The following is a 57,671-nucleotide window of genomic DNA, read 5'->3' on the forward strand; positions in this document are numbered from 1 at the left end:
TTAGCTATTGTTTTCATTGATGAACCTCCAAAATTAAAAAAATCATAATTTTTGTGAAAACGATAAATTGCTCTATCAATCAAAAAAGTATTGGCACCGTTTTTTCTGTTTTTAAAATTTGTAGAAGACACTAAAATAGTAATAGTATCATTATGCTTTAGAAAAAAACCAGCAGCAACTAATTCATCTGCTTTATTATAAATAGAAAGTAACTCACCTACTCTATTTTTAATACTAAGTTTTATAATCTTTTCTAAAACTTTATAATCTTTCTCTACAATATTTGGAGTTCTTTTACCAACATTATCTTTAAATAATTGAATTAATTTCTCTGGCTTATCGTTCCACTTCTCAATTAAATCAGCTTTTTTTGCTTTTTGCAAATCCTTTCTTCTATCTTTTCTGTAAAGGCTAAAAACGGTATCATAATCTTTCTTCAAAGAGATAAATTGCATCTTTTTTTCTATAAAATAAGAGTCTATTATTTCAAAAGTGTTTTGAGTATTCAATCTTAATTCAACAGATTTAAACTTACTAAAAAGAAGTTTGACAAAATTGTTTGCATCTACATTTTTAGATAATGAAAAAATTCCTAGTTCTAACAACCAAAAGGGAGGATATACATATTTAAAACCATATTTTTTACGCCAAGAGATTGGCATTACAGCATTATAATCACCAAGAACCAAAACATCCCAATTATCTGCAACAATATCTAAATACCAAGAAAAAGCATATACTCTAGATTGTATAGATTTCTTAATACAATTATCATATTTAACGATATCTAAATCTTGTCTTTTTATATATTTTATCATTTAAGAAGTCGCTATTTTCAACATAGATTCATATAATCGTTTCCAACCTTTCCAACGTAAATAGTTACTTAAATTTTCATTATGAAAAAGAGTGATAAAAGTTCCGTTTACCGCTTTTACTTCGTTTTTAAGATCTCTAATTCTACCTAAAGACTGTTTTGGAGTTAGCTTCATATAATCGTTTAAAGTAGTATCCATAAGTGCAAAAGGAAATACTTTTAATGGTGTTTGAATTTCAAAATCTAAATCGTAGAAATAAAAAGGCGTACAAGTACCTGCTCTAAATCCAACGTTACTTGCATATCCCATAGAGTAATCTTCTTCTACTTCTAAATCTATTAAATTTTGATACGTTTCTGGCAAAGAAAAACGCAGATAATGTTGTCTCGATCTTTTTACTGGCATATTTGTAATATTCTCTAAACGTTCTTTCTCCTTCTTTAAAAGCGCTGCATCTTGCATTGTAAAATAAGATGGATGTAAGCCTACTTTTGCATAATCTACCATTTCTTTTATCAGTAATTTAAACTTTCCTTTTGATGCAGAAACATTCGTATCAAAAGTGGTATAATCACCAATTAAAAAGAAAAAAATTGTTTTAACATTATATTCTTTTTTTAACCTTAAAATCTTATCAAAAGTATCGAACGGATCGCTTTTAATATTGCAAACTACTGCAAAACGATTCCATGTTTCCACCAACTTAAATTTAAATAAATCGTTAAAAAAACCTCCAACACTTCTTACTAAACTTTTGTATTTATAAGCAAAAGCATTATCTATATCTATAGTAGAAATATATTCGTAATCTCTTTTTTGGTATTCGTAATCTGGAAATTTTTCTTGTAGAATTTCTAAAAATTTATACGCCCAAATATCTACTACAGGTTTTTCTAAAAATTTATGTTTAAAAGCTAAACTTTGTTCTGCTGTATAACGACCAAAAATATCTTTTACATGTGGTAAATACTCTTCATATCTAGAAATTAGATAAAAACTAGAAGCAAAAATATCAAACGGAATTGTAGATTTTAAGTTTGTATTAAAAAAACAAGGTACATTATTCCATTTTTGAATAGTAAAATCCAGATCGTTTACACCTTGTTCAAATAACAAATTATTACTTTTTATAAAAAATTCATTTCCTAATGGTGTTTTTGTATACGATAATTTTGGGCCATTGTAGGCTACAAATTCTTCTATCTTTGTTGTAAAATCTACAGGTATTAAAAGTGTTCTTGTAAGAATATGTTTAAAAATATAACGTACTCTAGGTGTTATTTTATGTGTAAAAACTAATATCATGGTTTCAGTTTGCAGTTTTCAGTAGCAGTATTCAGTTAGTTACCTATCGTAAACTGTTTCTAAAAACTGCAAACTATATTAATCCTTCATCCGCAAAGCTAAAATACGCTTTTTCGGTAATTATTAAATGATCTAATAGTTTTATATCTAAAGTTACACCTGCTTGTTTTATTTTTTGAGTTAGTTGTTTATCGGCATTACTAGGTTGCAATTTACCAGAAGGATGATTATGACAAACAATCATAGCAACAGAAGCTAACTCTAATGCTTGTTTAAACAATAAGCGAATATCTACAATTGTGGCTGTTAAACCTCCTTTACTTATTTGATTTTTTGACAATACTTTATTGGAGTTGTTCAAAAAAAGTACCCAAAATTCTTCGTGTTCTAAATCTCCAATTAGTGGCTGCATAATACTAAAGCCATCTTTACTACTCGTAATTTTAAGTTTTTCTAAAGCTACTTCTAATTGCCTCCTTTTCCCTAATTCTAAAGCAGTTATAATTGCAATAGCTTTAGCCTCTCCAATTCCTTTAAATCTCATCAATTTCTCAACAGATATTTTTGCTAAAGCATTAATATTTCCATTTACGGATTGTAAAATTCTTTTAGACAATGCTACTGCACTTTCTTCTCTATTACCAGAACCAATTAAAATAGCTATTAATTCTGCATCAGACAACACATTTTTTCCTTTTGATAAAAGTTTTTCCCGAGGTCTATCATCTAAAGCCCAAGATTTTATTGTGAGTTTTTCCATAGTTCATATTTTTATAAATGTAGTAAAATGATAATTTAAAAAAGAAAAATCTTTTAAAAGAAGTCATTACAGACTTTTGTATATTTGTTGTCTATTTCTATATTTTAAATATGAAAATTATAATAGCTGGTGCTGGAGATGTTGGTTTCCATTTAGCAAAGCTACTTTCTTACGAATCTCAAGACACTTACATCATAGACTTTGATGGAGAAAAATTAAACTACTTAAACAATCATTTAGACGTTATTACCAAAAAAGGTGATGCTACCTCTATTAAGCTTTTAAAAGAGATAGGTATTGACTCTGCCGATTTATTAATTGCTGTTACAGATAGCCAAAATACTAATTTTACTATTTCTGTAATTGGTAAATCTTTAGGCGTAAAAAAGACAATTGCTAGAATAGACAACCCTGAGTTTCTACACAATTGTGAAGTAGATTTTCAAAAATTTGGTTTAGATTTTATGATTTCTCCTCAAGAGCTTGCTGCTAATGAGATTAAGATGTTATTAAATCAATCTTCTTTTAATGATACTGTAGAATTTGAAAATGGTCTTTTTAATGTAATGGGTACAGCATTAACCTATAAATCTCCTTTGGTAGATTTAACGGTTAAGGAAGCGAAACAAAAGTTTCCTAGTGTAGATTTTATAACCATTGCAATTAAAAGAGAAAATGTTGCGCAAACTATAATTCCTAGAGGAGATACAACTTATAAAGTCGATGATCAAGTGTATTTTTCTGTACCAAATTATAGCATGAAAGATTTGCACCCAATTATTGGAAGTAAACAGGCTACTATTAAAAACGTAACAATTTTAGGCGGAAGTAGTATTGGAGAAAAAACGGCTAGAAATCTTTGTAAAGACAATTTTAAAGTAAAATTGATTGAAAAAAACAGAGAAAAAGCAGAACTTCTTGCTGAAGAATTAAGCAATACCTTAGTAATAAATGGTGATGGTAGAGATTTAGAGTTATTAGAAGAAGAAAATATTAGAGAAACAGATGCATTTATTGCGGTTACCGGAAACTCTGAAACCAATATTATGTCTTGTTTGGTTGCTAAATCTAAAGGAGTAAAAAAAACAATTGCTTTGGTTGAAAACATGGATTACATAGATATTTCACAAACCATAGGAATACAATCTCTGATAAATAAAAAATTGATTGCTGCCAGTAATATATTTAAGCATATTAGAAAAGGTGAAATTTTAGAGTTAGCCAATCTGCATAATATAGATGCAGAAGTTTTTGAATTTGAGGTAAAAGCCAATGCTAAAGTTACAGAAAAACCAATTAGAGATTTACGCTTTCCTCGAGAAGCAGTATTTGGAGGAATTATTAGAGATGGAAAAGCATTAATGTCTTTTGGAGATATGCAAATTCAAAATGGCGATAAAGTAATTGTTTTCTGTTTACCCGAAGCTATATCAACTGTAGAGCGTTTATTTAAATAATAATGGGGTCTTTAAATTTTAAAATAATTTATCGCTTTTTAGGCATTACTGCAGTTCTTAACGGTCTGTTTATGTTTATCGCATTTCCTTTTAGTTACTTTAATGATGAAAATGAAGCTTGGGGAATTCTAAACGCAGGAATAATTACTGTTTTTATTGGGCTTCTACTTTATTTTTTTAATAAACCTAAAAGTACTAATATTCAAAAAAAGAAGGATATTTAATTGTTACTTTAGGGTGGTTAACATTATCTATTACAGGTATGTTACCTTATTTATTATCTGGAGCAATCCCTAATATTTCTAACGCTTTTTTTGAAACAATTTCCGGGTACTCCACAACAGGTTCTTCAATACTTATAGATATAGAATCTATGCCAAAAGGAATCCTTTTCTGGAGAAGTGCTACACATTGGATTGGAGGAATGGGAATTATCGTTTTAACAATTGCCATATTACCTCTTTTAGGAATTGGAGGTATGCAACTTTTTATGGCTGAAGCACCAGGACCATCTGCAGATAAATTACATCCCAGAATTACTGATACAGCAAAACGCTTATATTTAATTTATGTTTTATTAACTTTTGCTCAATTCTTTTTACTTAGGGTAGCGGGCATGACTTGGTTCGACGCAATAAATCATGCAATGGCAACTGTAAGTACTGGAGGGTTTTCAACTAAAAATAGTAGTGTAGCTTTCTATAATAATATGCCTTTCGTACAATATATTATCATCTTTTTTATGTTAGTTGCTGGTACCAATTTTGTACTGAACTACTTTGCACTTAAAGGTAAGGTTCAAAAGGTTTTTCAGAGTGAAGAATTTAAATACTATTTATTTGGAATTTTAGGTGTTTCTGTTATAATTGCTATTTTGATCATCTTTTTTCAAGATCCTAATTTGCACACTACGATAGCACACCCAAAAGTATTTGGCAATGTAGAAAGCGCAATAAGACATGCATTATTTATGGTAACTTCTGTTGTTACTACTACAGGTTTTGTTACCGCAGATTTTACAATGTGGAGTTTCTTTGCAACTGGTATTTTCTTCGCGCTATTCTTTACAGGAGGTTCTGCGGGTTCAACTAGTGGAGGAATTAAAGTTGTAAGGCATATTGTAATGTTAAAAAATAGTTTTTTAGAGTTTAAAAAAGCATTACACCCAAATGCAATTATCCCAGTAAGATATGATGGTAAATCAGTAAGTCAAACGATTGTTTTTAACATATTGTCTTTCTTTATTATTTACATGCTTATCTTTATAACATCGTCTGTAATATTAACTTTTTTAGGCCTAGATTTTTTATCTGCTTTAGGAGCCGCTGCTTCTTCTTTAGGTAATATTGGTCCTGCATTAGGCTCTGTAAGTCCTGTTGATAATTTTGCACATTTATCTAACGCAGCAAAATGGTTTTGCTCTTTTTTAATGTTAATTGGTAGACTAGAATTATTTACTGTATTAATCTTATTTACTCCATTTTTTTGGCGTAAGAACTAGAAATTATTCTTTTATTATGAAAAAAACTAAAATGTTATATAAAACTATTGAAGATAAAACTATTACTTGGTTTGAAGACAATAATCAATATTTGGTTTTAGAAAACACTACTGCTGACATTATAAAAAGGTTAAAAAAGGGAATTGGCGTTAAAAAAATTGCTGAAGCATTAGCTAAAAAAATATCAGTTCCAATTGATAAAACAATTGATTTTGTTATAAACATAGAACAGAATTTTTGTTTAGAAAAAGACAAAACATCTTCAAAAATAGTTAATGATAATAGAGATATTAAAAGACCTGAGAAATTTGATTTTATAAAGTATTATAAAATCAATAATATCGTTTTTAAAATATCTTATTTAAGCGAAAAAGAACTTTCTTTTGTGCACCCAAAATTTGCACATTTGGTTATTGAAGAAGCAACTGAACATCATAATGAATTTGATGTTTTTATCCATCATAACTATATTTTTCTATTTGTAAATAATACGTTTATAGATTCTTGGAGTAGACAAGAAATTCATTTTTTTCAAGGAAAATTTTCTATGGAGTTAATTCAGAAAATTCATAAAAAAGAAGAAAATGAGTGGTTAGGAATTTTTCATGCTTCCGCAATTAGTAATGGCGAAAAATCAATGCTTTTTTTAGGAGATTCAGGCAATGGTAAAAGTACTTCTTTAGCACTTCTACAAGCAAACGGATTTACTTGTTTAGCAGACGATTTTGTACCAATAGATGTAAAAAAACAAGAAGTTTATAGTTTTCCTGCTGCTATTTCAATTAAAAAAAATAGTTTAGAAACTTTATTACCAATTTATCCCGAATTAGAAACTTCTGCTGAATATTACTACAGGAGATTAAATAAAATTGTACGATATTTAAAACCGAATAACACTAATTTTTTTGCTCATTTACCTTGCAATGATTTGGTATTTATAAAATATGAAAAAGACGCAGAATTAACTTGTAAAAAAATCTCAAAAATTGATGCTTTTCAACAATTAGTTCCTGATTCTTGGTTGTCATCAAAACAAGAAAATGCAAAAATTTTTCTAGATTGGTTTGAAGACTTAAACTGTTATCAACTTATCTATTCTAAAAACGAAAAAATGATAGCGACTGTAAATAATCTTTTCAATAATGAATTATAAAGAAACGCTTTTTTTATTGGAAAATGCCTAACAATCAATCATGAACAACATAATAAAATTTTAGTTGAAGAACAATTAAAATTAGATAATTTAGATTGGGATTCTGTTGTAAAAGTAAGTACAAGCCATTATGTTTTTCCTGCTTTGTATTGCAATTTAAAAAGAGCTAACTTTCTTCATTATTTACCTGAAGACCTAGTTGCTTACATGAAACATATTACTAATTTAAATAGAGAGAGAAATCAGCAAATAATAATACAAGCAAAAGAGATTAACGAACTGTTATTAAAGAATAACATCACTCCTATTTTCTTAAAAGGAACAGGAAATCTTTTAGAGGGTCTTTATGAAGACGTTGCAGAAAGAATGGTTGGTGATATTGATTTTATAGTTTCGAAAGAAGATTATCAAAAAACAATTGATATTATGCATGATTTTGATTATCATAAAGTAGATAAAAAAGGTTATGGATCTTTTGATTTTAAACATTATGATAAATTAAAAAGAGAAGGTAAAATTGCAGCTATAGAAATTCATAAAGAATTATTAAAAGAAAAATATGCAGATGAATTTAACTACAATTTTATAATTAATGATATTCAAGTAATCAATAAGATTAATGTTTTAAGTTTTAAAAATCAACTATCATTAACAATAATTGCAATTCAGATCAATGATAATGGATTACATTTTAAATCTATGGCACTAAGAAATGGTTATGATGTATTTTTACTTTCTAAGAAAACGAGTGTAAAAAGTGCTTTTTTAAAATTAAATAAGTTACAACATCCTTTAAATTGTTTTATCGCAATTAGCAATATAACATTTAATAATATAAAAACACTTTCTTATAATAAAACAATTGAAACTGAAAAATATTTAAGAATATTTTTAAAAAACCTTAATGTTTCTACAAAAAATAAATTTATAGTAAAAACAATTTCTTTAAAATTATTTATATGGAATAGTATTTTAGTCTTTAAAAAATCAATATTTGATAGAGTACTTAGAAAAAGCTTAATAAAAAAAATTTTTGATAAATCTTGGCGAAAAGAAAAACTAATTCAATTAGGTCTTAAAAAATCTTAGACTAAACGTTTAACCTCTTCAAAATCTAATCCGCCATAATTACCAGAACTCATTAATACAACCGCAGATTTCTCTAAATTTTGACTAAACAAAAAGTCTTTAAATTCTTGCGGATTTGTATAAATAATTAAATCGTCTCTTTCAAAAGCACTTGCAATTTGTACTGAAGAAACTTCTTCTAATTGTTTAATTTTAACTGCATGAGGAGAATAAAAAACTACAGCTTTGTCTGCAGCATCTAAAGCACCATTATATTCTGCTAAAAACTCTGCATTTAAACTTGAATAAGTATGCAATTCTAAACAAGCCACAACTGTTCTCTCAGAATATTGCTCTTTTACTGCTTTTGTAGTTGCAGCAACTTTACTTGGCGAATGGGCAAAATCCTTAAAAATAACCGTTGAATTATTTTCAACAATCTTTTCTAAACGTTTACTTGCTCCTGCAAAACTAGCAATAGCTTCATAAAAATCATCTTCATCAACTTGCATATGCTGACAAATCCATTTTGCGCCTGCCAAATTTTGCAGATTATGTTTTCCGAAAACTTCTAATGGTAGATTTCCTTCATTCGTTTCTAAATACGTTATTCCGTTTTCTATAAAATGTTTTGGTGTTTCATAAGGATATTTTTTAATATGGTTTTCTGATGATTCTACAACCTCTTTTACATTCTCGTCTTCTACATTATACACCATACTTCCTCCATTTACCATAGAATCTGTAAATATCGAAAACTGCTCTTTATAATTTTCAAATGTTGGAAAAACATTAATATGATCCCAAGCAATACCACTTAATAAAGCAATATTAGGTTTATATAAATGAAATTTAGGACGCATATCTATTGGTGAACTTAAATATTCATCACCTTCTAAAACAATAAAATCGTTTTCTTCGGTTAAATGAACCATCGTTTCAAAACCATCTAATTGTGCTCCAACCATATAATCTACTGCTTTGTCATGATAATTTAAAACATGTAAAATCATAGAAGTAATGGTTGTTTTACCGTGAGAACCACCAATTACAACACGTGTTTTATCTTTAGATTGTTCAAATAAAAACTCAGGATACGAGTAAATTTTCAAACCTAATTCTTGCGCTTTTAACAATTCTAAATTATCAATTTTTGCATGCATTCCTAAAATAATAACATCTAATTCTGATGATATTTTCTCTGGAAACCAACCAAATTTTTCTGGCAATAAGCCATATTTTTCTAATCTAGATTTAGACGGATCGTGAATTGTGTCATCACTTCCAGAAATTTGGTATCCTTTTTGGTGTAAAGCAATTGCTAAATTGTGCATTGCACTTCCTCCAATAGCAATAAAATGAATGTTCATATACAAGAATTATAAAAAGTAAAAATACAAAAGCTAGTAATAATATTGATTATATTTAGAACGAAACTCAATTAAAGATTCACTTAACGAACTCAAACGACTCGTTTACTAATTCTTAATTGTAATATTAACTGATTTAAGCGTGCTTTGAAAGTACCAAATCTATTGATTATGAAAAAAATTACAACAATTATATTAATGATTATCCTATTTTCTACAACTATAAATGCTCAAAACAACTTTAATAACCAATGGTTAGAAGTTGAAAAATTGGAAGTTGATGGTTTGCCTAAATCGGCATTAAAAATTGTAGAAAATATTTACAATATAGCTGATAAAGAAAATAACTCTCCACAGCTAATAAAATCGCTTTTTTACAAAAGCAAGTTCGCATTAACTTTAGAAGAAGAAGCTCAATTAAAAGTAATAAAAAACGTTAAAAAACACATTTCGAAAAGTACTTTTCCAACCAAGAATGTTTTAGAAAATATATTAGCCAATTTATATTGGCAATATTTTACTCAAAATAGGTATAAATTTTACAACCGAACAAAAACTGGGAACAAAGTAGATGTTTCAGATTTTAGAACTTGGGATTTAAATACTCTTTTTAAAGAAATTCATAACTATTTTAATGCTTCATTAGAGAATACCGAAAAACTTCAAAAAGTTGAAATAAATGAATTTTCTGATATTTTACAAATTAATAAAGACTCAAAAATTTACAGACCTACTTTATTTGATTTTTTAGCAAATAACGCACTACAATTTTATAAATCTTCAGAAACTACAATAACAAGGCCTTCATATAAATTTAGCATTAACAACCCTATTTATTTGAGTGAATCTTCAACATTTTCTAAAACAAAAATCACCTCAAAAGATAGCTTATCTTTAGAATTGAACGCATTAAAAGTATATCAAAAATTAATTGGTTTTCATAAGAAAGAAAACAACAAAAATGCACTTGTAGAAATTGATATTCAAAGATTAAATTTTATATATCAACAAGCAATTTTTAAAAACAAAGAAAGCAGTTTACAAACTACATTAAAAACCTCTAGAAATTTAATTAGAAACCATGTATCAAGTGGTTTATATGCTTTTGAAATAGCTCAATTTCAAAAAAATAAAGCCAATAATAAGAAAGCACTTTTAATTTGTAATGAAATCATCAAACAATTCCCTAAAAGTTTAGGCGAAAAGAAGTGTTCAATTTTAAAAAAACAAATTACACAAAAAACCCTTTCAATTATTGCAGAAAAATACATTCCTGTTGATAAATATTCTAGATTATTAATCAACTATAAAAATATTGATAATCTTTTTTTTACTGCTTATAAAATCACTCAAAAACAACAAATAGAATTTCATAAAATTTACAAGTTTCAAGACAAAAAAATTCATCCAAAAATTAGAAAAAACACACTCTTGGAAACATAAATTAAGAAATGAAGAAGATTATCTACAGCATAATACAGAAGTAATTGTTCCAAAATTTAGTAACGGAAACTATTTAATTTTTGCATCTGAAAGTGGTCGTTTAGAAGAAAAATTAATTTACGGCACGACTACTATTCAAGTAACAAACTTAGTTTTAATTGAAAACAATTTTGAAAATAAATATAATTATCAAATTGTAGATCGAAATACTGGAAAACCTATAAAAAAAGCTTCTATTCTTATTAAGAACAGTAACAAGAATCGAAATAACAAAACTATAAACAAAAGCCTCGTTACAGATAAAAATGGTTTTGCCTCTTTTAAAAGTAAAAACAATTATAACAATGTAAAAATTAAAGTAAAAACAAAAAATGATACTGCTACTTTTGGTGATTTTTACCTTTATAAAAACAGAAACTATAGCAATAATAAAAATGAAAACGTAATTATTAAACCTTTTATTTTTACTGATAGAAGTATTTATAGACCTGGACAAACTCTTTACTTTAAAGCTATCGTAATTAAAAAGCTTGGAGATAAATCTGAAGTTTTTAAAAATGAATATGTAGAAATTACTCTAAAAGACGTTAACAACCAAGTAATAAAAACTCTTGACTTAAAATTAAATGACTTTGGTTCTATTGCTGGAGAATTTATAATTCCTAATAATGGATTAACAGGTGAGTTTTCTTTAGAAATTGATGAAAGCATTGAACATGATAGCAGTTTTTATGAAAATGAAGAATATGATTTTCTTAGTCACTCAGAATCAATTTCTGTAGAAGAGTACAAAAGGCCAAAATTCGAAACAGAATTTAAACCCGTTACAGAAAGTTTTAAAATTAACGATTCTATTACAATTAAAGGTTTTGCTAAAGCTTTCTCTGGCGCCAATATTACTGATGCAAAAGTAGTTTATAGAATCCATAGAAAAGTACAATATCCTATTTGGTATTCTTGGAGAAGGCCAAATATGAACTCTAATTCTCAAGAAATTTCTCATGGAGAAAGCAGCACTGATGCTTCTGGTAATTTCTCTATAAAGTTTAAAGCAGTTCCGGATGAAAACATTTCAAAAGAAAGTTTACCCGTTTTTACTTATGAAATTACCGCGGATGTTACAGATATTAATGGAGAAAGTCGCTCTGCAACTTCAAGTATTAAAGTTGGTTATCATTCTCTATTAGCAACTATTTCTATGGATGATAAAATTGATAAAAAAGAAAACGAAACCATAATTAAAATTGATTCAAAAAACTTAAATGGTGAGTTTGTTACTGCTAAAGGAAACATTAAAATATACAAATTAGAAGTACCAAAATCTGTACAAAGAAAAAGGCCATGGTCAGCTCCAGATTATCAGGATATTTCTGAGAACACGTTTAGAACTTTGTTCCCTCATGATCCTTATACAGAAGATGAAAATAATGAAAAGAACTGGAAAAAAGGAAAACTTGTTTTCTCTGAAAATTTTGACACTTCAACATCAAAAGAAATTCCTTTAAATAATACAAAAAACTGGTTTTCTGGGAAGTACATTGTTGTTTTAGAAAGTAAAGACAAATTAAATCAAACAATAAAAGACGAAAAAAGAATTATACTTTTTTCTACGAAAGAAAAAGAAGTTGCAGACAATAATTTGTTTACAATAAATACGAATAAAACCACCTATACAGTTGGTGAATTTGTAGCATTACAAATTGCTTCAGCCTCTAAAAACATGTCAGTTATTATTCAAGTTGAAAAGAATCATAAAATTATAGATACCCAAATCATTAAATTAAACAATCAATCAAAAACAATTAAAATCCCTATTAAAAAAGAAGATATTGGTGGTTTTGCTATTAAATATCACTTTGTAAATTTTAATTATTTTGAAAGCGGAAATTTGCTAATTAATGTTCCTGAAAAGCAAAAGTCTATAGAAATTTTTACCAATATTTTTAGAAACAAATTACAACCAGGGCAAGATGAAACTTGGAGTTTCACTATAAAAAACGACAAGAACGATGCAGTTGCTACTGAGATATTAGCCTCAATGTATGATGCTTCTTTAGATGAATTTAAAGGACATAATTGGCAATTTAACCCAATAACACCAAAACCAAGCTATTCTTCTTATGCTATTAGTAATGCACATAAAAGTTTTGATAATAATTATTTTAATATTAGAAATAACCAAAGATCATATTATGATTTCCCAACATTAAAAAAAGAAACTTATAATTGGTTTGGATTTAATTTAAATACCAATAGATGGATAAACCAACAGTATTTAAGAACCTTAAAAAGAAAAATAAATAGTACTAGACAAAATTTTGATACAACAATTACTGGAAACATCACAGATAATGAAGGAGAACCTTTACCTGGAGTTTCAATTCTAATTAAAGGAACAATGTTTGGAACAGAAACAGATTTTGATGGTAATTATACAATTAACATTAAAAAAAATGATACTCTAATTATTACGTATTTAGGCTATAAGAATCGAGAGGTTAAAATTAGGAACAATACAATTTTAGATATTAAACTAGTAGAAAGCTTAGATTCACTAGATGAAGTTGTTGTAACGGCAATGGGTATTAAAAGAGCAAAAAGAGAAACTGTTTACCAGACCGAAGTATTAGAAGACAGTTTTAATGGAAAAATAGCTGGCTTAAACACAACTAAAAGCACTATTCTTTTAAGAGGGACAAAGTCCTTTACAGCTGGTAATAATAACCTAATTATAATTGATGGTATAATTTCTTCTCAAGATCAATTAGACAAATTAAACCCTAAAAACATTAATAATCTTAATATATTAAAAGGAGCAAATGCTACTGCTTTATATGGTTCTAAAGGGGCAAACGGCGTTATTTTAATAACAACAAAAAATGGACAATCAAAATTAAACAAAGCCTTATCTAAAGTACAAGCACGTAAAAACTTTAAAGAAACTGCTTTCTTTTATCCAAAATTAAAAACAGATAAAAATGGTAAAATTAGTTTTTCATTTACAATGCCAGAAGCGCTAACTAGATGGAAACTACAATTAGTAGCACATACAAAAGGTTTAAAATCAGCCACTAAAACATTGCAAACTGTTACTCAAAAAGAATTAATGGTTGTGCCAAATGCACCACGTTTTTTACGTGAAAAAGACACGATTACATTAAGTACAAAAATAACCAACTTAACAAATAATCAATTAAGTGGTTTTGCAAAATTGATTTTAACGGATGCTATTTCTGGAAAAGAAATAAATACCGAATTACAAAACACGATTTCTAACAAGAAGTTTATAGTTAATAAAGATGAAAACACGAACGTTTCTTGGACATTATCAATACCAGAAAACATACAAAGTGTACAATATAAAATTGTTGCAAAAGCAGGTGATTTTTCTGATGGAGAACAAAATGTTTTACCTGTTTTAACAAACAGAATATTGGTTACAGAAACGATGCCAATGTGGGTTCGTAATAAGCAAACAAAAACTTTTACGTTAAACAAATTGAAAAACAACACCTCATCAACTTTAAAAAACCATAAACTTACTTTAGAAATAACATCAAATCCTGTTTGGTATGCTATTCAGTCTTTGCCTTATTTAATGGAATATCCGTATGAATGTGCAGAACAAACGTTTTCTAGATATTATGCTAATACGTTGGCTAGTTTTATAACGAATTCAAACACTAAGATTCGAGAAGTATTTAATGCTTGGAAATCTTCGGGTGCTTTATTATCTAACTTAGAAAAAAATCAAGAATTAAAATCGTTAATTATACAGGAAACACCTTGGTTAAGAGACGCGCAATCAGAAACGGAACAAAAGAAAAGAATTGCTTTATTATTCGATTTAAATAAAATGAAAAACGAACAAGACAAAGCGCTACATAAATTACAAAATATACAGATGAATTCCGGTGGTTTTTCTTGGTTTAAAGGCAGTAAATATGAAAGTATTTTTATTACACAACATATTGCAACTGGTTTTGGGCATTTAAAAAAAATAGGGGTTTCTGATTTTAGTACATCAACAAAAAAAATGATTGAAAAAGTTGTAGAATTTTTAGATACTAAATTGGTAGATAATTATTCTAAACTATTAAAAAAAGCTTCAGAAATAAAAGAAAAATCAAAAAATAAAAAAGAAGGAGATAAAGCGTATCAAAAATATTTAGCAAAAAACAACTTGAGCTATTTTACCATTCAGTATTTATATATGAGAAGTTTTTATAATTCAGTTTCATTGAATGATAAAACAAAAACTGCTGTTGATTATTACCAAAATCAATCTGCTAAATATTGGAATGCATATAATTTATACGCAAAAGGACAAATTGCTTTGTCATTATATAGAAGCGGTAAAAAAGCTGTTGCAAATAAGATTTTAAAGTCTTTAAAAGAAAATGCTATTACTTCTGATGAATTAGGAATGTATTGGAAAAGCAACAAATCTGGTTATTACTATTATGAAGCTCCTGTAGAAACACAGGCTTTAATGATTGAAGTTTTTTCAGAAATAGAAAATAATCTTAACGTTATTGATAACCTTAAAATTTGGTTATTAAAAAACAAGCAAACCAATGGATGGAAAACAACCAAAGCAACAACTGAAGCTGTTTATGCGTTACTATTAAATGGTAGTGATTGGATTTCGGTTACTGAAATGGTAGACATCAAGGTTGGTGATAAAACGATTCATCCATCACTAATGGATACTATTAAGGTTGAGGCTGGAACTGGTTATTTTAAAACTTCTTGGAAAAGAGAGGAAATAACACCGGAAATGAGTGAAATTACCATCAATAAAAAAGGAACCGGAATTGCTTGGGGAGGTTTGTATTGGCAATATTTTGAAGATTTAGATAAAATAACTTCTGCTGAAACACCTTTAAAATTAGATAAAAAACTGTTTTTAAAAATTAATTCTGAATCTGGGAAAGAATTAATAGCAATTAATAATAAGTTGCAATTAAAAGTAGGTGATTTAATTACTGTAAGAATTGAGTTGCGCTCAGATAGAGATATGGAATTTATTCATATGAAAGATATGAGATCTTCAGGAGTAGAACCTATAAATGTACTCTCAAAATACAAATATCAAGACGGTTTAAGTTATTACGAAAGCACAAAAGATGCTGCAACCAATTTCTTTTTTGATCGTTTAACAAAAGGAATTTATGTTTTTGAATATGATGTTAGAGTAAATAATACTGGAAATTTCAGTAACGGAATTACAACAATACAAAGTATGTATGCACCTGAGTTTAGTAGCCATTCCAAAGGTGAAAGAATTATTGTTAAAGAAAAGTAATTTTGGCATATTTGTTGTCAAATAATTAATATTAAAACAAATTATAATTATGAAGAAAATAATAGTAGGTTTAAGTTTATTTATTGGTTCTATTTGTACAATAAACGCACAAGAAATTGCAGACAATGCAATTGGATTACGTTTTGGAGGTGGAAATGGAGTTGGAGGTGAAGTTTCTTACCAAAAAGCTTTAGGAGAAAATAATCGTTTGGAAGTAAACCTAGGTTTAGCAAATGAATTTACAAATTTTAAAGCAACAGGTTTGTATGAATGGGTTTGGAGTTTAGAAGACCAGTTTAATTGGTATGCAGGTTTTGGTGGTGGAATTGTTTCTGCTAATGGAACTGGAATTTATGGGGCTGGTGTTATAGGAATTGAGTATAATTTTAATGCTCCAGTTCTACTTTCTATTGATTATAGACCAGAAATTGGTATTGCTGGTGGTTTGGATGGATTAAATTCAGACATTGCTTTATCTGTTAGGTATCAATTTTAAGGTGTTTTTAAATAATTATCAACCTTCTCTAACCCTCTATTTACCATAGGGGGTTTATTGCCCTGTATTTAAAGTATTGCTTATTATTCTAATAACAATAGAATAAAAAATTAAAAACAGGTTCTACTTTAGTCATGTATATAGTATTATTCTTAAAAAAATCTTTAACCTTTTTCGTAGGTAAAGTAAGTCAATAAGTTTTGAAATTTATAAACTGATATTAATATAGCTTAAAAATTATTGAAATATTATTAGTAGTACCTGATATACATTAGTTCGAATTCATAGATTTTAAAAACACTTCTTTTGTAATTCTAAGTTAAGTAATAATACTTTTTATAAGATTATTTACTAAAACTCCAAATATAGGATGTATTGTTAACTTAATATAGACGAATGACAGTCATCCTTTGTGAATGTATACTTAACAACAGAAGTATATTTGATAAACTAAATTAAAGATAAAAAAAACATTTGTATCCTAAATTTGCTCAATAATTAAAATTTTTAGCCTACAATGGATAAACAAATAAACTCAATTCAGAAAATAAAGTATTTATTCTTTAAAAATTTAATAACTAAACCTATAATTTGCAAATTATTTAACAATTTATTTGGTTTATCAATTTATTTCCTTATATTAGATGCGTATTTAAGTTTAACCCCCAAAACATATACCATATGAATTCCCCTATCTACAAGTTAAGTAATCTTCTTAACCACATACAGCCATAGATCTTATTATGCTTTTTCAAATCTAAATTATATTTAGAATCCTTTACAAGGAAAACATGTAGCCTTATATTTAATAATATTAAATATAAACTTCTATAAAATTAATAAATACCCTTATTGTAATTAAAATAAATTATCATGACAAATACTAAGAAGTCCCCCAAACTTTTACTTTTCGTAATTTTTATTCTTATCACTAATATTCACGCTCAAATTCAATATGAAAGTATATTTGATTCTCAAAACGATCTTTTAAACATTAATCAATATTTTTCTTCTGAACCAATTTTCACAGATGAAACTTTAAACGAAAGTGACTCGATAGATTCTTCAATGAATGATACTTCTAAAGGCGAATCTATCAAAATTAACTTAAATAAAAAGGCTGCAGACCCTTGTACAGATGGTGCAATAGTAGGAACTCCAACTTTAAATGATACTGATGGAGATGGAGTTAATAACGTATGTGATTTAGATGATGACAATGATGGTATTCTAGATGAAGATGAAGCTTGTTCAAACTCAGTTACTAGTTTTCCAAATGCAGAAAAGGGATATTTATTTCAAGGAAATCCAACTAATGTTTATTTAGTTAATCTTGATACTGGAACTTCTACACTTCATCAATCATTAAACTATTATATAAATGGTGTAACTGTAAATGAAGATGATGGAATGTTTTGGGCAATAAATAAATCAGAAAACAAGGTTGTCTTGGTAGATCCTTTTACATTTAATATAGTAGACACGATAAATGTTACTGATTCTGCTGTATCTGGAGCTTATGACCCGATTAAAAAACAATATGTTACTGCAACTAGTAGTTTGGTCCAAGTATTTGACGGTGATCCAGATTCACCTACTTACAAAACAGAAGTAACATCATTTGCTAGATCAGGAGGTAATTTAATCGATCTAGGTTACAACACTTCTGACGGTGCTATTTACGGTTTAAAAAACAGTTCTAATGAGCTTCACAAAATAGATACTACCAATGAAACCGCAACAGTTGTTGGAAATGTTACTAACTTACCTTCTGGTAGTTACGGAGCTATCTACACTACTTTAGATGGTAACTTTTATATGAGTAATAATAATACAGGTGTTATCTATCTTATGGAATTAAGAAATGGTTTATCAGCAACTGTATTTTCAAATGGCCCTGCTTCTGGTACAAATGATGGAGCAAAAGTTTTAAGTGTAGATACCTCAGGTAATCAAGTATGTTTAGACACAGATGATGATGGTTTATCAAATTCTTTAGATTTAGATTCTGATGGTGATGGTGTTTATGATGTTGTAGAAGGAGGTGGTGTTGATGCTGATAATGATGGTATGTTAGATGGAACTGGTTTCGATTCGGAAGGAAAAGTAACAGGAGGAACCGGTGGTTATTCAGGTTCTACAGGTTCTGAGAATCAAGCTCATCAAATGACAGTTACTACAACTCCTTCAGATCAAACTGCAAGTTATGGTGACGCCGTATCTTTTACAGTTGTTGCAACAGCAGATCAAGCTACTAATTATTTAAATGGAAGTCCTGTATATGGTACTCCCGGAAATGCAACAAATAGAATTGAATATCAATGGTATCGTGGAAATCCAGATACTGATGGAGTCATTTTAACAGATACTGGCGTATATTCTGGCACTAATACTGCAACTTTAAATATTAGTTCATCTACAGGATTGTATACAAATAGATATTATGTAAGGTTAACGCATTTAGATAATGATTTTCTTAAAGAAACAGAAAATGCTCAATTAATTGCAAACCCATGTGACTCTGTTGCATCTGGTAATCCAGATAATGATGGTGATGGTGTTTCTGATAGTTGTGATGATGATGATGATAATGATGGAGTATTAGATAGTAACGAATGTAAAGTTATCTACAACGAAACTCCTTTTTCTCTTGTTGATGGTAATTCTGTTAACTTTACTTTAGATAATGTAGGAAGTAGCTTTTTATTAGATGTTACTTATTTAGATAATAGCTTTAATATTACTATTAATGGAACTTCATTAACTACTGAAGAAATTCAATTTCAAGAAAGTGGTACTCCTACTGGTCAAAATATCCGTTTTAAAGATGGAACTAAATGGGGAGAAAGCGGAATTCCACAAGTATATTCTTATGGAGATGATATAGATGAAGACACGCCAATAATAAGATTTGAAATAGATGAAAATTTAAATGTAGTTATGTATTCAAGTAAAGAGGCAAATGGTCCACTTTACGAACTAGAATTATTTAATGGGAATAGTTTTAATGCTATTAATTGGAACTCAAATGCTAGTAATGATTTTGTAGTTTCCCAAGTGGTAACAGGACCTACATATATGACAGGTAGAGTTTATGGCACAAGATTAGATTGTGATATTGATCAAGATGGTATAGAAAATAAATTTGAATTAGATTCTGATAATGATGGTTGTTTTGATGTTACTGAATCTAAAGGAGTAGATCTTAATGGAGATGGTATTTTAGATGGAACAGGAATTGATAGTAATAATGGTAGAATAATAGGAAGTTCGGGAGCATATAATGGTTTAACAGGTAACGAAACATTAGCAAATAAAGTTAGTATAACATCAGCACCTATTAACCTTAGCGTAACTAAAGAAGAGACTGCTACTTTTAACGCAACTGCTGTGTCTTCTACAGCAACATCTTATAGTAGCTCAATACCGGTTTATGGTAGCATTGGTAATGATGATGCTAATATTACATATCAATGGTATATTGGAGACCCAAATAATGGTGGAGAAGCTATAATTAACGAAGGAATTTATTCTGGAGCTGACACAGAAACTTTAGAAATTGAAATTGTAAGTGGTTTAAATAATATTGATTATTATGTTGAAGTAGGTAATATAAACTCTTGTGATAAAGAAACTGCTTCTGCTACATTAACTGTTACAGCACCAGCAATAAATACAACAAATCTTATTATAAGTCAGTATATAGAATCAGATTTAGGAACAGCTCCAAGAGGAATAGAAATTTTTAATCCAACTACAGGAACTTTTGATTTCTCCAACAATAACGTATACATCAATGTAGCTTCTCAAGGTAATATTTCTAATTACATAAATGAATTAGTAATTAACTCTGGAACTCTAAAAGCTGGGGAAGTATTACTTGTTGGTTCTTCTGAAATAGAAGATTACTTAATAGAAAACAAATTTTCATATGTAACTTTTATAGAACATAATTTCACTTTTGATGGTGATGATACAATTATTTTATCTAATTCGGCAACCAATGGAGGTACTATTTTTGATATGTTTGGAGAATTAACTGCAACAGATCCAGGAGATTCTTGGTCTGGTGGAGGTATAGAAACTAGAAATTGTAATTTAAGTATTAGAGATTATTATAATGACAATCAGTTTTTTACATCTGGTAGTGTTTCTGGTTGGTCTAACCCAAGTTCTAGATACGTACAAACAAGCTCTAATCCTTCAGGAACAAGAGGGTTAATAGGTTGTGGAGAAGCACCAACAAGAAATGTATGGGTAGGAAACGATAGTGATGATTTTCATAAAAAAGGAAATTGGAAAAATAGTTCAAGAAGAAATTTATTTTGCGATAATATTACTATACCAAATTCAGGTGTTACAAATTATCCAACATCTTATAGTCCTATAACTGTTTCAGATATAAAATTTAAATCTGGAGGTAAATTGAAAAACTTATCAACTTGTACTAGTCGAATTAGATATGAAAGAGAAACTTCATCAACTAATTGGTATTATATTGGATCTCCTTTAGCTGGTCATGTTTTTGATGATGATTTTGTAAGTGCAAATAACATTCCAACAGCTGGAACAGATAGAGCAATTGCAGAATATGTTACACCTACAGATACATGGAATTATTTACAAACCGGAGAGGTATTAACAACAACTGTAGGTACTGGATATTCTATAAAAAGAGATTTAACAGATGCTCCAATAACTTTTATAGGTACAATGAATACTGAAAATGTAACATGTGCTGTTCATAAAACTGGTTGTGGTTATAATTTAATATCAAATCCATATACAACAAATATTCGAGCAAGGGATTTACTAGAAGAAAATACTGCTAACTTAGTTATGGAAGCTGTTTGGCTTTGGAATCAAGCAGAAGATAATTATGAAGTCTTTGTAGCTGCAGATGATTTAATAATAGCTCCAACACAAGGTTTCTTAGTAAAAGCTAGAAACAATGCTAATATTACAATTAATAAAAATAGTCGTTGTAACTCTTGTACTGGTAGTTTCCAGAAGTCTACAAAGTCAGAAGTTAAACTAAAAATGACAGACGGAGATAAAAATAGAATCGCAAAAATTTATTATAATGATGATGCTACCACTGGTTTTGATAATGGTTATGACGGACGGACTTTTCATGGTATACCAAATCCATTAGACATTTATACTTATTTATTAACTGATAGTGATTTTTCTGGGTTTAATAGTGCTGGTATGAAATTCCAAGTGCAATCTTTACCAAATTCTAATTATGAAACTATGGTTGTGCCTATCGGAATTACAGCAGAAGCTAATAAAGAAATTGTTATAGAAGCTGATATTAACAACTTACCTTCTGGAATAAAAGTTTTCCTAGAAGATAGAGTTAAAAATACCTTCACAGATTTATCTGAAGGAAACTTTACTATTACTTCGGATACTGCTTTAAACGGAATAGGTCGTTTTTATATACATACTAAATCAAAAGTTTTAAGCAATGAAAACATAGAATTGAATCCTGATTTTGTAAACGTTTACAATACACCTGAAAACATTTTAACTATTGTAGGTTTACAAGATAATGTTAATGTAAAACTATTTTCTATCGAAGGAAAAGAAGTATATAAAACAGCAATAAAAACTACTGGAGTAAGTGAGTTAAATTTACCAAAACTAAATAATGGTATTTATATAGTAAGTTTAGAATCTAATAAAGTACAATTATCTAAAAAAATTATAATCGACTAGTTATAAAACAAATAATATACATTAAAATGGAAAACACTAACGACAAACAAAAAGAAATTACAAGAAAAGAAGCATTAAAAAAACTTGGGAAATATGGAAAATATGCAGCTCTTACTGCACTTGGTACATATATCGTTTTAAATCCTAAAAAAGTACAAGCCTTTAGTGGTGGACCAGCTATACCTGGTGAAGGTTGGGGAAATTAGATAAATTAAACTACTTTTTTAAATTATATTTACATCTAACTTACTAATAATGGATTATAAAGAAACATTGTTTTTTATAGCTAAATGTTTAACTATTAACCATGAAAAACATAATCTAAATATTATAAAAAAACTGTTAGAATCCCATTCTATAGATTGGGATTCTGTTGTTAGAATAAGTACAAGTCATTACGTTTTTTCTGCTTTATATTCTAATCTTAAAAAAGCAAAATTACTAGATTTTTTACCATCTGATTTGGTTGAATATATGCAACATATTACAAACTTAAACCGAGAAAGAAACTTAGGTATTAAAAATCAAGCAAAAGAATTAAACCAACTTTTAATTAACAACAATATAAAGCCCATTTTTTTAAAAGGTGTAGGGCATTTATTTGATAACTTATATGCAGATGTAGGAGAAAGAATGATTGCAGATATTGATTTTATTGTATCTAAAGATGATTATTTTAAAACAATAAAACTTGTAGAAAATTTTGGTTATACTAAAGTTGAAAAAAACAAACATCATTCACCTTCATTTAAACATTACCCAAGACTTCAAAAAGAAAATTGTTATGCTGCAGTAGAAATACATAAAGAACTACTTATAGAAAAATTTGCTAGCGAACTTAATTACAAGATTATTAAAAAAGAACACTTAGAATTAAATAAACTTAAAGTCTTAGGTTATAATGACCAATTAGTATTATCAATTCTATCTAATCAAATAAATGATGATGGTTTCTACATAAAAAACCTAACTTTAAAACACGCATATGATGCCTTTTTATTATCAAAAAAAACGAATACAAAAAAAGCCATTCAAAAATTTAATAAATTAAAACACCCTCTAAACTGTTATTTAGCTAGTAGTTATCAAGTTTTTAATAAAATTGAAACATTAGCATATGATTCTTCTGTGAAAACTGAAAAATATTTAAGCCTTTTTAATAAATATTTAGTAGATCATAAGAAACGAAAGAGAGATTATAAAAGAATAAAATATAAATTATACCTAATTAGGAAAAAAGATTTTATACTTAAAATTATTTTTTATAAAGAATATAGAAATTGGTTTATAAACGATTTTTTAATAAAATTAAATCTTAAAAAATTAGCTTCTTAAATGTTTTTTTCTTTTTTTACTTGCTTTTGCTATTGAGTTATATTCTAATGCCAAATTTAACCAATAATATAAATCCACATCTAAATCGTAAGCATCTTCATTTAAAAAAACATAGCTTTCATAGGTCTTCCTGTAAAGTTCATTTCTTTGCAACCTTGTTTAGTAATAGATTCTTCATAAACATTAGGGTTTATTCTTGCCATTATCTCATCTCGAATAACCCCTACACACATTTTATTATCAATTATAAAACAGATACCTCAAAACATTTTTTTCGAAAATAAAATGCTTTTATACATAAAAAAAGAGAGATCCTATCTGCTAAAAACTCGTTATAAGCCTTATTATTTTTTTGGTGGATAGGTGTTTAATATCTGCTTAATAATTTCTTTATAATGAAGTTCTTTATCATTTGGACTTCTACTTTCTTTAATTTTAGATTTTAAAAAAGCTTCCCAAATTACCTCATCTGTTTTTGAGCTTACATACTCAATTTTAAACTCTTCTAATAACTTTTTAGAACCAATAGGTAAACCGCCAGAAATACCAAACCCACCATTTCCAACTCCAATTCCTATCGAGTTATTATTTTCTACTTCAATAACATTAGACACCACATTTATATAAAAATCTGGTTTTTCGGATTTAGCAAAACCTTTTACTTTTAGTTGTTTATTTATAGAATAAATAACTCTTTTTATATCTAAATCACTCAAGTCATTACCTACATTTTTAAAATAGTTATAGGTTTTAAAAGTAGAGAAATCGATTTTATTATCATAATCTGTAATAACTTTAGCAGTTGAACAGCTAAAAAAAGAAACAACAAAAAGATTTTGCTAAACTTCATTTAATTACTTTTTTTCTCTATTATAACTACCCTTGTTGGTGTATCTTTTCCGTTAATAATACTCTTAGTACCTTTAGCTACTGCTTGAATTGTTTGAGTTATTACTGTCATATTTAAAGTTTCTGCTTCATCAGATAATTGATGATAGTCTTTATCCTTATCAATAGCTGTAGTAGAAAAAGTGTGCGATGGCACACCTAAACGAGCTAAAGAAGCATTGTCTGATCTAAAGAATAAATTAAACTTTAGGTATGGATCTGCGAATAACTGGTAACCAGACCCTTTTAAATTTTTTTGAACAATTTTACCAAAATCAGAACGTTCAAAACCTGTTAACCAAGCTGTATTTGGCCCTGAAGTTGGAGTTTTTCCTATCATTTCTAAATTTATACCTGCAACAAATTTACTCGCGTCAATGCCTTTTCCAAAATGAGTAGATCCAATTAAACCCATTTCTTCTGCAGTAAAAGCGGCAAAGACTATCGTTCTTTCATTACCAACCTTTTTAAAATATTCTGCTAAAGCCAAAACACCAGTTACACCAGATGCATCATCATTTGCACCATTATAAATTTTATCTTCACCACTTTTTTTCATACCTAAATGATCATAGTGTGCAGAAATTATAACATATTCATCTTTTTTACTTTTGCCCTCTAATACTCCTATAATATTAGCACTTGTAATCACACTTTTACTTCTTCTAGGAGTAAAACTAAAGGTTTGTCTATAACTATCTAAACCTTCAAAATTTGTTAAACCTATTCTCTTAAATTCATTTTCAATATATTTTGCTGCTTTTTCAATACCTGGTGTACCAGACTTTCTACCTTCCATTTCATCAGAAGCAAGAGTATATAGGTGTTTTTTAACTGTAGCAGAATCAATAAAAAATCGATTCTCTACCATCTTTACCTTTGTAGGCTTTATTGTTGGTTTCTTAATATTCTTTGTACTATCACAAGAAATTAATAAAGTTGTTGCAGCAAATGCTATAAATATATTTTTCATTTTTTTCGATTTTTAAAAGGATAAATATAGCGAATATATTTTCGTATTTTTGTTCAAAATTAAACAAATGATTTTATCTGAAATTCCTAATATAAAACACACTAATTCTAATAACTTTTTTCTTTTAGCTGGACCTTGTGCTATAGAAAGCGAAGAAATGGCACTAAGAATTGCTGAAAAAGTTACAACTATAGCTGATAAACTAGAGATCCCATATATTTTTAAAGGTAGTTTTAAAAAAGCTAACCGAAGTAGAATTGATAGTTTTACTGGAATTGGAGATGAAAAGGCGCTAAAAATTCTGCGTAAAGTTTCTGAAACATTTAATGTACCAACAGTTACAGATATACATGAAGTTTCGGATGCTATAAAAGCTGCTGAATATGTAGATGTTTTACAAATACCAGCTTTTTTAGTTCGCCAAACAGACTTAGTGGTAGCTGCTGCAAAAACTGGAAAGGTTGTTAATTTAAAAAAAGGGCAATTTATGAGTCCAGATGCTATGAAACATGCTGTACAAAAAGTTAAAGACGTAGGTTCTAATAAAGCATGGATTACAGATAGGGGAACCATGTTTGGTTACCAAGACATGATTGTAGATTTTAGAGGGATTCCTGAAATGCGTGAGTTTGCCCCAACTATTTTAGATGTAACACATTCTTTACAACAACCTAACCAAAAAGCTGGAGTTACAGGAGGAAGACCAGAAATGATAGAAACCATAGCTAGAGCTGGTGTTGTAAATAATGTTGATGGATTATTTATAGAAACTCATTTTGATCCTGCAAATGCTAAATCTGATGGAGCAAACATGTTACACTTAGATAATTTAGAAAGTCTTTTAAGTAATTTAATTGCCATTAGAAAAACAGTAAATAATTTATAATTATTAAATAACATATTTTTAGACTCTTCAAATTTTTATAATTTGAAGAGTCTTTTTTTATAGATAAAACAAGGCACAATTATTGCTTATAAAAACTACCTTATAATTATTATGAACAAAATTTTATTCCTTTTTTTACTTTTTTCTTATTCAATTTCTGCACAAAATTTTAAGAAAACTGATAGTATTGTAAAAACATACCCAAGATTTTCTAAAGTTGAAAACTTAGCAAATAGAATAGAAAAGGATTTTTCTTCTGATACAGAAAAAGTAAGAGCAGCTTTTTTTGGTTAACAAAAAACATACGTTATAATCTAAGGCAATTATACAATCCTAAACAAAGAAGTTATCGTTTTAGTTATTCTTCAGAAGAAGAAAAGAAACAAAAAATGCAATCTTTAATCGATGAATTAGTAAACAACGCTTTTAGAAATAAAACAGGTGTTTGTGAAGAATATGCACAATCATTTAAAAAAATATGCGATTTATTAAATATAAAATCTGAATTAATAAAAGGTTCTGTTAGAACTGATGCAAATGATATAGCTAATATTCAAGATCCTAATCATGTATGGAATGCTGTAAAAATTAATAATAGATGGATTATTATTGATGTTACTTGGGCAGCTGGATATGAATATAATAGAAAATGGATTCGAAAATTTAATGATTATTATTTTGACATTCCGATTCAGAAAATATTTAAAACACATTATCCAGAAAGCAGATTGTGGGCTTTAAGAATAGGGAGAATGAGTTTACAAGAATTTTATGATCAACCAATTTTTGGCCGGCAATTTTTAGTAAATAATTTAGAGGTTTTATCTCCAAATAAAGGAAAAATAACAATAAATAAATCTGATTTTATAAAAATAAAAATCAATAATTTAAAAGATAAAAAAGTAATATATAATTTTAGTGGTAATAGTATTGCTCAAAAACCTACAATTTTAGTTGATAAAAACATTTCATTATTATCTTTAAAAAACCCGAAAAGAAATTGTATTCTTTTTATTTATTTAGAAAACGAAATAGCTTTACAATATAAAGTAGTTCTTAAATAATTACTTTTTTTATAAAAACCGGCTTCTTTTTTTCGAAGGCTTCTGCTAAAACGGTAAGTAAAATTTCTTCATTAATATCTTCTAAATTAGAATATCTTAGAGATTTCACTACTTTTCTATTATCCGAAATTAAGAACTCATTATACTTTGTTAAATGCGCAGAAACCCAAAAAACGACATCTACATATCCTTTCTTTTTAGATGCATTTAAATAACAAAAAGGTTTATTATTGAGGTAATAAAACGGAATTTTCCATTTAAATTTTAAATCGACTTCAGGAAAAGTACTTTCTATTAATATCTGTAAATGTATTAAAATAGACTTAAAAGGTTCAGGTTGATTTAAAATGTATGCTTCAGCAGGTTTCATTTTTTGTATATTAGCAAAAGTTATAAATTTTATGAGTAAACAAGATAATAATCAGCTTAATTTTTCATTAAAAGAGTATTCTAGTATTCAAATAGGAATCTATTTCTTATTTGCTGCATTTTTAATTAAAAGTATTTTAGAAGGTTTTTTAATAGACGACAACCCTTTAGGAATGATGTCTGCAGAAATTATTGAGCTGTTAGTTTTAATAATTATTCTATTTACACTTCTATTTTCTTCTCTTGCATTATTCTTTAAAGGTAGAAGAAAAATAAGAAAAAAGAAAAGTAAGCTTTGGAATAGTAAAACAAAAAACATTTCTTTAAAATATCTAGCTAGTTTTTCTATTATTATTTTTGTTCTTATTTTCTTAAACAATCAAGGTTTTATAAATTATCTTACTCCTGCTTTTCTATTATTTTATGGCTTATCTCTCATTATTTTAAAAATAAAGAAAAGTAAAAATATTTTTATTTTATCAATAGTAAGTTTTATGCTTGCTGTAATTTGTTTTATGATACCTAATTATTGGTATTCTTCAATTTTTATTTTAGGAATAGCCCATATTACTTACGGTGTAGTTGTAAAAAATTAGAATTTTTTTCTAATTTCCCTAACAATATCTTCTAATCCATTTAATTTTAGCTCATAAACTAGTTCCAATTGACTACCTAGTTTTCCTTTTGGAAACCCTTTATTGTGATACCAAACTACATAATGCTCTGGTAAATCTATTAAAAACGTGCCTTTATATTTACCAAAAGGCATTCTCATTTTTGATAAATCAATTAAAATTTGACGATTGTCGAGACTACTCTTTACCATCAATATAATCTTGTAAATAAGAAAAACGTTTAGTTAACTTTCCGTTTTCTGTCATTTTTGAACGTTCTAAAACTCCATCTTTATCATTATTAAAAAAAGCTGGAATTACATTTTTTAAAAACATTTCTCCAAAACCTTCACTTGCGTCTTTTGGTAATTCGCAAGGTAAATTATCTACCGCCATTACTACAATAGCGTCTTTATCTTTATAATCAACTTCTAATTCTGTATGCGGATTGTAACCATAAATAGGATCTGCAATTGTAGACGGTTTAATGGTTGAAGCAACTGGACCATCAATATCGCAAGAAATATCTGCTACATATTTAATTTTAAAATCTTTTGATTTTGCATCTTCTCTAGTAAATAAAAACGGAGCTCCATCTCCATAAAAATGACCTGCAATAAAGAAATCTGTTACTTTAGCAAAACGCATAAAATTAGATTTATACATATCTGCATTATTATAAAAATCTTGATTATCTAAAATTCTACCATCCTTTCGTTCATTATAATCTAAAACATCTGCTAAACAATATACTGGTTCATCAAAAGAATCATTTATATATTTTTCTACTGATACTTGTTTTATATTCATACCATCTAACATTTCTTTAGCTCCATATGCCACTTTACCATTTCCTGTTAAAAGAATCTTTAGATTTTTAAATTCTATTTTATTCAACTCTTCAATTAACTCTTTTTGGCTATCTAAAGTTTCAGCTTTTGGTAAATTAAATTCATCATTAGTTAAACCGATAGCTCTAAAACCATTATATGCGCCTACAATACCAGCATAACGACCAAAACCAATTAAACGAGCACCATTCTCTTTTACAATAGTTTCATGATCAAATAATTCTATATTTTTTTCTAAAATTGCCTTTAATAATTTTCTATTATAAGGCTGTTTTTTTATAGTATGACTAAAGAAAAAATATTTTTTACCAGGAATTAAAGCTTCCACTGGAACTTCTTTTACACCAAATAAAACATCACAGTCAGAAAGATTTTCTGTTACTTCTAAACCTACATTTTGATAAGCTTTATCAGAAAAAACTCTAATATCAGATGCTTCTATAACAATAGATGCTTCTGAAAATTTTTCTTTAAACTCTTGTAATTTTGAAGGTGAAAAAACTACTCTTCTATCTGGTGGATTCTTACGTTCTTTTATAATGCCAAACTTCATAATTTACTGCGGTATAATATTTGCTCGAAGATATTAGATTTTATAAAGATAACCAACAGTATTTTTTTATACTTTTGCAAACCACAATTTTTTTAATAATTGGATCATTGACATAATAAAATGAATTTTTGATGAGTTGCTGAAATAAATTCAGCATCAATTCAATTATGCTAAACAAGTTTAGCTATTTCATTGAGGGGACGACTGGTTTTGACAGCAAGGTCAGTGAATTTGTAAGCATACCGAGTTATGAAATAACACTCGTTAAACCTAATTTCAACTTTTTAAACGGCGAAGATAACTACGCTTTAGCTGCTTAATCCGAATTATAGTAGGATTAGCCTAGGCACACAAGGTGTGCAAGCTTTATGTCCACGAACAGCCTTGGTTTATGGCGTTTCATATTTGGGCATCGTAAATATAAACATAGGAAATTTAGTACTTCGATAAATTTCTAAAACTAAAGAAGATAAGCTAAAAATGGATTGTTCTTAATCAGCTTTTAGTCGAAAATTAAGAAAGAACTATGTATGTAGAAAGCTTTTTGGCTGCTTGTTTGGACCCGAGTTCGATTCTCGGCGTCTCCACAGAATACCCTTATAAACCCAGTGTTTGTAAGGGTTTTTTATTTGCGTTGATAATAACGTTGATAATTGCTCTTATCATCATTCTTTTATTGTTCTCCTCAAATTTAGTATTTTTAATCTTATTAATACTAATTGACTATAAAATTATGACTGGATACATTACACTTTATTTTACATGTATTATTGCTTCACTTTCACATATCTACCTGGTATCAAAAAGAAATACTGAAAAACTAGCACCATATATTTGGAATGATAATTCTCATTGGAACCCTAATATTGATAGGTTAAAGCTTTTATTTTCTGCCGTATTAATAGTATCTCCTGTTTTATTATTAAAATCTCTTATTAAATTTAATTCTAATAATATCTATTTCAACTATACAGGGTTTTCTTTAATTATTCTTCTCATAATTTTTTGTTTTTGGTTCGATCTTAAAAAGATTAATTCTATTAAAGAAATTAAAATATTTAGTAAAAAAGATGATACAAGTAGTGATGCCCACGAATTAAAAAATAGCTCGTTAATAAATGATTTAGAAAGCCTAAAAGTAAAACAAGACAAAATAGATTCTATTTCGATGGATATTATCAGTAAAGTAGATGGGAATTATAAAGAGACATTAAATTTTAAAAAAGAAACTTTAGATAATTTGTCTGTTATTAAAAAGGATTTATTGAAAACTAGAAAAGAAGCTAAAGAAAACAAAACATCCTGCACTGAGAGTTTTAAATTAGTAAATAACGAAATATCAAAAATCAAAGAAAAGTCAAAACCTAAGAAAAGGGATTCTCTTAAAAGAGAGGAAAATATAAATCAAATTGTATTTACAACTTTTCATCAATCTATGAGTTATGAAGAATTTGTAGAAGGTATAAAACCACAAACCAAAGATGGATTAGTAACCTATGACATTAAAGAAGGAATCTTTAAAAAAATATGTACTGATGCAGAACTTTATAGTGCAGATAAAGTAGTTTCCGTTTCTAAAAAAGTAGATTTAGATAAAAGAATAAAAAAATTAAGAGACGAATTAGAACAGTCTGAAAATTCGGAGATTGAAATTGCAATGACAAAAACTTCGTATCATATAACGTCAATTACAGACAAGCATATTAAGTTTAGAAAAGCATCTGGAGGAACAGGTCATGATTTAGTTATAGATACTTTGAAAGGAATTGCACTTGATGAAAGAGATATTATTGGAGGCTTAAGATCTTACTACGATTATTTAATACAATTTTTGAATGCTTATGATATTACAGAAGAAATCGTTGAAGAAAACAAACCTTTTGTATTAATAATAGATGAAATAAATAGAGGAAACGTCTCTCAAATATTTGGAGAACTTATTACTTTAATAGAAAAAGACAAGCGTTTAGGGAAAGAGGAAGCTTTAAAAGTAAAATTACCATATAGTAAAACTCCATTCGGAGTGCCTCCAAACATATACATTATTGGTACAATGAATACTGCTGATAGAAGTATTGAAGCTTTAGATACTGCATTAAGAAGACGTTTTGTTTTTGAAGAAACACCTCCAAAACCAAGCTTATTAAAAACTGCTGGAAAATCAGGAAAAGTTGAAGGTATTATAACCTTAAAAGATAATAAAACTGTTGATTTAGAAACTTTACTAATCACAATTAATAATCGTATTGAAAAATTAATTGATAAAGACCATAAAATAGGACATTCTTATTTCTTGAGAGTAGATACAGAGAAAAGCTTGAAAAAAGCCTTTAAAAATAAAGTGATTCCGCTGTTAGAAGAATATTTTTTTGGTGACTTTGGTAAAATTGGTCTTGTGTTAGGCGATTCTTTTATAGATAGAAAAGATGTAGCATTTAATTTTTCACAATTTAAACACTATGATTCTGATATTGTTGAAGATTTAAAATCTAAAGCTATTTTTAAAATTAATAACGATAACCTTTGGGATTTTAACGCGATATAATGCTAAAACCAATACAAGTTTTTGAGTTCGAAAAGCTAGTCGCTTCTGATACTTCTTTTTTTAAAACGGAAGCGTTGGGTAAAAAAGTAATTGACAAGCTTTGGCAATTTAATGATGCTAATAAAAATATTTATTTTGAAGCCATTAGAAATGGCGTGAAATTTAAAAATTATGTTGGAGTTATTCAAATTGGTAACGTAACTATTGAAATTCTTCCAAAGGCGGATAAAAATTTTGCAACAGAAAATGAAAGAGGTCAATGGCATACCGTTTTATTAAAAATGTTAGCAAAATGCAAAAAAATAAAAATAGATTCGGTATCTAAAGCTGCATTAAAAAAACGTCATCATTCATTATTAGACCTGTACTTCGATTTGTTTTTAGATGAAGTAAATATGCTTTTAAATAGAGGTTTAATAAAACAATATAGAATACAAAGTGGAAATGTATTAGCTCTAAAAGGGAGACTTGAATTTTCTAAAAATATACAACATAATTTAGTTCATAAAGAACGATTTTATACGAATCATCAAGTGTATGATTACAGCCATTTGATTAATCAAATAGTACTCAAAGCTTTATTAACGCTAAAAAATATTTCAAATAATATTTTTATTAAAGATCGAATTGAAAGAGTTTTAAGTTGTTTTCCTGAAGTAAAGGAAATTAATATAACTAAATCACATTTTGATAAACTTACAGCTAATAGAAAAACAACAGACTATCAAGAAGCTATAAAAATTGCTAAAATGATATTACTAAACTATTCGCCAGACATTAAAGGTGGTGGAGAGAATATGTTAGCATTATTATTTGATATGAATATGCTTTGGGAGGAATATGTTTATAGAATGTTGGTTAAAATTCAAACTGATACTTTAAAAGTGAAATTCCAAAACAGAAAACAATTTTGGGAAAAGAAGTTAATTAAACCAGATATAGTTATTGAGAAAACAGAAGTAGATAAATCAATTTCAACATACGTTATTGATACCAAATGGAAAATTATAGACCCTAAAAAACCTGGAGACAATGATTTGAAACAAATGTATGCTTATAACATGTATTGGAATGCGTCAAAAAGTATGTTGTTATATCCAACTTCTAAAGTTTTAACCACAGATTTTGGAAATTTTCATAAAGGTAGACCTAAAGAAAATCAATGTAAATTAGGATTCATAAAAGTTATGGAGAATAATACTTTGAATACTGCGATTGGTGAGGATATTTTAAATTTTCTTGATATAAAAAATTATTGATTTTATGACAGACAAAACCAACCTTATCTCACTCAACTACGCAAAATTCTCACTAAATCGTTGCACTTCCTTATCTCAAATCTTTGCTTATTTCATTTCGTTAAGTTTGTAAAAAAACATGTTCATGAAACATGAACATTGCTATTATTTGAACAAAAAAATCTTAATTTCTCTTTGAATTGAAGTAATTATGTGTTCTGGGGTTTTAAGTTCTTTTGCTATTTCTACCCACCTAGGAACAAGTGCTTGTAGCTCTCCTATTATAGCGTTAGGATTTTTAATAGAGAATGTATCAGCAATGACTAATAAGTCTTTTAGATTAATTCCTGTTCGTTTACTGTTAATAGAAAGTGCTCTTGATGTTGTTTTAAAAGTTAACAATGGGTTTAAAGCATACGTTAGATCATAGGCAGGCGCTAGATTCCAACTATTACTTTCTTTATTATAAATAAAGCTATGATTTTTTAAATGGTCGTCAACATTTCTAAAAACAAGATTAAACACCATTCGCTTAAATAGTTGCTGTAAATCTTTATGCGGAACACCTAAACTTAAAGCTACTTTAAATACATTCTCATAAGAAGAATTTTCTGGTTGACTTTTAAAATCCCAACCTGTTAAACCAGTTACCGTTAAAACGTGTTGTTTTTCTCCTTTTTGTCTATCATATCGTAAAGTAGCAAAATGAGTGTCTTCTATTAATTTAGAAGGCATCATATCAATACCTGCTTCTTGTGCAAGTAAATAATAAGTATATTCTACTTTTTCTTTATTATAACCATCATTATCACCAATATGAAGTTTTACTAAATAATGATTATACTCTTCGCTAACCTCTCTATCCCCTGCGATTATTTCTCCTGTTTCTTTATGCTCTGAAATTAAAATTTTAGGTCTTGCTCCTCCTGCAGATGTTCCTATTTTAAATATATTTAGTAATGCTAATTCACTAAAATCTTTACCTTTAGTATCGTTTTTAAGCTTTAGTACTTTTTCTAAAATAGTTATAACTTCGTCTATATTAACTTTAGATGTATTTGGTAATTCCTTAATTGGCTTATATTCTAACGCTCCCATTCCACGATCTGCAACATACGCTAATTGTTCTAGGGGCGTAACTTTAGTAATACCTCTTGCAGTTAACCACTCTTGGAAAATTATATTACCAAAGGTGTCTGGTAAAGAATCTGCTATCATAGGTGGTAATCCTTGAAAAGTATCATTTTGATATTCTGAAAATACTTGTGCAGGTTTTATCCTTTTAAAAATAAAAGGAAATAAATTTGAAAATTGATTAGAATCTAAAAACGCTGGATTGTATTGAAAAAATGACTTCCCTTGGTCTAAATCAACTCCAATTTTACCAATCTCTACACCAAATATAACAACATCTATTATCTTTTCTCTAGCCATGATTATTAGTATAATGAAATATTATTTTCGTCTTCAATTGTTTTATCAATTGCTTTTTTTAATTGCTTTAGTAAAGCAAAATGATTCGCAATTTTTAAAACTGTATCTAATGTTGCGTTCTTTCCATTCTCAAACTTTTGAATCGTATACCTAGACAAGCCAATGGCTTCTGCAAGATCTTCTTGAGACATATCGTAACTTTGCCTTTTGCTTTTACAAAGCTCTCCTAACTTTAGCTTTACTTCCTTAATTGTAACAAAATCAATCATATAATTGTTTATTATAATACACAAAAATAACTAAATAACAACAAATGTGGATTATAATCCACAAAATATATTTAAAAATTCTCAAAAACTGATTTTACTGCATGGATTTTAGCGTCATTATTTACTTGATGATACATATTAAAAGTCTTAATATCTTTATGACCACTAATACTCATAATGGTTTTATCAGCAATTCCTTTATTTCTCATAATAGTAATAAAAGTTCTTCTAGCAGTATGTGTTGAAATACGTTCATAAAATTTCTTTACAAAAACCTCCTGCTCCACTCCTTTTGTTTTGCTGTACTCAACTTCATGCACAAACCCAGCTTCTTTTAAAACTTCTTTGATGTAATCGTTTTGTTTTTGATTAGAAACTAACGGAAGCTTGTAATTGTATTTTAAGAGAATTGCTTTCGAAATAGAAATTAAAGGAATTTCTCTCGTATCTTTAGAACTATCTTTTTCTTCTTTTAAAACTACACAATCATTACTATTAACCGTTCTTTTATTAATCAATTTTAATTCACCAAAACGCATACCTGTTAAACTCTGAAAAATAAAAACATCTTTAATTTTATTCAATTTTGGATCTTCACAAACGTGATTATATAGGGTTTTAATATCTTCAAAAGACAATGCTTCTTCTCTAGTTAAAACTCGCTTAGGCTTTTTAAAATCAATGAATTTCTTATTATACATATATTCTTTTTTCAAAGCCCAAAACAAAAAAGTTTTTACTAGCCCTAAATTTCTATTGAATGTATTTGTGTAATGGTCTTTATCCTCATAACAAAAATCAATAAACTCTGTGTAGAAAGTATTATTTATCTTACTAAAAGTTAATTTATATTTTTTTGCCTTTTCAAATTCCGTCAGTAAATTCTTAATATTTTTATATCTTTTAATGGTAGATTTTTTCCACTCTTTTCTTTTAATTCTCTTCCGTAAATCTATCATAAACTTCAAAAAAAGTTGTTTTCTTAATTGAAACGTTTCCAAAAACTTGATCTAGATGTTGTTTTAATAACTGACTAGTAAATTCAGTTTTACTCATTTCACAACGAGATTGAAATAAATAAAACTCATCTTCATATTGGTTCAAAACTCTCGAAATGAGTTTTTGATTGACTGCAATATCTTTACCTCTATTTTTAGGTTGGTTGTTTTGAAAATCCCAATTATTAGGAAGTATTGATTGTCTTGTGGAGTAAACAAATTGTTTTCTTTCATTTTTAAAATAACAAGAAAATAAAATTAGCGTATCATTATTATCTTTTGGTTTTCTTAAGTAAAATGTGTGTTTCAAATTTTTTAAAATATTATCAGATTAATATGCGTTGATAAAATCGTTGATAATTTTGTTATATCTTATTATGCAAAAACTTATTAACAAGACATAAAAAAAGCCATCAAACCCTTATAAATAAACAACTTATAAAGAACTAATGACAAATAAAAATTAATCTAAAGTATAATCGGCGTCTCCACAATAAAAAAACTCAACTATTTAATTTTTAAATAGTTGAGTTTTTTTTATTAATAGAAATTTATTTATTATTAACTTCTTAAAGATTTTATTATTTCTAAAGCTCCTAAAGTTTTAGTTTTAATAGCTTCATAATCGAAACTACCATCATCGTTTTTAGCCATTAATTTTGACCCCATTCCAACGCAAGCAACTCCGGCTGCAAACCAAGCTGATAAATTTTCTCTTGTTGGAGAAACACCTCCTGTAGGCATAATACTTGTCCATTGTTGAGGTCCTTTAATACCTTTTACAAACTGAGGACCATAAATATCTCCAGGAAATAATTTAACAATTTCACATCCTAATTCTTCTGCTCTAGTAATTTCTGTTAAAGTACCACAACCTGGAGACCAAAGAACTTTTCTTCTATTACAAACAATTGCAATATCTTCTCTTACAATAAAGTTTGCTCCTAAAGCCATATATAAAGACGCTTGTGCAGCATCAGTTACAGAACCAACTCCCATTACCATTCCTGGTAATTTAGCAATTGCATATTTAGTTAATTCTCCAAAAACTTCATGTGCGAAATCTCCACGAGCAGTAAACTCCATTAAACGAGCTCCACCATCATAACATGCTTTTAATACTTTTTTACTTACTTCTATATCATTATGAAAAAATAAAGGAACCATTCCAGTATCTTTCATTACTTGCGCTACTTCTATTCTTGTAAATTGAGCCATTTTATTTTTTTTAATTAATTCCAGTTTAATATTTTTTTGAAATCATATGCTTTTGGGTTTGGTAAATATTTTTTTGAAGCTTCATAATCTTTTTCTTTAATGTAGAATAAATTATTGATGAATAATTGAGCCATATCAGAATCTATATCTACCAATCTTGGTGGAATTTTACCCTCATTATCTTCAAAATCTTTTAAATACAAAGGCATAATATCTCCTTTTGAGTTTGCACTAACAATGCAACCAGAAACTCCTTGATCAAATATTTTTTTAACTCCAATACCTAATAATGTACATAATGTTAAATCAAAAGCAATAGGATTACAGCATCTTAATTCGTAACCAAGTTCTACTGGTCTCGATTTTATATCTAAACCAAGTTCTTTTAATTTAACTTGTAATAAGTAATTGAATATATGCGATTTGCTAACATTTCCTAATTCTGGATGTCCATGATCATCATATGTAAAATTAATTCCAGAGTTTAATATTTCATCCTCTTCCATAAAATGAAAAACACCTTCACTTACTAATGCTACACCATATTCTATTCCTTGAATTTTACATTTTACTATCGAAGAAATAATCATATTAATTATTTTTTCAAAAGTGATTTTAGTTTTGTTAAACATTTCTGGAATAATCATCATTTGATAATGGCAAGCAGATGCTATACCAAAAGCTAAATGCCCCGCAGAACGCCCCATTGCAGCAACAACAAACCAGTTTTCACTAGTTCTAGCATCTTCATAAACTGTATTTCCTATACGAACTCCTTCATCTTTTGCAGTATGAAATCCAAATGTAGGGTTCCTATCTGGCAAAGGTAAATCGTTATCAATAGTTTTAGGAACATGCACATGCGCAACATCCAATTTTCGACTGTTAACATATTTTGTTAATCTATTAGCAGTAGAGGCAGTATCGTCTCCACCAATAGTTACCAATAATTTTACATTATACTTTTTGAAAAAACCTACTTTAAAATCACTATCTTTTGGTTTATATCTACTCATAATAAAGTAGAGCCTCCTCTACTAAAAATTCGATCTGCTTTATGAAAATCGAAAAAAACTAATGAAGGATCTTCTGATAATAGACCTTTATAACCATGGTGTACTCCAATAACTTCGTAGCCATCTTTTAAGAAAGTTTTTGCTAAAGTACTTATTACTGTGTTTATTCCAGGAGCTGGTCCTCCTCCACACATTATTGCAATAGATTTTTTCATATATTAAAAATATAAAACCTACAAAGTTTGTGTTAAAAATGCTTAACAACTTACCTTGTAAGTTCTTTAAAACCTTATAGGTTAAGGTTCTTATAAATTATCTTGCAACTCTACCAGACGCATCATCACCCATTAGTTTTTCTACTTCTGCAACTGTTACTAAGTTTGCATCACCTTTAATAGTATGCTTTAAACAAGAAGCAGCAACTGCAAAATCTAATGCATTTTGATCGTCTTCTGGATATTTTAATAATCCGTAAATTAAACCTCCCATAAATGAATCTCCACCACCAACTCTATCTACAATATCTGTAATTTGATATTGACGAGTTTGGAATAACGTTTTTCCATCATATAAAACTCCAGCCCAAGTATTATGAGAAGCTGAAATCGAACCCCTTAAAGTTGTAATAACTTTTTTAGCTCTTGAAACTTCTCCATCATTTGCTCACAAACTGATAAAAAAGCTTCAGCTTTTACATTATGCCCTTCTGTTTGAACAGAAATTCCTGCTGGTTTAATACCAAAATGCATTTCTGCATCCTCTTCGTTACCTAAAACAATATCACAGTACGAAGTTAATTCCGTCATTATTTTTTCTCTATGAGCATCGTCACAGAATTTCCAAAGTTTAGCTCTATAATTTAAATCTGTAGAAATCGTAATTCCTTTTGCGCTTGCTGCTTTTAAAGCTTCTAAAGTTACATCTGCTGCTCCTTGTGATATTGCAGGTATAATACCTGTCCAATGAAACCATTCACAACCTTCAAAAACTACATCCCAATCGATCATTCCAGACTCAATTTCTGCAATAGCAGAATGTGCTCTATCATAAACAACTTTAGATCCACGAGAAACAGCACCAGTTTCTAAAAAGTAAATACCTAAACGATCTCCACCATAAACAATTTTATCTACTCCAACACCACGCTTACGCATTTCCATCATTGCACATGCACCAATATCATTCTTAGGTAAACGAGTTACAAAATCTACATCTACACAATAATTTGCCAATGAAACTGCTACAATTAGACTCTCCACCACCATATACTGCATCAAAATTATTTGCTTGCGAAAATCTTAAAAACCCTTGAGGAGCCAATCTTAACATGATTTCTCCAAACGTTACTACTTTACCCATTTTTTTGTATAAATTATTATAATTAATCACTCTGATTAAACGTTTAACCAGTTATTTAAAATAAAATCAAAACCTATATATAGATATTAGTTTTGATTATATGATTTCAAACAGTATATTTGCTTAAACGATTAAGCAAATATATATAAATTTGACAAATAAAAAGAAAATCACAATAAAAGATATTGCAAGTGTATTAAATATTTCTGCAGCAGCAGTTTCTAAAGCCTTACATAATGACCCTAGGATTAGTGAAAAAACTAAAAAAGCTGTTAAACAAGTTGCAAAAAATTTAAATTACCAACCTAATCATTTAGCAAGTGCCTTAAGAAGTGGCAAAAGTAATTTAGTTGGTGTAATTGTACCTAGAACTAATAGTAATTTTTTCTCTTCAGTAATTCAAAATATAGAAGAAGTATTAAATAAGGAAGGTTACAATATTATAATTACACAATCAAATGAGTCTTATAAAAAAGAATGTGATAATATAGACACTCTTTTATTTACACAAGTAGATGGTATTATTGCTTCTATGGCAAATGAAACTGTAGACTTAGACCATTACGAAAAAATTAAATCAAAAGGAATCCCTTTAGTTTTATTTGATAGAGGAGAAAATGATTTAAATGTTGATTATATTGGTATAGATGATTATAAAAGTAGCCAGATAATTGTAGAACACTTAGTAGAACAAGGTTGCAAAAGAATAGCTCATATTGGAGGTTTTAAGCGAACACGAATTTATAACAATAGAATTAAAGGGTATATTGATGCTTTAAAAAAACATAATTTACCTCTAGAAGAAGAATTATTAATTGAAACCAATCTTTCCATTGAGAATGGAAGAAAAAAATGCTGCAACTTTTAAAGATAAAAAATAGACCAGATGCAGTTTATGTAGCTGGTGATTATGCTGTTTTGGGCGCATTACAAGTACTAAATGAAAATAATATTCGAGTACCTGAAGAAATAGCGTTAGTTGGTTTTGGTAACGAGCCTTTTACGGATATGCTAACTCCTAAAATTACGAGTGTAAATCAGCATAGTGAAAAAATAGGAAAATTAGCTGCTGAAACTTTTCTAAACCACATAAAAAAGAAAACAATAACACAAGAATTAAACAAGCAAATTCTAGATGCGGAATTAATTGTTAGGGATTCTTCTTATAAAAATAAAACCACTCTAAAATAAATTTTAGAGAGGTTTTTTATCAATTTAAATAAATAACTTTATTTATTAAATACCTAAAGCTTGTCCACCACCTACTTGGATAGTTTCTGCTGTAATAAAAGCAGCGTCTTTACTTGCTAAAAATGATACAACTCCAGCAACATCTTCTGGTTGACCTAATCTCCCTAACATAATGTTGTTTGCCCAAGAAGCAAATACTTCTGGTTTTGTTGCTTTTATTTGTGCATGAAATGGCGTATCAATTGTTCCTGGTGATACCGCATTTACTCTAATGCTGTATTCTGCTAAATCTTTAGCTAAAGCTCTGGTTATTGCATGAACTCCTGCTTTTGATGTTCCATAGATTCCTGCTCCTGGTCCTCCAGCATTCCAACCTGCATTAGATGTATAGTTAATGATAGAAGCATTATCGCTTTTCTTTAAAAATGGAATCGCGGCTCTTGATGCAAAAAATGCCGAATCTAAGTTTAATGCCATTACAAATCTGTAAAATTCTGTAGTCATTTCTTCAAAACGAGATCTTCCTCCCAATCCTCCTGCATTGTTTACAAGAACATCAATTTTACCATATTTCTCTCCAATCTTTGTTATGTTTTCTGTTACTGCTTCATCTTGAGTTACATCAAATCCGTAATATTCTGCTGTAATTCCTTCTGCTGTTAATTCTGCAACTCGTGCTGCGCCAGCTTCATGATCTATACCATTTAAAATTACTGTATATCCGTCTTTTCCTAATCTCTTTGCTACTGCAAAACCTATTCCGCCTGTAGCTCCTGTTATAACAGCAACTTTTCCTTCTATTTTACTCATCTTATTATTTTTATAACTCTTTATGTATTTTACTCTTCTTTATTCTTAAATATTTTTTCTTACGGGCTCTATCTTTCTAATCAATACAAAAATTGATAAAACACCTAGTAAAACTGATATTGTAATTGCAATAAATGCTGGTGTATAAGATCCGCCTCCGGTTATCTTTCCTATAAACCAGTTCATAATCATTGGAGATACTGCTGCAACTGTTCCTGCTAGTCCTGCTAAAGTTCCTACAGATGGACCTCTAAATAAATCACTAGAAATCGTCTGAACATTACCAATAGCAAATTGAAATCCAAACAGTACTAGACCTGCTAAGTAAATAAAGGTCATAAAATTGTTTTCCCCTACAAACTGAACGATACTATAAATACTAACAACCCTCCTACTGAAATTGTAATCTTTCTTGCTGCATCTACTGATTTTGATTTCATAAGAAGTCCAGTAAACCAACCTCCAATAATACTTCCGGCTGCTGCCATTAAATAGGAAATCCACATTGTAGCTGCTATTTCTTCAAGACTTAATCCAAATGTTTTGTTTAAGTAAATTGGCATCCATCCTGCAAAAAACCACCAAATTGGCTCCATAAAAAACCTGCATAATAAAACTCCCCAAGATTGTTTGTAGCTTAATATTTTTCCTACTGATAAACTTTTTGACTTTTCTTTTGAGACATCTTCTTCTTTATCAATTCTATCTGATAAAATTAAATCTCTTTCTTCTTGCGTTACCCAAGGGTGCTTCTCTGGTGTAGATTTGTTTAAAAATAACCATGGAATAACCCATAAAACTCCTACTCCTCCTAATATAATATATGTAGTCTTTCAACCAAATTGTGTATATAAATAAACAATGATAAAAGGGGCAATTACATTACCTATTGATGCTCCTGAATTAAAAATACCTTGGGCTGTAGCTCTCTCTTTTATAGGAAACCATTCGCCATTACTTTTAACCGCTCCTGGCCAATTACCAGCTTCTCCTAAACCTAATAATCCTCTTACAATAGATAATGATATTAATCCTTTGGTAAAGGCATGAAGTAATGAGGCTAAAGACCAAACAACTATAGAAACTGTAAACCCTAATCGTGTTCCTATTTTATCATACAACTTCCCTGAAAGAAATTTTCCTGCTGCATAACAAGCCATAAATATATTTAACATAATAGCATAATCGGAATTATCCATCCCTAAATCTTTTCCCATCTCTGGCCACAACAATGCAAATGCGGTTCTATCTACATAATTTATTACCGTAGCGATAAATATCAACACGATAATCCACCATCTAAGTCCTTTTATTTTCATTTTAAATTTTAGTTTTTTAACGTAGAATATTGCAATAACAATAGTTGTTATTGTCATTATTAAACTTATTTTAATAAAGTGAATGAAATTGCTAGAAAAGCAAAAAAATTACTTAATTATATATTAATGTAATTAGATAATAATATCTCTAAAAAAAGAATTATAACTTTTTTAAAAAATTATATATTATAACAATATTGGTATAAAGTTTTAAAATGAACTTTCATTTTTTCCTTTGCCAATTTTGGTTCTTGATTTAAAATTGCATCATAAATATCTTGATGCTCTTTTATACCTTCATGAGCTAAACCTTTATCGCAAACATGATATTTTTCGAAATTTGTAATTATTTCTGGAGTAATAATTAACATAAAAGTGTTCATAGTACTATTTCCGCTTGCTTTTGCTATTGCAAGATGAAATAACAAATCTTCTTGAACTGCATCTTCACCATTTAAAACTTTACTTTTATAAGCTTCTAATGCTTTTTTTATTTCTATTAAATCTTCTTCAGTTCTTTGTATGGAAGCTAATCTCGCTGTTTTTAATTCTAATAAAATTCTAGTTTCTACTAAAGATTTAAAATCTGGTTCTTCTAATCTTAAAATATCTTCAATCATACCATTTAAGGCAATTACTCCAATATTTGCTACAAAAGTTCCACTTTGTGGTCTTGATTTTAATAATCCATAAAACTCTAACTTACCAATAGCTTCTCGAACATTAGATCTACTTACTTCAAACTTCTCCGAAAGCATACGCTCTGAAGGTAACTTATCTCCAGGTTCTAAATTTTTATAATTAATAAGATCTCTAATTCCTTTAATTATTAAATTTTGAACTTGTTGATTTTCGTTTTTTGTAAGTACTTCTATCTTCATAATCTATCTTAATTTAGTAAGTAAATTTATTAGTATAAATGTATAAAAACTATTTCGAATTAGATAATTTCTTTTAAAAATTAAGGCTTTACTTTATCAGATTAATCAAATAAAGTAAAACCTTAATAAAATTAACTCAAATAATATCTATTTATTTGCAAAATGCTAGTAACCTGCATTTTGAGTAATTACTTCTCCACTTGCAAAAATTTCAGATGTTGGTAATGGAAATACATGATAATTAGAGCTTATAGTTTTACCCATTGCAGCATCTAAAGTACCAGTTCTTACCAAATCGAAAAATCTTTGTCCTTCTAAAGCTAATTCTAATCTTCTTTCATTTGCAATAGCAGTTCTAACTGTTACTTGTGTTACAGCAGTTGTATTTGCTAAATTTGCTCTACTTCTAATTTTATTCAATTGAGTAATAGCAGCAGGAGTACTTCCGTTTTCATTTAATGCTTCGGCATATAATAAAATTGCGTCTCCTAATCTTAAATCAATAAAATCTTGATCTCCACTATTAAACTTAGTACCAACTACTCTTACAGCACTAGTTCTATTTATAGTAACATTTTTTCTTGTTACATCTTGTGTATCATCAAAAGCTTTTACTAATGAATTAGTAATTGGAAAATCATCTCCCTTAGAATCATTTCCACCAAACCAAAAAGCAAATACAGTACCAGAACCTGCAGTAATAGCTCCAGAAATTTGAGTTGAATATAAAATCTCTGAATTTAAATCATTTCCAAATATATCTGCAAAATTTGCTTGTAAACTAATTCCTGCACCTGCAGCTCCATTTACAACATCACGTAAATATGGTTCTGCATTTACAAAGTCTCCCATATATACATAAGCACGACCTAACAATCCTTGTGCAGCAATCTTAGAAGCTCTTCCTGTTGCAATACCAGAATTATCTAAATTTGACATAGCATCTGAAAGATCTGTAATTATTTGACTATAAACATCTGCTACAGATTTTCTAGCTAAAATAGAAATTTCATTTCAACTTGACCAGCAGTTTGTACAGCCCAAATTTCACCAATTTCTCCACCTACATAATTTCTAAAAACAACATCTCTACCAGATTGACCAGCAAATAACCTAGGTAATTCATCTAAATCTCCTAAATCAGTAATTTCTGTTTTAACTGTAGATAAATTTGCACTAAGATTCCAAGAAAAATCATCCTTATTAATCAAGTTTGCAGCAAACTCAAATTCTAAACCAGAACTTTGCACATCACCTGAGTTAAGATTAATAGCACTGGTTCCTAGCACTTCAGATACACTTTGATTAATTAAAATATTTTCAATATCAGAAGTATAATAATCTACTCCTAAAGTAAAACGATTGTTTAATATACCTAAGTCAATACCGAAATTGGTTTCAGTATTTGTTTGCCAAGTTAAATCTGGATTAGCGACATCTGTAGGAATCAAATACCCGTTACCATAGACTGTTGCTCCAGAACCTAACAAACTTAAAGAACTATAAGCTCCTAAAAAAGATGCAGTACCTAAAGAACCTGTACTAGCTCTTAACTTTAATTTGCTTAATATATCGTTATCCGCAAAAAAATCTTCTTTATGAACATTCCAACCTAAAGAAACTGCAGGAAATACTTCATATCTATTGTTCGCTCCAAAACGAGAATCACCATCTCTTCTAATAGATGCAGATACTAAATATTTATCATCAAACGCGTAATTAACTCTACCAAAGACACTTCTTCTTGTACTCGTTTCATCACGTTCTGTAACTACAATATTTGCTGGATCTAATAAACCATAATTAACAATATCACCAAAAGGAACATAAGATCCTCTTAAAGCTGTTGCTTTCGTATAATTATTTTGAAACTCAACACCTACTACCGCAGAAACATCATGGTTTCCTATTTCTTTTGTATAACTTAAAGTAGTTTCACTTAAAATAGATGATCTTTTAGTATCAGTTTGATCTAAATCTGTATTTTGAAATCTAGCTTTACCATCTGCTAAAATTCCTTGATAATAATATGATTGTGTATCTCTAAGATCTGCACCTAAAACAGTTTTTAGGTTTAAACCTTCTAATAGATTATATTCTATATAAGAGCTAATATTAAAAAAATATGTTTTTTCCCAGTTCTCAGCGTTATCTAACTTAGCTGCAGGACCCTGATCTCCAGAACCTCCAATACCATTATTATTTTTTCCATAATGCCAATCGTTCACAAAATCACCTGGTACTAAGTCTTGAATACTTTGTACATATCCATCAACACCATCTGTTGCTGAATTTCTACCAGCATCAAATGCTTGCAAACCTAAACCTACAGCTTGGTTATTTAAATTTTGTACAAATGCAATAGATTCTTCAGTATGATAAATTGGGTGAAAACTATATGCTCTTGATAAATCTCTCATATCATGAGCAACAATTTGTCTTTTAGACATAAATCCGTTAAAATTTAAACCTGTCTTAAATTTTTCACCAAATTTGGTATCTATATTTAAACGAGCGTTTACTCTTTCAAAACCTTGAGTTCTTACAATACCTTCAGTATCTTGGTAACCTACAGATGCAAAATAGTTTGAAGTATCATTACCTCCACTCATACTAAAGTCATGACTTACACTTGTTCCAGATTGATATAACCAATCTTCAACACTTACTTCTCCAGGAGAGTTTTCATATGCAGATAATCTATATTCTATAAATGCAGGATCAATTTGAGAAAGATCCCAATTACCAGCTGCAATTTCACTTCTTGAGTGTGCTGCCCATTCTGATCCTGTTTTAAGAATATTATCTCTATACTTATTTGAAGCACTTAAATAAGTATTATAACTAAATTTTGTTTTACCAGACTTTCCTTTTTTAGTAGTAACTAAAACAACACCATTTGCACCTCTTGAACCATATATAGCAGCAGATGCAGCATCTTTTAGCACTTCCATACTTTCAATATCGTTCGGATTAACAGTTGCTAAACTACCAGAAATTGGGTAACCATCTACAACAATTAAAGGATTAGAATTGCTTGATATAGAAGAAGCAGCTCTAATTTGAATTTTTGGATCTGCTCCTGGCTCTCCACTTGCGTTTTGAATTAATACACCAGCTAACTTACCAGCCATTGCTTCATCTACACGCGTAGCTTGAACTGCTGCAACATCATCACCTCCTATTTTTGCAATTGCACCAGTTAAATGACTTTTTTTACGAGTACCATAACCAACAACTACAATCTCATCTAATACACTAGCATCTTCTACTAATGATATATTTAATGTTTTTTGATTAGTAATAGTTACTTTCTGCGTAGCATAACCTAAATAAGAAAATTCTAAAACTTGACCTTTTTCTACTTGAATAGAATAATTACCATCAAAATCTGTTTCTGTTCCTTTGGCAGTGTTCTGGATTACAATAGTTACTCCAGGTAAAGGTGAGTTTTCCCCTTTAGAATTTACTACACCTTTTAAAGTGTATGCATCTTGTGCATAAAAGCAAATGTTTACTAACATTACTAGCAGTAATGTTATTTTAAATTTTAATTTCATAATAGTATTTTATGTTTTTAAAAATGTAATTTGTTATTCATATTTTATGAATAACGGTTTTTAATTAACACAACCTAAAAACTAAAATCACTATTAAAAAAATAACTTGTTTTTAATAAATGATATTTAATATTTAGACGATGTATTGGTTTGCTCTTCGTTTTGAAGAAGTTTTTTTAATAAAAAGGATAGACGTACACCTATCCTTTTTCGTTTTAATTAATTCAAATTTAATATCATACGCTATCTATTTTTTGTTAACTCAACTGGTTATCCAAATTGGATAATCAGATTGATTTTCCAGATATACACATATTTTTTTAAAACAAGTAAATCTTAATAAAAAGTTAAAATTTTTACCAAAAAGTTAAGAAATTGATTAATTAAATATTAAATTCTTTAAACCATTATTAATTAGCGATATATATCAATAAAAAGATTAACATTTAGTTTACATTTTTACTTATTCATTTAGAGAAATTTTATAGGTCTTAAACTTAAATAAGAGGTATTATTATTAATGAGTATTTTTATAAAAAAATTAGAAAGTTAATTGTTTTATAAAAAAAGTAACCTCAATTATTTTTTTAATTGAGGTTACTAATACAAAACAAAAAGGTTTTTAAGAATTCAATATTTAATTTTGAAGTTTTTTTAAGGCTTTTTTACCTGCCAAATTTTTAGGGTTTAATTTTAAAGATTTTTTATAATTTAAAATTGCCATTTTTTTACTCCCATTTATTAGATATGCTTCTCCTAAGCTATCATAAGTATTCCATGAGTTTGGAAACTTCTCTACATTAAGTTTTAAAATTTCAATAGCTTCAACAACTTTATTCATTCCTAAAAGCTGATAACCTAAATTATTAATCTCATTTTCATTAATAGAATAATTATCTGTATCCTTAAATTTAACAAATTTTCGAAAAGCGATATCAAATCCTTCAGTCATAGCAGTCTCCATTAATAAATCTGCAAATGATTTTTTAGGCAAAACATATGGTCCATTATAAAGTATACTTCCTATTGATAAACCTATATTAGTTAAATTAGTATTTTCCACATTATTTAACAAAACTATTAAATTATTCTGCTCTGGCATTCTATAGATAACAGTTGTAAATCCATTTATGCCACCCGTATGATTAATAATTTTAACTTTTTTACCTCCAATACTTTTTTCAATTATATGCCAACCATAGCCATAACCTCCACCCCAAGCAGAAACATAAGGTTTAAATAATAATTTTTTATACTTTTCTTTTAAAAGTAAATTTTGAGACAAAGCTTTATCCCAAATAAATAAATCTTCTGTTGTAGAATACATAGATCCAGCGGCATAAGGTATAGACATATCTCCAAAATTAGAATTGCTATATATTTTTCCTGTTTTTAAATAACCTGTTGCTCTATTCTTTAATAATGTACTGTGATGATCAAAACCAGTATTTTTCATTTTAAGAGGTATAAAAATATTTTCATGCAAAACTTGCTCATAAGATTTACCTGTAATTTTTTCAATTAGCACACCTAATAAAAAATATCCCGAATTACTATATGAGAATTTTTTACCCGGTTTAAATTGAAGCGGTAAATCTGAGAATAACGAAATAAACTCATTTGGTGTGTAAGTATTTCTACTATATTCTTTCATGAAATTTGGAATCATTAAAAACTCTGGAATCCCAGAAGTATGCGTAAGTAAATGATGTACTGTTATTTGATTTCCGGTTTTCTTCGGATAATCAGGAAGATAATTTGAAATTTTAGCATCTAATTTTAATTTACCTTGTTCAACTAATTGAAGAATTAACATTGAAGTAAATTGTTTAGTAATAGATCCCAAACGATGTTTCGTATTTGGTTTATTAGGAATATCCCATTCCATGTTTGCGAAACCTACACCTTCATTATAGATTACTTTTCCGTTTTCTACAACAAGTACAGAACCATTAAATAAGCCGTACTCATTATTTACGCTCATTAACTCTTTAATCTTTTCTGCTTTACTTTGCCCAAAAGAATTTGAAATGGATGTTAACAGAAAAACAGAAACTAGTAACACTAGCTTTATTACATTGTATTTTAAAAATTGTTTCATAAGATTTATATTTTCTATTTATTAAACTTTTTCAAAAGTAAAATGAAAACAGACTGAATAGAATCTTATGAGATAACTAACAACTATTATACTATGTATAACAAGTTTATATGCTTAATTGTAAAAACATAAAATTTTGTAAAAAAAGTGTAAGTAACTAAAAAGTAAAACGACTATGCTTTTGATAAGAATCTTCTTATCATTCTTTTTCATAGCAATTTTTCCCACTTCTTAATAAGGAGTGGGTTTTATTTTTTATAGTGATGTGGATTTTCTCTAATTCCTTTTTTAAATAATTTACGAATTGAGCTTCGCAAACCATTATCAATTCTAAAAACAACATCTTTTATTTTTTGAGAAGGTCTGCCTCTAAAGGTTGTTATATGAAAGTCATCATTATTAGTTAGTGATATTTCAGAAAAATAATAATTAGATACACAACATCTAACCTTATCTACTACAACTTTATTTACAGAATGCCAAGATTCTTGATGCGTTGCCATAACAACCAACCTATTAAAGCGGCTTTCTATAATTATTGGAGATTCCTTTAAACCTTTATTCCATAATTCTAAATTGCCACCATTTTCTAATTGCCAATTTGGAGTTACATAAAAAAGTAAATTTAAAACACGCCACAACTGTCTATCCTTATCGTGTGAGTTATCTAAATGCGGACTTAAGTAATTATTTTTCGACATTAAAGACATTCCGCCAGCATATAAATTATCATCTGGAAGAATATTTTTTAATCCGCAGATTTCTGAAACTGAATTAACAACACTTTCATCTTGAAAAGCATAAATTACCTCTTCTAAAAGCGGATTGTATTTATCCATTTGATAGGCAACATACTTATGTTCTCTAATGTTCTTTCTTTGTTTGGTTTCAGATAATTTCGGAAAACTCTTATAAATTGCATTTACAAAATCTCCAGGTAGAAGATCATCAACATAAAAAAAACCAATTTCATTTTTACTTTTGTAAAAAAGGTCTTTTAAAGATGCTTTTTCTTTCGTTAATTTATCAACGATTAATAATGCGATTTCTTTTCTGTTAATCATTTACAATTTTTCTTGACAAGAATTTAGTGAACGCAACAATATAAAAAATTGGTTTTAATAACAACGAAGTTAAATCAGTTTTTAAATTAACCTCTTCTTTATATAAATTCCAATTACCAGATTTAGAAACACCGTCTGAATTACACTTTGCAATAGTTGATTCAATAATAAAACATTTCTCATTCTGTTTATATAATATAAGGTTTAACCAATAATCTGATAGTGTCTTGTATTTTAAAGGATATTTGGTATTTAAAAAAAGTACTTTTTTATAAAATGTACCTTGATGATGTAAACCATTTCTAATCCACATATCGTTTGACCAAGAAGGGTTTTTAGTCATTTTATTTTTACTATATATAAAAGGAGTCTTATTACCTACGTAAACGATATTACCTGCAATTAAATTTACGCTTTCTAAAGTTCGATTTAAAAAACAATTCTCTAAAACAGATTCATGATAAAGCTCATCTCCTGCTCCTAAAAAGTACAACCATTCTCCGTTAGAAAAAGCTATTCCTTTATTCATTGCGTCATAAATTCCTTTATCTTTTTCTGATTGATAGAAAAATGGCGCTTCTAAATGTTCTAAATATTCTTGAGTTTCCTTAGAAGATTTACCATCAATAATCCAGACCTCGTAATTAGAAAAAGTTTGAGACTTAATACTAATAATCGTTTTTTGCAACCCTAGTAGGTTGTTCAAAACAGGAATTATTATGGATATTTTTGGTTTGATAAATTTATGTTATTTAAAATAATTATCTAATTTCTCACTTTCCTTTTCCCAACATAAAATATCTTTTGCTTTTTGCTCATTTTCTTTTATTTCTGATAATAAAACATCATCTTTTAAAAGTTTTTTTATTGCATTTGCAATTGTTTCTGGTTGATAATCATTAACAAGAACTCCTACTTTATATTTATTTACAATTCTTGTAATCTCGGGTAAATTACCAGCAATTATAGGAATACCAGCATGTATATAATCGAATAATTTATTAGGCAAAGAATACTGAAAACTTAAACCTAAAGGTTCTTCTAAAACCATTCCTAAAGTAGCTTTTTTTGTATAGTTAAATAATTTATCTCTAGAAACTCTCCCTAAAAAATGAACTCTATTATTCATGTTTTCTTTAGCTACAAAATCCTTTAACTCTTCTTCTACTTTACCGTAACCAACAATTATCAAATCTACATCATTAATAAAGTTTAATGCTTTTATCATTGGTTTTAAACCTCTCCCTGGATTTAAAACTCCTTGATAAATAATTGTTTTATTCTTTGTAGGAAAAACAATATCATCAACAATTAAAACATCTTTCTTTAAGGGTATATTTCGAATCAACCCCATTTTATTCTGATATTTATCATCATAAAACTCAACAATAGATTGACTTACAGTATATGAATTTTTAATTTTTGGTAAGAAAAAGTCTTCTAACTTTCTCCAAAAACCTTGCACAAATTTTCTTCCTTGTAATTCTGGTCCTTCAGAAAAAAGCTCATGACTATCATACACTAAATTTATATTTTTTATTTTACTAGCAAAAAAACAAGATGGTAATGTATCTAAATCATTAGAAAGTATGTAATCGTATTTTCTAAAAAGTAAATAAAAAAATAATCTGATATTAAATTCGGCATAAAACAGAAAATTATTATTAAAAAAATGCTGTTTTCTAACAATTTTATAACCTCTTTTTACAGCTATTGTATTTGGTAAAACTCTACCGTAAACAACAACATCATAATTTTTACTGATTAAATAATTACATACTTTATGCACCCTATAATCTGTAGAAACATCGTTAGTTACCGCTACAAAAACTTTCTTTTTACCCAAAAATAATTCTTTTAACTAAACTGTTGCCTGCTGTACTACTTCAAACAACTCACCAGCTTCAACTTTTAATGTATTGTGCTTAAATTTAACAATTAATTGATAATCATGCGTAGCCATTAAAATAGTTTTCCCGCTTTTATGAATTTTAGTTAAGAGCTCCATAACCTCTAAAGAAGTTTTTGGATCTAAATTACCAGTTGGCTCATCTGCTAAAATTAATTCCGGATCATTTAATAGCGCTCTTGCTATAGCTACTCTTTGTTGTTCTCCACCAGAAAGTTCATACGTTTTTTTATAATATTGAGACTGCATACCTACTTTCTCTAAGACTTCATTTATTTTAGCTTTAATCTCCTCCTTGTTTTTCCATCCTGTAGCTTTTAAAACAAATTCTAAATTATCAAAAACAGAACGATCACTTAATAATTTAAAATCTTGAAAAACGATTCCTATTTTTCTTCTTAAAAATGGAATCTCTTTTTCTTTCAACTTTTTTAAGTCAAAACCCACGATACTTCCAGTTCCTCTTTGTAAGCGTAAATCGCCATAAAGTGTTTTCATTAAACTACTTTTTCCACTTCCAGTTTTACCTATTAAATAATAAAATTCTCCTTTATTAATTGTTAAGTTAACTTTTGACAGAACCAAATTATCTCTTTGATAAATATCTGCGTTTTCTAGATGTAAAACAGGATTTTCCATAAAAATAGTCGTTTCTACAAACTTAAAAGTTTCTGATGATTTTATCACAATAAAACAGAAGAATTCTTATTTTTGAAATAGAGGAAAGAAAAATATTCTTTGATCATCAAACAAATTTAAAAAACCTTCGTTAATTAGATTATAACAAAAACAATTGTATGAAATTTCGTTTTCCTTTAAAACATTTTTTATCGATATTATTTCTACTAATTACTTTTAGTATAAATTCTCAACAATCTATTTTAGATGCAAGTGTTATTACCGATTTTAATAATGCTCTAAAACTGTACAATAACAAAGCCTATGCTGCTGCCCAAAAAACTTTTGAAAAAGTGCATAAAAATGCTTTAAAAAACTCTAGCTTAAAAGCAGATGCATCTTACTATGATGCCATGTGTTCTGTTAAATTAAATCAAACAAATGCAGATAAAAAAGTTCTAACTTTTGTTGAAGAAAACCCTACTAGTGGGAAAAAAATAAAGCTTATTTTAATGTTGGAAACTATTACTTTGCAAACAAAAAAGCTTCTTATGCTTTAAAATGGTACAAGAAAGTAAATAGAGATTTACTGTCTAAAGACAACCAAAAAGAATTAAACTTTAATATGGGTTATGGCTTACTTGTAACCAAAAATTTAGCTTTAGCAAAAAACCGATTTTTACCTTTAATAAACGATGCTAAATACGGGAATGATGCAAGATACTATTATGGTTTTATTGCCTATAAACTCGAAGATTACGGGATAGCCGAATCCACATTAAAAGAAATTGCAGATAATGATTCTTATAAAGCAGAAATAACGTATTACCTACTAGACATCAGTTTTAAAGCAGGAAAATTTGAACGCTGTATTGAGGTTGGAAAAAAATTATTACTAAACGCTAGAAAAAAAGATATCTCTGAAATTTCTAAAATAGTAGGAGAAAGTTTGTTTAACTTAAAAAAATACGAAGAAGCTGTACCTTATTTAAAAGCATATTCTGGAAAAAGAGGAAAATGGAATAACTACGATTATTATCAATTAGGGTATGTATATTTTAAACAAAATGATTTTGAAAACGCTATTAATTATTTCAATAAAATAATAGATCAAAAAAATGCAGTCTCTCAAAATGCTTATTATCATTTAGCAGAATGTTATTTAAATATAGATAAAAAAACGGAAGCTTTAAACGCATTTAAAACTGCTGGTGAGATGAGTTTTAATCTTAAAATTCAAGAAGATGCTGCACTAAACTACGCGAAATTAAGCTATGAAACGGGTAATCCTTTTCAAAACGTTTCTGACGTTTTACAAAATTTCCTAAAAAAATATCCAAACTCACCTGCTTATAAAGAAATTAATGCATTGGTTGTTTCTTCATTTATTCATCAACAAAATTATCAAGGAGCTCTAGAGTACTTAAAGAAAAAAGCTCAGTAGATAATTTAGCTTTATCATTAGAAGTTTCTCTATATAGAGGCATTCAATTATTTAATGAAAATAAATATATTAATGCACTACCTTTTTATAAGAAGTAAAGCATCTAAAGAAAAAAACATTTCACAAAAAGCAAGTTATTGGGAAGCAGAAACATTATATAGATTAAAAAAACACACAGAGTCCTTAAGTAAATTCATAAAACTTAATACTGCTTTAAAAACAAATAACAATTTTCCTTTATTAGAATATAACATTGCATATACCCACTTTAAACTAAAACAATATGAGGAAGCTACTATTGCTTTTAATCAATTCATAAAAAAAGAAAATATAGAACACGAAATTAAAGATGATGCAATTATACGTTTAGGTGATAGTTATTTTGCTACTAGAAATTATTTAGAAGCAATAAAACACTATAAAACTGTTGTTAAAAACTCGGGGGCTGGTGCAGATTATGCACAATTTCAAATAGGAATGAGCTTTGGTTTTAGAAATGAAAATGATAACAAAATTGATGCTTTAACTAAAGTTGTTAATAATTATAATATTTCTTCTTTAAAAGATGATGCTTTGTCTCAACTAGCAATTACTTACACTAAAATTAAAAAAAATACTAAAGCTCATGAAGCTTATGATAGGCTTTTAAAAAAACATCCCAAAAGTTCTCTTTTGCCAAGGGCTTTGGTAAGACAAGGATTGTTATATTATAATGATAACAAAAACAAAAAAGCAATCGAGAAATTTAAGTTAGTTGTTAAAAAATTCCCTAATACTCCAGATGCTCTAGAAGCTGTTGCAAATGCTAAAAATATATATTTAGATGAAGATAATTTTGAAGAATATGTAGCTTGGGTAAGGCAATTAAAGTTTGTAAATGTATCTGAATCTGAAGCAGATGATTCTACCTTTTCGATTGCTGAAAAAAAATATTTTGATGGACAAAATAATTTTTCTACCATATTTACTTTAAAAAAGTATTTAGATAAATTTCCTGAAGGAGCTCATTATTTAAAAGCAAATTATTATTTAGCAGATGTGCTTTTTAAAGATGAAAAATTTGACGAAGCTATTGTTAATTATAAAATAGTTTTACAGGCAGGAACTACTCAATATAGCGAAGATGTATTAGCAAAATTATCTCAAATTTATTTAGAAAAACAAAATTTTGATGAAGCTTTACCTCTTTTAGAAAGGTTAGCACAAGAAGCTTATGTTACAGAAAATGTATTATTTGCTCAAAGTAATTTAATGAAAGGTTATTACGAAACAAAATCATACATAGAAGCTACAGAATACGCTAAAAAAGTACTCTCCAAAAACAACAGTAAAAACTCTTTAGGTTTAGATGCAATTACTATTATAGCAAGGTCTTCCTTTAACTCAGAAGATTACACTACTTCTGAAGAATATTATACTGAATTAGAAAAAAACGCAACGGGAGAACTCAAAGCAGAAACTTTATACTATAGTGCATTTTTTAAAAATCAACAGAAAGAGTATGATGCTTCAAATAAAATTGTTCAAAATTTAATAGCCAATTACTCCGTTTATAAATATTGGGGAGTAAAAAGTTATGTAACAATGGCTAAAAATTATTATAGTTTAAAAGATGCATATCAAGCAACTTTTATTTTAGAAAACGTAATTAAAAATTTCTCAAAATATAAAGATATTGTAAAAGAAGCTCAAGAAGAACTAGATAAAATTAAAGAAAACGAAGCCAAAACAAATAATTCTATAATCCCACAAAATAAAAATTAATGAAAAAAGGCTTTCACATATTTATACTCTCACTTGGTTTCTTTACAGCGAATGCACAAAGCAAACCAAATAAAAAAGTGACTCCTAAAAAAATTGATACTGTAAAAACAGAAGTAATTGAAGTGGTTACTAAATATAATCCCAAAATTGCAGACGCTAATAAGATTAGAAAAAACCCAACAGTAAAACTTTTAGAAAAAAGCGAAAAGAAAAAATTAAATTATAATATTTTTTCCGCTCCTGTTGCTTCTACTTTTATTCCAAAAACAGGTGCAGTAAAAGGGGTAGATGTAGGTGTAAAAGAACGTATTTACAATAATTATGTAGCGGCTGGTTTTGGGAACTATACGTCTCCATACTTAGAAGCATATATTAATAATAGTACTAGATTTGAAAGCGAATTTGGTTTATACACCAAATACTTTGCTTCTTTTGATAATATAGAAAATTCATTATTAAATAGTAATTTTTCTAATCTTTTAGCAAGTCTTTATTTTAAAAAAGAAGAAAGATATTTCGATTGGAAAGTTAGTTTAAATACAAAAAGAAAAGAATATAATTGGTATGGCTTACCAAATTATAATTTTAATCAAAATACTTTAAATTCTATAAATGAAAATCAAACTTATAATTACTTTAATATTATTGGAGAAATTGATTTTGTAGACTCCTATATTGATAAAAGTATAATATCAGTTTCTTATTTTTCTGATGCTTTTAAAAGCAGTGAATCTTTGGTAAATTTTGATACCGATTTAGACCTACCAATTCGCTTTATTAGTAATGCATTAAACAATATTACGGTAAGAACTGGTCTTGAGTTTTTAAACGGACAGTTTGCTAGTAATTATACAAATCAAAACAGTTTAGATTATTCCATTTTTACAGCACTATTAAATCCTGAATATAAAACAACATTTAATGGTTTTTCTTTAAAGTTAGGTGCTAAAATATTTGGTTCTTTTGATCTTGAGAACAAAGTTTCTAACCTTTTAGC

47 protein-coding genes, 1 other RNA gene and 4 pseudogenes (2 of these 52 only partly in view) are annotated in these 57,671 nt (G+C 28.2%); 24 read left to right on the plus strand and 28 right to left on the minus strand.

The window, feature by feature from the left end; all coding sequences use genetic code 11:
* From N5A56_RS10180 to radC, 3 genes are all read right to left on the minus strand, one after another.
* Positions 1–818 carry the 5' portion of a hypothetical protein gene (locus N5A56_RS10180; protein ID WP_265725360.1) on the minus strand. It extends 91 nt beyond the left edge of the window, so 818 of the gene's 909 nt are visible here — the first part of the coding sequence; its start codon is at positions 816–818; its stop codon lies beyond the left edge, outside the window.
* Positions 819–2,123 (minus strand): polysaccharide deacetylase family protein, encoded by a 1,305-nt coding sequence (locus N5A56_RS10185; protein ID WP_265725361.1) that lies wholly within the window; start codon positions 2,121–2,123, stop codon positions 819–821. It lies immediately after the preceding gene.
* A 73-nt stretch (positions 2,124–2,196) separates the two neighbouring features.
* On the minus strand, positions 2,197–2,883 hold the full coding sequence (radC, locus tag N5A56_RS10190; protein ID WP_265725362.1) for a RadC family protein: 687 nt from the start codon (positions 2,881–2,883) through the stop codon (positions 2,197–2,199).
* 110 nt (positions 2,884–2,993) lie between these two features.
* Between radC and trkA the strand changes: the two genes are divergently transcribed.
* The 4 genes and pseudogenes from trkA to N5A56_RS10210 all read left to right on the plus strand — a co-directional run bounded on the left by trkA (position 2,994) and on the right by N5A56_RS10210 (position 8,083).
* Positions 2,994–4,340, plus strand: coding sequence for a Trk system potassium transporter TrkA (gene trkA, locus N5A56_RS10195; protein ID WP_265725363.1), 1,347 nt, complete (start codon positions 2,994–2,996; stop codon positions 4,338–4,340).
* A gap of 2 nt (positions 4,341–4,342) precedes the next feature.
* Positions 4,343–5,841 (plus strand): annotated as a pseudogene (locus tag N5A56_RS10200) (TrkH family potassium uptake protein).
* 16 nt (positions 5,842–5,857) lie between these two features.
* A complete protein-coding gene (locus tag N5A56_RS10205; RefSeq protein ID WP_265725364.1) occupies positions 5,858–6,994 on the plus strand; it encodes a phosphoenolpyruvate carboxykinase (ATP) in 1,137 nt (378 codons plus the stop codon).
* Between the two features lie 144 nt (positions 6,995–7,138).
* Entirely contained in the window at positions 7,139–8,083 is a 945-nt protein-coding gene (locus N5A56_RS10210) for a nucleotidyltransferase family protein (protein ID WP_265725365.1), read from the plus strand.
* Here N5A56_RS10210 and N5A56_RS10215 read toward each other — a convergent pair.
* Entirely contained in the window at positions 8,080–9,432 is a 1,353-nt protein-coding gene (locus N5A56_RS10215) for a UDP-N-acetylmuramate--L-alanine ligase (RefSeq protein WP_265725366.1), read from the minus strand. The genes N5A56_RS10210 and N5A56_RS10215 overlap by 4 nt on opposite strands.
* A 171-nt stretch (positions 9,433–9,603) precedes the next feature.
* Here N5A56_RS10215 and N5A56_RS10220 point away from each other — a divergent pair, with 171 nt between their 5' ends.
* The 7 genes and pseudogenes from N5A56_RS10220 to N5A56_RS10250 all read left to right on the plus strand — a co-directional run bounded on the left by N5A56_RS10220 (position 9,604) and on the right by N5A56_RS10250 (position 23,738).
* Positions 9,604–10,875: a hypothetical protein gene (locus tag N5A56_RS10220; RefSeq protein ID WP_265725367.1), complete on the plus strand. Its 1,272-nt coding sequence runs from the start codon at positions 9,604–9,606 to the stop codon at positions 10,873–10,875.
* A 514-nt stretch (positions 10,876–11,389) separates the two neighbouring features.
* Positions 11,390–11,524: pseudogene (locus N5A56_RS10225) on the plus strand (hypothetical protein); the annotation flags it as partial.
* A gap of 324 nt (positions 11,525–11,848) precedes the next feature.
* Positions 11,849–16,183 carry an alpha-2-macroglobulin family protein gene (locus tag N5A56_RS10230; RefSeq protein WP_265725368.1) on the plus strand — a complete coding sequence of 1,445 codons (4,335 nt, stop codon included), beginning with the start codon at positions 11,849–11,851 and terminating at the stop codon, positions 16,181–16,183.
* A 49-nt stretch (positions 16,184–16,232) separates the two neighbouring features.
* A complete protein-coding gene (locus N5A56_RS10235) occupies positions 16,233–16,679 on the plus strand; it encodes a hypothetical protein (RefSeq protein ID WP_265725369.1) in 447 nt (148 codons plus the stop codon).
* A gap of 873 nt (positions 16,680–17,552) precedes the next feature.
* The gene (locus N5A56_RS10240; protein WP_265725370.1) at positions 17,553–22,403 is read left to right on the plus strand and encodes a DUF6923 family protein; all 4,851 of its coding nucleotides are present in this window, start codon (positions 17,553–17,555) and stop codon (positions 22,401–22,403) included.
* A 26-nt stretch (positions 22,404–22,429) separates the two neighbouring features.
* Entirely contained in the window at positions 22,430–22,609 is a 180-nt protein-coding gene (locus tag N5A56_RS10245) for a hypothetical protein (RefSeq protein ID WP_265725371.1), read from the plus strand.
* A 49-nt stretch (positions 22,610–22,658) separates the two neighbouring features.
* Positions 22,659–23,738 (plus strand): nucleotidyltransferase family protein, encoded by a 1,080-nt coding sequence (locus N5A56_RS10250; protein ID WP_265725372.1) that lies wholly within the window; start codon positions 22,659–22,661, stop codon positions 23,736–23,738.
* A 344-nt stretch (positions 23,739–24,082) separates the two neighbouring features.
* Here the strand turns inward: N5A56_RS10250 and N5A56_RS10255 are convergent, their stop codons facing one another.
* Positions 24,083–24,529, minus strand: coding sequence for a DUF4136 domain-containing protein (locus tag N5A56_RS10255; protein WP_265726129.1), 447 nt, complete (start codon positions 24,527–24,529; stop codon positions 24,083–24,085).
* Between the two features lie 59 nt (positions 24,530–24,588).
* Complete coding sequence (locus N5A56_RS10260; RefSeq protein ID WP_265725373.1) at positions 24,589–25,599, minus strand: M28 family peptidase; 1,011 nt, start codon at positions 25,597–25,599, stop codon at positions 24,589–24,591.
* A 67-nt stretch (positions 25,600–25,666) separates the two neighbouring features.
* Here N5A56_RS10260 and kdsA point away from each other — a divergent pair, with 67 nt between their 5' ends.
* From kdsA to N5A56_RS10275, 3 genes are all read left to right on the plus strand, one after another.
* Positions 25,667–26,485 (plus strand): 3-deoxy-8-phosphooctulonate synthase, encoded by an 819-nt coding sequence (kdsA, locus tag N5A56_RS10265; RefSeq protein WP_265725374.1) that lies wholly within the window; start codon positions 25,667–25,669, stop codon positions 26,483–26,485.
* Positions 26,486–26,596: 111 nt separating this feature from the next.
* A complete protein-coding gene (locus tag N5A56_RS10270; RefSeq protein WP_274270383.1) occupies positions 26,597–26,779 on the plus strand; it encodes a hypothetical protein in 183 nt (60 codons plus the stop codon).
* Positions 26,780–26,874: 95 nt separating this feature from the next.
* Positions 26,875–27,549, plus strand: a complete 675-nt coding sequence (locus N5A56_RS10275) for a transglutaminase domain-containing protein (RefSeq protein ID WP_337994787.1) — start codon at positions 26,875–26,877, stop codon at positions 27,547–27,549.
* On the opposite strand, the gene N5A56_RS10280 is transcribed toward N5A56_RS10275, so the two are convergent.
* Positions 27,542–27,919: a DUF1801 domain-containing protein gene (locus N5A56_RS10280; RefSeq protein WP_274270384.1), complete on the minus strand. Its 378-nt coding sequence runs from the start codon at positions 27,917–27,919 to the stop codon at positions 27,542–27,544. The genes N5A56_RS10275 and N5A56_RS10280 overlap by 8 nt on opposite strands.
* A gap of 31 nt (positions 27,920–27,950) precedes the next feature.
* Between N5A56_RS10280 and N5A56_RS10285 the strand changes: the two genes are divergently transcribed.
* Positions 27,951–28,514, plus strand: coding sequence for a hypothetical protein (locus N5A56_RS10285; RefSeq protein ID WP_265725377.1), 564 nt, complete (start codon positions 27,951–27,953; stop codon positions 28,512–28,514).
* Here N5A56_RS10285 and N5A56_RS10290 read toward each other — a convergent pair.
* Positions 28,511–28,744, minus strand: coding sequence for a DUF3820 family protein (locus N5A56_RS10290; protein WP_265725378.1), 234 nt, complete (start codon positions 28,742–28,744; stop codon positions 28,511–28,513). The two genes, N5A56_RS10285 and N5A56_RS10290, sit on opposite strands and share 4 nt — an antisense overlap.
* Entirely contained in the window at positions 28,731–29,936 is a 1,206-nt protein-coding gene (locus N5A56_RS10295) for an NAD(P)-dependent oxidoreductase (RefSeq protein ID WP_265725379.1), read from the minus strand. Before N5A56_RS10295 ends, N5A56_RS10290 begins: the two co-directional genes overlap by 14 nt.
* Positions 29,937–30,132: 196 nt before the next feature.
* Here N5A56_RS10295 and ssrA point away from each other — a divergent pair.
* From ssrA to N5A56_RS10310, 3 genes are all read left to right on the plus strand, one after another.
* Positions 30,133–30,526, plus strand: a transfer-messenger RNA (tmRNA) gene (gene ssrA, locus N5A56_RS10300).
* Between the two features lie 143 nt (positions 30,527–30,669).
* Complete coding sequence (locus tag N5A56_RS10305) at positions 30,670–32,481, plus strand: McrB family protein (RefSeq protein WP_265725380.1); 1,812 nt, start codon at positions 30,670–30,672, stop codon at positions 32,479–32,481.
* Positions 32,481–33,740 carry an McrC family protein gene (locus N5A56_RS10310; protein ID WP_265725381.1) on the plus strand — a complete coding sequence of 420 codons (1,260 nt, stop codon included), beginning with the start codon at positions 32,481–32,483 and terminating at the stop codon, positions 33,738–33,740. Before N5A56_RS10305 ends, N5A56_RS10310 begins: the two co-directional genes overlap by 1 nt.
* A 144-nt stretch (positions 33,741–33,884) precedes the next feature.
* Here N5A56_RS10310 and N5A56_RS10315 read toward each other — a convergent pair whose 3' ends face one another.
* The 8 genes and pseudogenes from N5A56_RS10315 to N5A56_RS10350 form a co-directional block, all read right to left on the minus strand.
* Complete coding sequence (locus N5A56_RS10315) at positions 33,885–35,153, minus strand: type II toxin-antitoxin system HipA family toxin (protein WP_265725382.1); 1,269 nt, start codon at positions 35,151–35,153, stop codon at positions 33,885–33,887.
* A gap of 5 nt (positions 35,154–35,158) precedes the next feature.
* On the minus strand, positions 35,159–35,422 hold the full coding sequence (locus N5A56_RS10320; RefSeq protein ID WP_265725383.1) for a helix-turn-helix domain-containing protein: 264 nt from the start codon (positions 35,420–35,422) through the stop codon (positions 35,159–35,161).
* A 71-nt stretch (positions 35,423–35,493) separates the two neighbouring features.
* The gene (locus N5A56_RS10325; RefSeq protein WP_265725384.1) at positions 35,494–36,381 is read right to left on the minus strand and encodes a tyrosine-type recombinase/integrase; all 888 of its coding nucleotides are present in this window, start codon (positions 36,379–36,381) and stop codon (positions 35,494–35,496) included.
* A complete protein-coding gene (locus tag N5A56_RS10330; protein WP_265725385.1) occupies positions 36,356–36,730 on the minus strand; it encodes a hypothetical protein in 375 nt (124 codons plus the stop codon). Before N5A56_RS10330 ends, N5A56_RS10325 begins: the two co-directional genes overlap by 26 nt.
* 251 nt (positions 36,731–36,981) lie before the next feature.
* Positions 36,982–37,638 carry a bifunctional 4-hydroxy-2-oxoglutarate aldolase/2-dehydro-3-deoxy-phosphogluconate aldolase gene (locus N5A56_RS10335; RefSeq protein WP_265725386.1) on the minus strand — a complete coding sequence of 219 codons (657 nt, stop codon included), beginning with the start codon at positions 37,636–37,638 and terminating at the stop codon, positions 36,982–36,984.
* Positions 37,639–37,652: 14 nt separating this feature from the next.
* Positions 37,653–38,654, minus strand: a complete 1,002-nt coding sequence (locus tag N5A56_RS10340) for a 6-phosphofructokinase (RefSeq protein ID WP_265725387.1) — start codon at positions 38,652–38,654, stop codon at positions 37,653–37,655.
* Complete coding sequence (locus N5A56_RS10345; protein ID WP_265725388.1) at positions 38,651–38,869, minus strand: 6-phosphofructokinase; 219 nt, start codon at positions 38,867–38,869, stop codon at positions 38,651–38,653. Before N5A56_RS10345 ends, N5A56_RS10340 begins: the two co-directional genes overlap by 4 nt.
* Before the next feature lie 97 nt (positions 38,870–38,966).
* Positions 38,967–40,013 (minus strand): annotated as a pseudogene (locus N5A56_RS10350) (PfkB family carbohydrate kinase).
* Positions 40,014–40,164: 151 nt separating this feature from the next.
* On the opposite strand from N5A56_RS10350, the gene N5A56_RS10355 reads away from it, so the two are divergent.
* Both N5A56_RS10355 and N5A56_RS17440 read left to right on the plus strand, forming a co-directional pair.
* Complete coding sequence (locus N5A56_RS10355) at positions 40,165–40,881, plus strand: LacI family DNA-binding transcriptional regulator (protein WP_337994788.1); 717 nt, start codon at positions 40,165–40,167, stop codon at positions 40,879–40,881.
* Complete coding sequence (locus N5A56_RS17440; protein WP_337994789.1) at positions 40,866–41,204, plus strand: substrate-binding domain-containing protein; 339 nt, start codon at positions 40,866–40,868, stop codon at positions 41,202–41,204. Before N5A56_RS10355 ends, N5A56_RS17440 begins: the two co-directional genes overlap by 16 nt.
* Before the next feature lie 45 nt (positions 41,205–41,249).
* Here N5A56_RS17440 and N5A56_RS10360 read toward each other — a convergent pair whose 3' ends face one another.
* The 11 genes and pseudogenes from N5A56_RS10360 to N5A56_RS10410 all read right to left on the minus strand — a co-directional run bounded on the left by N5A56_RS10360 (position 41,250) and on the right by N5A56_RS10410 (position 53,487).
* Positions 41,250–42,014 carry an SDR family NAD(P)-dependent oxidoreductase gene (locus tag N5A56_RS10360; RefSeq protein WP_265725389.1) on the minus strand — a complete coding sequence of 255 codons (765 nt, stop codon included), beginning with the start codon at positions 42,012–42,014 and terminating at the stop codon, positions 41,250–41,252.
* A gap of 45 nt (positions 42,015–42,059) precedes the next feature.
* Positions 42,060–42,353, minus strand: a complete 294-nt coding sequence (locus N5A56_RS10365) for an MFS transporter (protein WP_265724964.1) — start codon at positions 42,351–42,353, stop codon at positions 42,060–42,062.
* A 14-nt stretch (positions 42,354–42,367) separates the two neighbouring features.
* Positions 42,368–43,390, minus strand: a pseudogene (locus tag N5A56_RS10370) (MFS transporter).
* 122 nt (positions 43,391–43,512) lie between these two features.
* Positions 43,513–44,214 carry a FadR/GntR family transcriptional regulator gene (locus N5A56_RS10375; protein WP_265724966.1) on the minus strand — a complete coding sequence of 234 codons (702 nt, stop codon included), beginning with the start codon at positions 44,212–44,214 and terminating at the stop codon, positions 43,513–43,515.
* Between the two features lie 165 nt (positions 44,215–44,379).
* Positions 44,380–45,153: a RagB/SusD family nutrient uptake outer membrane protein gene (locus N5A56_RS10380; RefSeq protein WP_265725391.1), complete on the minus strand. Its 774-nt coding sequence runs from the start codon at positions 45,151–45,153 to the stop codon at positions 44,380–44,382.
* Positions 45,154–45,209: 56 nt separating this feature from the next.
* Entirely contained in the window at positions 45,210–47,774 is a 2,565-nt protein-coding gene (locus N5A56_RS10385; RefSeq protein ID WP_265725392.1) for a SusC/RagA family TonB-linked outer membrane protein, read from the minus strand.
* A gap of 637 nt (positions 47,775–48,411) precedes the next feature.
* A complete protein-coding gene (locus N5A56_RS10390) occupies positions 48,412–49,875 on the minus strand; it encodes a serine hydrolase (protein ID WP_265725393.1) in 1,464 nt (487 codons plus the stop codon).
* 248 nt (positions 49,876–50,123) lie between these two features.
* Positions 50,124–50,939 (minus strand): 2OG-Fe(II) oxygenase, encoded by an 816-nt coding sequence (locus N5A56_RS10395; RefSeq protein WP_265725394.1) that lies wholly within the window; start codon positions 50,937–50,939, stop codon positions 50,124–50,126.
* Positions 50,932–51,678, minus strand: coding sequence for a glycosyltransferase family 2 protein (locus N5A56_RS10400; protein WP_337994842.1), 747 nt, complete (start codon positions 51,676–51,678; stop codon positions 50,932–50,934). The genes N5A56_RS10395 and N5A56_RS10400 overlap by 8 nt, the downstream gene beginning before the upstream one ends.
* 9 nt (positions 51,679–51,687) lie before the next feature.
* Positions 51,688–52,785 carry a glycosyltransferase family 4 protein gene (locus tag N5A56_RS10405; protein WP_265725397.1) on the minus strand — a complete coding sequence of 366 codons (1,098 nt, stop codon included), beginning with the start codon at positions 52,783–52,785 and terminating at the stop codon, positions 51,688–51,690.
* Positions 52,786–52,800: 15 nt separating this feature from the next.
* Positions 52,801–53,487 (minus strand): cell division ATP-binding protein FtsE, encoded by a 687-nt coding sequence (locus N5A56_RS10410; RefSeq protein WP_265726131.1) that lies wholly within the window; start codon positions 53,485–53,487, stop codon positions 52,801–52,803.
* 158 nt (positions 53,488–53,645) lie between these two features.
* On the opposite strand from N5A56_RS10410, the gene N5A56_RS10415 reads away from it, so the two are divergent.
* From N5A56_RS10415 to N5A56_RS10430, 4 genes are all read left to right on the plus strand, one after another.
* On the plus strand, positions 53,646–54,026 hold the full coding sequence (locus tag N5A56_RS10415; protein WP_265725398.1) for an outer membrane protein assembly factor BamD: 381 nt from the start codon (positions 53,646–53,648) through the stop codon (positions 54,024–54,026).
* A 65-nt stretch (positions 54,027–54,091) separates the two neighbouring features.
* Positions 54,092–54,910: a tetratricopeptide repeat protein gene (locus N5A56_RS10420; protein WP_265725399.1), complete on the plus strand. Its 819-nt coding sequence runs from the start codon at positions 54,092–54,094 to the stop codon at positions 54,908–54,910.
* Between the two features lie 54 nt (positions 54,911–54,964).
* The gene (locus N5A56_RS10425) at positions 54,965–56,674 is read left to right on the plus strand and encodes a tetratricopeptide repeat protein (RefSeq protein ID WP_274270385.1); all 1,710 of its coding nucleotides are present in this window, start codon (positions 54,965–54,967) and stop codon (positions 56,672–56,674) included.
* Positions 56,674–57,671, plus strand: partial view of a hypothetical protein gene (locus N5A56_RS10430; RefSeq protein ID WP_265725401.1) — the 5' portion only. Its footprint extends 784 nt past the window's final position; 998 of the gene's 1,782 nt are visible here — the first part of the coding sequence; the start codon lies at positions 56,674–56,676; its stop codon lies beyond the right edge, outside the window. Before N5A56_RS10425 ends, N5A56_RS10430 begins: the two co-directional genes overlap by 1 nt.

This window comes from Polaribacter ponticola (assembly GCF_026191475.2).
GTDB classification, from domain to species: Bacteria; Bacteroidota; Bacteroidia; order Flavobacteriales; family Flavobacteriaceae; genus Polaribacter; species Polaribacter ponticola.

What these genes read in the sequence shown, in the direction of transcription:
- N5A56_RS10245 (WP_265725371.1), top strand. Translation starts at nt 22,430, where the DNA reads ATGGAAAACACTAACGACAAACAAAAAGAAATTACAAGAAAAGAAGCA.
- N5A56_RS10420 (WP_265725399.1), top strand. Translation starts at nt 54,092, where the DNA reads ATGGGTTATGGCTTACTTGTAACCAAAAATTTAGCTTTAGCAAAAAAC.
- N5A56_RS10315 (WP_265725382.1), bottom strand. Translation starts at nt 35,153, where the DNA reads ATGGCTAGAGAAAAGATAATAGATGTTGTTATATTTGGTGTAGAGATT.
- N5A56_RS10240 (WP_265725370.1), top strand. Translation starts at nt 17,553, where the DNA reads ATGACAAATACTAAGAAGTCCCCCAAACTTTTACTTTTCGTAATTTTT.
- N5A56_RS10260 (WP_265725373.1), bottom strand. Translation starts at nt 25,599, where the DNA reads ATGAAAAATATATTTATAGCATTTGCTGCAACAACTTTATTAATTTCT.
- N5A56_RS10340 (WP_265725387.1), bottom strand. Translation starts at nt 38,654, where the DNA reads ATGAGTAGATATAAACCAAAAGATAGTGATTTTAAAGTAGGTTTTTTC.
- N5A56_RS10335 (WP_265725386.1), bottom strand. Translation starts at nt 37,638, where the DNA reads ATGGCTCAATTTACAAGAATAGAAGTAGCGCAAGTAATGAAAGATACT.
- N5A56_RS10290 (WP_265725378.1), bottom strand. Translation starts at nt 28,744, where the DNA reads ATGGTAAAGAGTAGTCTCGACAATCGTCAAATTTTAATTGATTTATCA.
- N5A56_RS10295 (WP_265725379.1), bottom strand. Translation starts at nt 29,936, where the DNA reads ATGAAGTTTGGCATTATAAAAGAACGTAAGAATCCACCAGATAGAAGA.
- radC (WP_265725362.1), bottom strand. Translation starts at nt 2,883, where the DNA reads ATGGAAAAACTCACAATAAAATCTTGGGCTTTAGATGATAGACCTCGG.
- N5A56_RS10270 (WP_274270383.1), top strand. Translation starts at nt 26,597, where the DNA reads ATGAACAAAATTTTATTCCTTTTTTTACTTTTTTCTTATTCAATTTCT.
- N5A56_RS10220 (WP_265725367.1), top strand. Translation starts at nt 9,604, where the DNA reads ATGAAAAAAATTACAACAATTATATTAATGATTATCCTATTTTCTACA.
- N5A56_RS10305 (WP_265725380.1), top strand. Translation starts at nt 30,670, where the DNA reads ATGACTGGATACATTACACTTTATTTTACATGTATTATTGCTTCACTT.
- N5A56_RS10390 (WP_265725393.1), bottom strand. Translation starts at nt 49,875, where the DNA reads ATGAAACAATTTTTAAAATACAATGTAATAAAGCTAGTGTTACTAGTT.
- N5A56_RS10360 (WP_265725389.1), bottom strand. Translation starts at nt 42,014, where the DNA reads ATGAGTAAAATAGAAGGAAAAGTTGCTGTTATAACAGGAGCTACAGGC.
- N5A56_RS10280 (WP_274270384.1), bottom strand. Translation starts at nt 27,919, where the DNA reads ATGAAACCTGCTGAAGCATACATTTTAAATCAACCTGAACCTTTTAAG.
- N5A56_RS10205 (WP_265725364.1), top strand. Translation starts at nt 5,858, where the DNA reads ATGAAAAAAACTAAAATGTTATATAAAACTATTGAAGATAAAACTATT.
- N5A56_RS10250 (WP_265725372.1), top strand. Translation starts at nt 22,659, where the DNA reads ATGGATTATAAAGAAACATTGTTTTTTATAGCTAAATGTTTAACTATT.
- trkA (WP_265725363.1), top strand. Translation starts at nt 2,994, where the DNA reads ATGAAAATTATAATAGCTGGTGCTGGAGATGTTGGTTTCCATTTAGCA.
- kdsA (WP_265725374.1), top strand. Translation starts at nt 25,667, where the DNA reads ATGATTTTATCTGAAATTCCTAATATAAAACACACTAATTCTAATAAC.
- N5A56_RS10385 (WP_265725392.1), bottom strand. Translation starts at nt 47,774, where the DNA reads ATGAAATTAAAATTTAAAATAACATTACTGCTAGTAATGTTAGTAAAC.
- N5A56_RS10230 (WP_265725368.1), top strand. Translation starts at nt 11,849, where the DNA reads ATGAACTCTAATTCTCAAGAAATTTCTCATGGAGAAAGCAGCACTGAT.
- N5A56_RS17440 (WP_337994789.1), top strand. Translation starts at nt 40,866, where the DNA reads ATGCTGCAACTTTTAAAGATAAAAAATAGACCAGATGCAGTTTATGTA.
- N5A56_RS10365 (WP_265724964.1), bottom strand. Translation starts at nt 42,353, where the DNA reads ATGACCTTTATTTACTTAGCAGGTCTAGTACTGTTTGGATTTCAATTT.
- N5A56_RS10185 (WP_265725361.1), bottom strand. Translation starts at nt 2,123, where the DNA reads ATGATATTAGTTTTTACACATAAAATAACACCTAGAGTACGTTATATT.
- N5A56_RS10380 (WP_265725391.1), bottom strand. Translation starts at nt 45,153, where the DNA reads ATGTCAAATTTAGATAATTCTGGTATTGCAACAGGAAGAGCTTCTAAG.
- N5A56_RS10215 (WP_265725366.1), bottom strand. Translation starts at nt 9,432, where the DNA reads ATGAACATTCATTTTATTGCTATTGGAGGAAGTGCAATGCACAATTTA.
- N5A56_RS10235 (WP_265725369.1), top strand. Translation starts at nt 16,233, where the DNA reads ATGAAGAAAATAATAGTAGGTTTAAGTTTATTTATTGGTTCTATTTGT.
- N5A56_RS10410 (WP_265726131.1), bottom strand. Translation starts at nt 53,487, where the DNA reads ATGGAAAATCCTGTTTTACATCTAGAAAACGCAGATATTTATCAAAGA.
- N5A56_RS10310 (WP_265725381.1), top strand. Translation starts at nt 32,481, where the DNA reads ATGCTAAAACCAATACAAGTTTTTGAGTTCGAAAAGCTAGTCGCTTCT.
- N5A56_RS10395 (WP_265725394.1), bottom strand. Translation starts at nt 50,939, where the DNA reads ATGATTAACAGAAAAGAAATCGCATTATTAATCGTTGATAAATTAACG.
- N5A56_RS10345 (WP_265725388.1), bottom strand. Translation starts at nt 38,869, where the DNA reads ATGAAAAAATCTATTGCAATAATGTGTGGAGGAGGACCAGCTCCTGGA.
- N5A56_RS10415 (WP_265725398.1), top strand. Translation starts at nt 53,646, where the DNA reads ATGAAATTTCGTTTTCCTTTAAAACATTTTTTATCGATATTATTTCTA.
- N5A56_RS10425 (WP_274270385.1), top strand. Translation starts at nt 54,965, where the DNA reads ATGAAAATAAATATATTAATGCACTACCTTTTTATAAGAAGTAAAGCA.
- N5A56_RS10320 (WP_265725383.1), bottom strand. Translation starts at nt 35,422, where the DNA reads ATGATTGATTTTGTTACAATTAAGGAAGTAAAGCTAAAGTTAGGAGAG.
- N5A56_RS10325 (WP_265725384.1), bottom strand. Translation starts at nt 36,381, where the DNA reads ATGATAGATTTACGGAAGAGAATTAAAAGAAAAGAGTGGAAAAAATCT.
- N5A56_RS10275 (WP_337994787.1), top strand. Translation starts at nt 26,875, where the DNA reads ATGCAATCTTTAATCGATGAATTAGTAAACAACGCTTTTAGAAATAAA.
- N5A56_RS10375 (WP_265724966.1), bottom strand. Translation starts at nt 44,214, where the DNA reads ATGAAGATAGAAGTACTTACAAAAAACGAAAATCAACAAGTTCAAAAT.
- N5A56_RS10285 (WP_265725377.1), top strand. Translation starts at nt 27,951, where the DNA reads ATGAGTAAACAAGATAATAATCAGCTTAATTTTTCATTAAAAGAGTAT.